Genomic DNA, 56760 nt, shown 5'->3' on the forward strand with positions numbered 1-56760 from the left:
CCGTTCCACGTGATGGACGTGCTGTCCGCGGCGCAGGCGAGGCAGCGCAGTCACGGGGACCTGGTGTCGCTGGCGGCGGGGCAGCCGTCGGCGCCTGCGCCGGAGGCGGTGCGGCGGGCGGCGAAAGAGGCGCTGGACAAGTACACGCTCGGCTACACCGAGCAGCTCGGCATCCCGGAGCTGCGTGAGGCCGTCGCGGGGCATTACCGCAGTACGTACGACGTGGATGTCAGCGCGCAGGACGTGGTGATGACCACCGGGTCGTCCGGGGGTTTCCTGCTGAGCTTCCTCAGCGCGTTCGACCCCGGGGCGCGGGTGGCGATGGCGCGGCCCGGTTACCCGGCGTACCGGAACCTGCTCAAGGTGCTCGGCTGCGAGGTCGTGGAGTTCGCAACGACCGCGGAGACCAACTTCCAGCCCACCGTCGACCTGCTGGACGAGCTGGGGCCGCTGGACGGCCTCATCGTGGCGAGCCCCAGCAACCCGACGGGCACGGTCCTGCCGCCCGGGGAGCTGGCGGCCATCTCGGGCTGGTGCGCGTCCCACGGGGTGCAGCTGATCAGTGACGAGATCTACCACGGCATCTCCTACGAAAAGCAGCTCGACTGCGCGTGGCAGTACGGCCGCGAAGCGCTCGTGCTGGGCTCGTTCTCGAAGTACTTCGCGATGACGGGCTGGCGGCTGGGCTGGATGCTCGTGCCGCAGCGGTTGCACCGGGCCGTGGACGTGCTCACGGGCAACTTCACGATCTGCCCGCCCGCGATCGCGCAGCACGCGGCCGTCGCGGCGTTCACGCCGGAGTCGTATGCGGAGGCCGACGCGCACGTGGAGCACTACCGGCGCAACCGCGATCGGCTGTTCGCGGGGCTCAAGAAAATCGGTCTCGACAAGCTCGCCCCCGCCGAAGGGGCCTTCTACGCGTACGCCGACGTCTCCGCCTACACCACCGACAGCCTCAGCTGGTGCCAGCGCCTGCTCGCCGACACCGGGGTCGCGATCGCGCCGGGCGTGGACTTCGACCCGGTCGACGGCGGCAAGTTCGTGCGGTTCTCGTTCGCCGGGGCCACCGAGGACGTCGACGAAGGCGTCCGCCGCCTGGGGGAATGGCTCAGGTGAACCGGTCAGGGGGAACCCCGATATCCCCCTGAACGTTGGCTGGACGGAGAGAGTTTTCGCGCCGCGGGTGGCACGCTGGACAGCACCGGGCCGGCGTGGCGCGGAAACGTCATGGAGGAGCCATGTTCTGGAAGATCGTCGGAGGGCTCATCGTCGCCTGGATCGCCTTCATGGTCCTCGGCGCGGTGATCGGCTTCGTGTTCAAGGCCGTGCTGTGGATCGCGATCATCGGCGGCGTGGTGTTCCTGGGCACCGCGGCCTACGGCGCGATCAGCGGCAAGAAGGACGCGAAGCGCATCGGGCGCTGATCACTCGGGCTTCAGGGGGAAGCGACCTTCGGTGCGGCGACCGGCCACGACGGCTGGGCGCCGCATCGACGTTTTCGCACCCTGACCTGATCCTCATCGCTTCCTCACATCGGTCCGCCACCGTGGAGCGCGTACCGCTCCGCCGAGGAAGGACCGATGACCACCACTCGAACCGCCGGGTCACTACTCGTTCTGCTGTGTGCACTCGCCGTCACGGCGTGCTCGGCCAACTCCAACGCCGCCGCCAACCCCAACGCCACCGCCCCTGACCAGCCGGCACAGCAGACCTCGACGCGGCAGACCTCCACAAAACCACCGGAGACCCAGCGGCCGCCCGCCACCCCGCCGCGGCCGTACGAGGTCACCGTGCCGGAGCGTACGCGCAAGACCGCGTCGGGTTTCCCCGTCAACACCTGCGTGCCCGACCGGCTCGATCCGCAGGTGCTCAGCCTGACCACGTCGGACGGCTTCCACCTGCCGGCGATCGAGCTCGGCTCCGGTGACCGCGGGATCCTCCTCGACCACGAGTCCGGCTACTACATCTGTTCCTGGCTGGACACCGCCGAGAAGCTCGCGGCCAAGGGTTACCACGTGATGGTGTTCGAGTACCGCGGCCATGGCGCGGCGCAGAAGAACGACGGCTCCGTAACCGGCAATTTCGACACCGACACCAGCGCCGCCCTCGCCGAGCTGCACCGGCGCGGCGCGAAGTCGATGCTGCTGGGCGGCGCCTCGTGCGGCGGCAGCTCGGCCGCCCGGCTCGCGGCCAAGGAACCGCAGTTGGTGGGCCTGCTGATCCTGTCCTCGCCCAGCAACTGCGGCGGCGACTCGGTGGCGGCCATCCGCACGGTCACCAAGCCGGCGTTCTTCGCCGTCGAGCCGGATGACTACAGCGGCAACATGATCGGCGAGGTGAAGAAGCTGTACGAAGCGTCCGGGGCGCCGCCGGCCGACAAGCACCTGGAGATCCTGCCCGGCGGAACCCACGGCACCGACATGTTGCGCGACCCCGAAACCCAGGACCGGCTGGAAAAGCTGATCTTCGACTTCGTCGACTCGTGTTTCCGGCGGAACTGACCACAGTGGACTAAGGAACTCGCGCGACCCCGGCCAGCGTCGTGAAGTTCGTCGGTGTGAGCGGGGCCAGACGCGGGCCGCCCGGCCACCACAGGTGGGGGTACGTCAGGCCAGGCGGCAGGAGCTCGAGCCCGGTGAAGAGCGACGCGATCTCCTCGCGCGTGCGGTAGAGCGTGTCGAGGCCGGCGGTGGCGAAGCGGGATTCCAGAGACGTCGCCAGCTCGGCGGCCGCGCTGCCGTCCGCGGGGTTGTACTGGTGCAGCAGCACGACGTACGAGCCGGGCGCGAGCGCGTCGACGTAGGCCTTCACCACCGCCCGCGCCACGGCGAAGTCGGGGATGTGGTGCACCACCGCGCACAGGATGAGGCCCAGCGGACGCTCGAAGTCCAGGTGGGCCGTCACGTCCGGGTGCGCCAGCGTGCGCTCGGGGTCGAGCAGATCGGCGCCGACCATGTGCGTGTAGTCGTTCTCCGCCAGCAGCGCGCGGCCGTGGGCCTGCACCACCGGGTCGTGGTCGACGTACACCACGTGCGCCTCGGGGTTCACGCGCTGCGCGACCTGGTGCGTGTTCTCCACCGTCGGGAAACCCGAGCCGAGGTCGAGGAACTGGTCCACGCCCAGGCGGTCGGTGAGCATCCGCACCGCGCGCACCAGCCACTGCCGCACTTCCTGCGCCATCGTCTGCGCGGCCGGCGCGAGCTCCAGGATCTGGTGCAGCACGGCGCGGTCGGCGGCGTAGTGGTCCCGGCCGCCCATCAGGGCGTCGTACACCCGCGCGTTGCTCGGCCGGTCGAAGTCGACCGGCGCGAGGTGGTCGGCCACAGGGCACCTACCGGGGAAGATCCGTCGGGACGCGCACAGCTTAGGTGATCGGGTTCACGCCGGGTGGGCGGCCGGGTCGCGAGGGTGCGGCCTCAGTCGAGCGCGGCGCGGGCGGCCTCGGCGCCGTCCCACAGCTGTGCCCGGATGCCGACGGCGCGCGCTCCCTCCACATTGGACTCGCGGTCGTCGAAGAACAGGCACTCCTCCGGCTTCGCTTCGAGCTTTTCCAGTAACAGGTGGAAAATCTCGGGGTCGGGCTTGGCGAATTTCACGTCACCCGAGAACAGCGTGACGCGGAACAGCTTCGCCCACTCCTGCTCGCGCACCCACTTGCCGAACGACGAAGGCGCGTTGGACAGCAGCGCCAGCGCGGCCCCGGCTTCCGACAGCGCTTCGAGCAGCTCCAGCGACGACGGTGCCAGGTTCGACCAGCCCGCGACGTCGATGGCGGTGAGCTCTTCCGACATCGTGTCGTCGACTCGTACGCCCACGCGGTCGCCGATCGACGTCCAGTACTCGAGGTCACTCGAACCGCGGTCGTACGCCTCGCGTACCGCCCAGTAGACGGGCTCGAACTCCTCGGCGGGCACGCCCATCGTGGCGGCGAGCTTCGGCAACGCGGTGGTGCGCGTGCAGAGGACCTCGCCGTAGTCGAAGACGATCCAGTTCATCGCGAGGCCGCCTTGATGCGCTGCAGCGCGTCTTCGACGGCGGTGGGTTCGAGGTCGCGGTGCAGCACGAAGCGCACCTTGCCGGCCATCGGCAGCGCCTGGATACCGAGCGAGCCGAGCCACTCCAGGGCCACGGCGAGGTCGGGGACCTCGGCGAGCACGATGTTGGTGTCCGGCGTGGCGACGCCCCAGCCGTGCTCGGCCAGGCCTGCGGCCAGGCGCCGGGCGTGCTCGTGGGTCTCGGCCAGCTCGCCGACGTTGTCCAGCGCGACCAGGCAGGCCGCGGCGAGGACACCGCCCTGGCGCACGCCGCCGCCGAGCATCTGGCGCATCCGGCGCGCCCGCTCCACGAACTCGACGGTGCCCGCGACGACCGAGCCGACCGGCGCGCCGAGGCCCTTGCTGAAACACGCGCTCACGCTGTCGGCACCGACGGTCAGCGCGGCGGGCGGCACCCCCAGCGCGACGGACGCGTGCCAGATGCGCGCGCCGTCGAGGTGGACGTTGAGCCCGGCCTCCTTCGCGACGGCCACGAGCTGCGCGTGCTCCTCGGGCGGGGTGACGGCGCCGCCGGCCGCGTTGTGCGTGTTCTCCAGGCAGAGCAGCGTGGTGCGCAGTGTGAAATACGGACCGGGGTTGCCGATGGAGGCGCGCAGCAGGTCGGGCGTGGGGCGGCCGGGGCCGGCGTCGTGCTCCAGGATGTCGGGCATGCCGCCGGCGAGCCACGCGGCGGAGCCGAGCTCGTTGGTGAGCACGTGGGCGCCGCGCGTCGCGAGGAAGCGGTCGCCGCGCTGGAGGTGCACGGACAGGGCGATGAGGTTCGCCATGGTCCCGCTGGGCGTCCACAGCGCGGCGGGCATGCCGAGCGTCTCGGCGGCGCGCTCTTCGAGCCGGGCGATGGTCGGGTCGATGCCGATCACGTTGTCGTCGACCTCGGCCTCGGCCATGGCGGCCCGCATGCGCCGATCCGGGCGGGTGACGGTGTCGGAGCGGAAATCGAGCGGAGTCGAGGTCACGCCGCGATCACATCACACCGCCACCCGCGCGATCAATGCGGCGGGGGGTGGAGGGAATCGGCGGTCTCGTGCAACCGTGGACGCCCCCGGTTCCGTCATTGAGGACGGATGAGCAGAAGAGCGGAGCAGCAGACCGCGTGGACCAGCGCGACGAAGACGAGTTCGCGGAGTACTTCTCCGCGAAGCGGGACGCCGTGCGCCGGACCGCGTACTTGCTCTGTGGCGATTGGCACAAGGCCGACGACCTCGCCCAGACGGCGTTCGTCGCGCTGCACCGGAGGTGGAAGAAGATCAGGGACCGCGCCGCGACCGACGCGTACGTCCGCAAGACGCTCGTGCGCGCCGTCATCGACGAGGCGCGCCGGCCGTGGCGCCGGGAGTGGCAGACCGAGGTCATGCCGGAGCCGGCACCGGACGGCCCCGGCCTGGCCGACAGCGTCGCGACCAGGGAAGACCTGCTGGCGGCGTTGAAGGAAGTGCCGCCGAAACAACGCGCTGTGCTGGTGCTGCGGTTCTTCGAGGGCCTGGACGTGACGGCCGCGGCGAAGGCGCTGGGCTGCAGCGAGGGCAACGTGAAGAGCCAGACCGCGCGAGGGCTGGCGAACCTGCGAGAGGTGCTGGAACGGGAGGTGGAGGCCAATGGATGAGCGTGAGTTGTTCTCCACTCTGCCTGGCGAGGTGCCGCCTGCCACGTTCACGAAGGACGACGTCGTGCGCGAGTCGCGCCGGCTGACGTTGCGCCGCCGCAACCGCATTGCCGCTGGTGGCAGCGCTGTGGTCCTGGCTTTGCTGGGCTTCGGAGCGTACGGGCTCGTGGCCGGTACGGGCGGTAAGCCCGATTCCGCCGCTGTCATGAATTCGGCCGAAGCTCCCGCGCAACCCGGTGTGTCGGCTGCGCGTCCTTTGGGTACTGGGGAGGGGAACTTCCCGGCTCTGCCGCCTCAGCAGGGAGGCAGTGGAGACGGGAGGACCGGCCCTCGGGTCGAAGGCGCCTCCGGGTGCGAAAAGGTGGACTGGGAGCTCGCCACCGCCCTCGCTGGCGAGCTCCCAGGCCACTTCACCGCCACGGAAGCCTCCCAGGGCAGCGTCTGTACGACGGGCGCCCGCGGCGCCGGGTTCCCCCTGCCGGACGGCGCGATCTCCGTGGCCGTCTTCCCGCGCGGGGCGCCGGTGACGTACCCGGCCCAGTCGGCCGGAGCGGTCACCGCGCGTGCTGCCACCGGTACCGGCGGGACCCTCGTGCTGGTGAGTGTGCCGGGGACGTTCGGGCACCCCGCGCCGTACGCCGGTGAACTGGCGCGCTTCGCCGCCTCGCTGGCACCCCGGTTCTGACGGCCCGTTGATGGCGCGGCTGGCAGAATGACCGGCCATGACGGCAGCAGCAACCACCCCCAAGGGCGAGCGCCGCCGAGCCACCCTCGTCGAAGCCGCGGCGGAGCTGCTCGCCGAAGGCGGGTTCGACGCGGTGCGCCACCGAGCCGTCGCCGAGCGGGCCGGCCTGCCGCTCGCGTCCACGACGTACTACTTCGACTCGCTCGAGGACCTGGTGACCGCCGCGGTCGAGCACCACTCGCAGGTGGAGCTCGCCAACGGGCGGCAGCAGCTGGAGGAGCTGGCCACCCGCAACCGCGGCGTCTCGGCGACCGTGGAGCTCGTGCTCGACCTCCTGCTCGGCCCGCCCTCCGGCGACCCGGAAGCCGACGCCGAGGCCGTGCTGCTGCGCTACGAGCGCCTCGTGGCCACCGGGCGGCGGCCGTATCTGCGACCGTTGATGCGGACGCTGTCGGACCAGCTGAACGAACTGCTGCTGGAGATCTTCACCCGCTCGGGCACGCCCGTGTCCGCGGCGGAGCTGGAGCGCCTGGTCGCACTGGTCGACGGCGCGGTGGTGAACGCCCTGATCGCCATCGACCCGGCGCCGCGGGCCGCTGCGGCGAGGATGTTGCAGGCGGCGCTCGCCGAAAGCTGACCGCCTACCGCCGCGACTTCTTCGCCTTGTCCAAGTCGTCCCGGGACTTCGTCACCAACGCGAACATCGCACCCTCCGCCGCCCCCGGATCTCGGGCCAGGATTGCGTCCAGGACCTTCCGGTGGGAGGGCACGGGGTTGTCCGAGGGCCCCGATCCGTGCACCAGCTTGTCGCGCTCGGCCAGCCCGATGGCGATGACGCGTTCGACCTGAAGCAGGAAGTTGTTGTGCGTCGCGGTCATCAGGGCGCGGTGGAAGGTCAGGTCGGCGCGGACGCTGGCTTCGGGGTCGTCGCCGGCGGTGGTCATGTCGTCGAGGGCGGCCTGCAAAGCCGCGAGATCCACGGCGTCCGCGCGTTCGGCGGCGATGCGGGCGGCGGCGGGTTCGACGACGGTGCGGACCTCGGTCAGCTCGTCGAGCAGGCCTGGGTTGTCGCTGGCCGCGGTTTGCCAGCGCATGACGTCGGTGTCGAGCATGTTCCACTGGTCGCGGGGCTGCACGAAGGTGCCGCGCTTCTGGCGCGCGTCGATCATTCCCTTGGCGGCCAGCACTTTGAGCGCCTCGCGCAGCGCGGTCAACGAGATGTCGAGCTCTTCGCGCAGCGCGGGCAGGTCGAGCACGGTGCCCTCGCCCCACTCGTCGGACAGGATCCGGGCGGCGAGCGTCTCCACGGTCTGTCCGTGCAGACCGCGGGGCCGGTGTTCGGACAATGGAGGTCCCCTCAGTCGGCAGTGCGGAGTCATCCTACCTCGGACGCGATTACGTCATAAATTATGAATACATCTTGACAGCCGCCAGCCCGGTTGCAAGTCTGTGCCAGCAGTCACTCCCCCGCAGGGGAGCGACGCTCCATTCAGACAAAGGGGTCACAGCGATGACGACTGCAGCAGGCCTGTCCCGCCGTCATTTCCTGCGCAACGCCGGCCTCGTCGGCCTGGGAGCACTCGGTTCGAGCAGCTTCCTCGCCGCGTGCGCCACCTCGGCCTCCAACGGCCCGGTGAAACAGGCCGCCGGTGCGGTCACCGTCCAGTCGAACCTCTCCTCGCCGCAGGCGAAGGTCGCCATCGAGGCGCTCGCCAAGGCGTTCGGGGACAAGGGCGGCGCGACCGCGACGGTCAACACCGTCGCGTCGGAGACCTTCCGCACCCAGCTGCCGAGCTACCTGACCTCGGCGAACCCGCCCGACACGTTCACGTGGTACCCGGGTTCGCTGCTGTCGGGTTACGCGAAGAAGGGCCTGCTGCTCGACGTCGGCGACGTGTGGCAGACGATGGGCAACTACTCCCAGGCCATGCGCACCCTCTCGGGCGACGGCGCGGGCCACCAGGTCTTCGTGCCCACCAGCTACTACTGGTGGGGCTTCTTCTACCGCAAGTCCAACTTCGCCAAGTGGGGCGTGAAGCCGCCGACGAACTGGAGCGAGTTCCTCGCGCTGTGCGAGACGTTGAAGGGCAAGGGCATCTCGCCCATCGGCCTCGGCGCGGGCGGCGGCACGCAGTGGACCGCCTCGGCGTGGTTCGACTACCTCAACATCCGCATCAACGGCGCGCAGTTCCACCGCGACCTGCTCGCCGGGCGCGGCCGCTTCGACGACCCGAAGGTCAAGAAGATCTTCGACCCGTGGCGCCAGGTGCTGCCCTACACCGACCCGAACGGCACGGCGCTCGCGTTCCAGGACGCCACCACCGTGCTGCTGCAGGGCAAGACCGGCATGGTGCTCACCGGCACCTTCTTCGCCGACGCCGCCCCGAAGAACGCGATCGACGACCTCGACTTCTTCCAGTTCCCGATCCTCGACCCGAGCGTGCCCGTCGCCGAGGAAGGCCCGACCGACGGGTTTTTCGCCAGCGCCCGCACGCCGCACGTGGCCGAGGTCAAGGAGTGGTTCAAGTACGTGGCCACGCCCGAGGCGCAGGAGCTCTACATCAAGAACTCCTCCGGCACCGTGCTGCCCGCGAACCCGTCGGCCAAGGACTCCGGTACGCCGCTGGTCCAAAAGGGACGGAAGCTGCTCAACGACGCCAAGGAGCTCACGCAGTTCTTCAACCGCGACTCCTCCGACGCGCTGCAGCCGACGGCCGACGCCGCCCTGATCCGCTTCATCCAGAAGCCCAACGAGCTCGACTCGATCCTGAGCGACTGGCAGACGGCCGCGGCGAAGGTCTGGCAGGGGCAGTCCTGACATGGCGGTGCTCGCTGCCCCGGTGAAGCGTCGACGGCGCGCGGTCCGCCGCGTGCCGCCGACGCTCCTCCTGTTCGTGCTCGTGCCCGTCGCTGTCGAGGGCTTCTGGGTCTTCTGGCCGGCGCTGCAGGGGTTCTACCTGTCGCTGACCAACTGGGACGGGGTCTCCGCACCGACGTTCGTGGGGCTCGACAACTACGCCGAGATGCTGTCCGACGACATCTTCGGCACGGCCGCGCTCGACACGGTGATCTGGATCGTGCTGTTCGGCGGGTTGTCGGCGGCCGGTGGGCTCGGGCTCGCCATGCTGCTCAACCGCGAGCGCAAGGGCGTCGGCTTCTACCGGGCCGCGCTGTTCACGCCCGTGGTGTTCTCGCTGGTCGCGACCGCGCTGATCTGGCAGGCGATCTACCAGCCCGACGGCGTGTTCAACAACATCCTCGGCGCGATCGGCCTGGACAGCTGGAAACACTCGTGGCTCGCCGATCCCGACACGGCGCTCTACGCGGTGCTGGTGCCGGCTTTGTGGCGCCAGCTCGGTTACGTGATGGTGCTGTACCTGGCCGGTCTCAAGGGCATCGACCCCGCGCTGTACGAAGCGGCCAAATTGGACGGTGCCACGGCCTGGCAGCAGTTCCGGCACGTGACGTGGCCGCAGCTGCGCAGCGTCAACTCCGTGGTCCTGTCGGTGATCATCATCGACTCGCTGCGGTCGTTCGACGTGGTGTGGTCGATGACGAAGGGCGGGCCGTACCACTCGTCCGAGCTGCTGAGCACCTACATGTACTCCACCGCGTTCCAGTCGCTGCGGCTCGGTTACGCGTCCGCGCTGGCCGTGGTGATCTTCGTCCTCGCGTTCGGTGTGATCGTGACCTACCTCGTGCGAGCGTTCCGGGAGGACCAGTGAGCGTGACCACGACCCGGCCGGCAGCTCCTGCCGCGCCGGAGGAACGAGTCCCGGCCAAGCGCGGCCACGGCAAGCAGGGCCGCACGTTCGGTTTCCACCTGGTCGCCGGCGGCCTGTCGGTCCTGTGGCTGCTGCCGATCGTGCTGGTCATCACGACCAGCGTCCGGTCCTTTTCGGACATCGCGAGCAACGGCCTCGGCGCGCTGCCGCACTCGTTCGACCTCAGCTCGTTCGGTGAGGCGTGGGGCGTCGGCGGCGGTGGCCACGCGATGCTCAACAGTTTCATCGTCACGATCCCGACCGTGCTGCTGTCGCTGCTGCTCGCGTCGGCCGCGGCGTTCGCGCTGAGCCGTTACCAGATCCCGTTCCGCCGCACGATCATCCTCGTGATGCTGTCGGGCAACCTGCTGCCGCCGCAGATCCTGCTGGTGCCGGTGTCGAAGCTGTCCGAGCTGCTCGGCATCTACGACACGCTCACGGCACTGATCATCGTGCAGGTCGGCTTCGGGCTCGGCTTCTACACGTTCGTGCTGCAGGGTTTCATGCGGTCCATTCCGGACGAGATCCAGCAGGCGGCGCTGATCGACGGCGCCGGGCCGATCGCCATCTTCTGGCGCATCATCCTGCCGATGACCCGCCCGGCACTGGCGGCGCTCGGCGCGCTGGCGTTCACCTGGACGTTCAACGACCTGCTGTGGTCGATCACCGTGCTGCGCACGGAAACCGTGATGCCGGTGACGCCGGCGTTGCTCGGCCTGCAGGGCCAGTACGTGTCCAACTGGAACGTGATCGCGGCGGGTTCGGTGATCGCCGCCGTGCCCACCGTGGCCGTGTTCCTGCGGTTCCAGAAGCACTTCATCTCCGGGCTCGCGATCGGGGCGATCAAGTGAACCAACGGTGGACACTCGAACTCGAGTCCACTTCGTACACCGTCACGCTGGAGCCGGCGAACCGGTGGCTGGAGCTCGTCGCGTGGGGTCCGCGCGGCGTCGAGCGTGGTCCGTCGCCGCTGGCCAATCGTGGTGACGTGCACTTCATCACCGACGCGGACGCCGCGCCGGTCGAGTACGCGCCGCGCGGGCTGCGGCCGTTCTCGGGCGCGGACCTTGCGGTGGCGGGGGATTCGTGGTGGCGCTTCGACGCCGACGAGTCCACCGAAACCGTGCTGCGGCTGGCGTTTGTCGACGAGGTGACCGGGCTGCGGGCGGTGCAGTGTTACCGCGCGGAACCGGGCACCGACGTGCTGTGCCGGTGGGTCGAGTTCACGAACACCGGCAGCGCGTCCGTCGAGATCGACCGCCTCGGTTCGGCGGGCGTCTGCGTGCCGACCGGACTCGACGGTGCACGGCTGACGTACCTGACCGGCCAGTGGTCGCAGGAGTTCACGCGCCGCACGACCGTGCTCGAAGCCGGCGGCTTCCGCATGGAGAGCCGGTTCGGCGTGCCGGGGCACCAGTACGTGCCGTGGCTCGCGGTGCAGGACGCGGGTGAGCCGGACGGTCCCGCGTACGGCGTTTCCCTGGCCTGGTCGGGTTCGTGGGAGCTCGACGCCGAGATCGAGCCGAGTGGTCTCACGCGCGTGCGCGCGGGCCGGCTGGCCAATCCCGGCCCGATCCGGCTTGAGCCCGGCGCCGCACTGTCCACTCCGGAACTGGCCTTGGCGTCCAGTGTGGCCGGACTCGCGGGCCTGGCCGACGTGTGGCACGCGTACTCGCGCAAGCTCGCCGGGCCGCGGCTCGAGAAGCGCCGCCCGGTGCTCTACAACTCCTGGGAAGCCACCGGGTTCGAGGTCAACGGCGCACGGCAGCTCGACCTCGCCAAGCAGGCCGCGGACCTGGGCGTGGAGCTGTTCGTGGTGGACGACGGCTGGTTCGTCGGCCGCGACGACGACACCGGCGGCCTCGGCGACTGGACACCCGAGGAATCGTCGTTCGAGGGCGGTTTCGGCGCGTTCGTCGACTCCGTGCGTGGGCTGGGCCTGGACTTCGGCCTGTGGGTGGAGCCCGAGGCGATCAGCCCGAAGTCGCAGCTCTACGCCGAGCACTCCGACTGGGTCTACCGCCTCGACGGCCGCCCGGCGACGCTGATCCGCAACCAGCTGCTGCTCGACCTCGGCAAGCCCGAGGTGTTCGAGTACGTGCGCGGAGTGCTCGACGAGCTGCTCACCGCGTACCCGATCTCCTACCTCAAGTGGGACATGAACCGGCCGCCGACCGAACGCGGCCGCCCCGGCGCGCCGGCGGCGGACCTGGACGCCGAGCACGTCGCCAACTACCACCGGCTGCTCGACCACCTGCGCACGACGTACCCCGACCTCGTCGTCGAGTCGTGCGCCGGCGGTGGTGGCCGCACGGACCTGGCGACGGTCTCGCGCAGCGACGTCGTGTGGCCCAGCGACAACACCGCGCCGCTCGACCGCCTGCGCATCCAGGACGGGTTCCTGCTGATGCACGCGCCGCACCTGATGAGTTCGTGGGTCACGGACGCACCCGGCGTGTTCGACTGGCGGCCGCGCTCGCTGCGGTTCCGGTTCGTGCTCGCGATGGCGGGCGTGCTGGGCATCGGCGCGGATTTGTCGCACTGGAACGCCGACCAGCGGGCAGAAGCCGCGGAGCTGATCGCGCGGTACAAGGCTTTGCGGCCGATCCTCCACACGGGACGGTGCCGCGTCCTTTCCGGACCGGAGAAGCCAACGGCGGCCAACCAGTACACGCTGGGCGACGAGATCGTGGTCTTGGCGTGGAACACCGGCCAGGTGATCGGCACGCCACTCGTGCCCGGTCGCTCGTCCCGCATCCGGCTGCACGGCCTCGACCCGGCCGCCGCTTACCGCGACGAGGCGGGCCAGGAGTACTCCGGCGCCCACCTCACGCACGTCGGCCTGCCGGTCGAATGGACCGCGGCGCACGACGCGGACGTGTTCGTCCTGACCCGGGTCTGAACACAGAACAACGCCCTGCCGGCTTCACCGAGCCGGCAGGGCGTTGTTCGTTCTCCGAAAGACTTACAGGTCCAGCGGCAGCACGAAGCTCGGCGAACCCGTCGGGTACTTCACGACTTCGGCCTTCCCCAGCTGACCGAGCGGGAACGCGGTGATCGTGTCGTCCGACTGCGCCGCGACGTAGCAGGTGCCGTCCGCCACGGCGAAATGGCGCGGGTGCGCGCCGCAGGGCTGGTCGGCGACGGCGGCCAGCGGTGAGCCGGCGAACGACGTGATGCAGTCCGCACCGCGGTTCGACAGGTACACCTCGGAGCCCAGGATCTCCAGCTGCGCCACGATGTTCTCGCCCTCGAAGGCGCCGTGCGTGGCCGGTGTCGAAGCCACGACCTCGAATGCGCCCGGGGACGTCTCGCGCACCGTCAGCACCTCGCTGGACAGCTCACAGGCCACGTAGGCCAGGTCCGAGCCGGCAATCCGCACGAGCTGGCGAGGCCCGCTGCCCGGGGGCAGCTTCGACACGGCGAGCGGCGACAGTGTGCCTTCGGAGGACAGCGTGTAGCTGCGGATCTCGTCCGTGCCCAGGTCCACGGCGCTCACCACGGAGCCGTCGGCGTTCGGCACGGCCATGTGGACGTGCGCGGACTCCTGGCGTGCGGAGTTCGGGCCGGTGCCGCTGTGCTGCACCAGGTCCGTGCGGCCGGTGATGCGGCCCTCACGCGACAGGCCGAACACCGCGAGGCTGCCGCCGGTGTAGTTGGCGCACAGCAGGAACCGCCCGTCGGGAGTCACTGTGAGGTGGCACGGGTGCGCGCCGCCGCTGGGTACCTCCTCGTCGAGCAAGGACGGCTCTCCGTCCACAAGCGACACCGAGCTGACCGCGCCCTCGTCGGTCTCATTGGTGGCGTAGAGCACCGGCAACGTCGGGTGCTTGACCAGCCACGACGGCGACCTCAGCACCAGCGTCGACTCCCAGGTCAGCCCCCCGGCCGAGTCCCGGCGGAACGTGGCGATGCCACTGCCCTTCCCGCCCATCTCGGCGGTGTAGCAGCCGACCAGCACGACGTCCGTCACGAGCCCTCCCTCACCATCGCGGCCACGCGGGCCCTGATGTCGTCGGCGGTCCCGCGCGTGAGCGCCGAGCCCATGCCGACCGCGACCGCGCCCGCCGCGAGCCACTCTGGCACGTCCTCGGGAGCGATTCCACCCGTCGGCACGAGCGGCGCCTGCGGCAGCGCCGCGCGCACGTCCTTGACCCACCGCGGGCCCAGCGCCGTGGCCGGGAAGACCTTCACCGCGTCGGCGCCCTCTTCCAGCGCCCGCACGATTTCCGTCACCGAGCCGGCGCCCGGGAACGCGGCCGCGCCGTACCGGTGAGCGGTGCGGATCACGGCGGCCTCGAAGTTCGGAGACACCAGGAACCGCGCTCCCGCACGGATCGCGAGCACGGCGGAGGCCTGGTCGAGCACGGTGCCGGCACCGATCACGGCGTCGGGGTACGCCGCCGTGAGCTCCTCGATCGCCGCCAGGGCACCGGAGTTGGTGAGCGGGACCTCGATCGACCGCAGGCCCGCGTCCACGGCGGCACGAGCGGCGACCACGGCGGACGCGGCATCCGCGGTCCGCACGATGCCCACGACCCCTTGCCGCAGGGCGGCGTGCGTGATCTCCCAGCGGTAGCTCATCGGTGTACCTCCTCGCCGCCACCGAGGGCGGCGCTCGTGCGGGCCAGTTCGGCCCGGTCGGGCAGTCCTTCCAGATCCGTGCGCGTGCCGACGACCAGCGCCGCCGACACCGCGCCGGCCAGCAGCGCTTCGGCGGGCGAACCACCGCGCAGCCAGGACGACAGGTAGCCGGACGTGAGCGCGTCGCCTGCGCCCACCGGGTCGACGACCTGCGTGACCAGGGTTTCCTGGCTCCACTCGTACTCGGCCGTGACCGCGCGCGCCACCTTGTCGCGCTGCTTCACCACGACCGTGCCGACACCCTTGGCGACCAGGTCGGCGGCCGAAGCGTCGAGCAGCTCCAGCTCGTCCTCGCCGGCGAACACCAGATCCGCCTGGTGCAGCAGCGGTCCCACGGTCTCGCGCCACTGCGCGGGCGACGCCAGCTTGAGCCGCACGTTGGGGTCGAACGCGATCGTCGCCCCCGCCGCGCGCGCCAGCTCGAACAACGCCAGCACCGCGTCGCGCGCGGACAGCGACAGCATCGCCGTGATGCCCGAGACCAGCACGAGCCGCGCGCCGCCGAGGCCGGCGGCGCGGACGTAGTCGGCCGACAGCGAGCACGCCGCCGAACCCGCGCGGTGGTACTGCACGTCGATGCCGCGGCCCGGGGTGTCGTCGCGCAGCAGCAGTCCGGTGAACCCGGCCGGGTCCACCTCGACGCCCGAGACGTCCACGCCTTCGGCCCGCAGCGTGCTCAGCACGGCGGCGCCGGACGAGTCGTCGCCGACGCGGCTGAGCCAGCGCACGCGGTGGCCGAGCCGCGCGAGGCCGACCGACACGTTGGCTTCGGCCCCGGCCACGGACGCGGTGAAGGTGTGCGCGCGCCGCAGCGCGACGCCGGGTTCCGCGAGCAGCAGTCGCATCGCTTCGCCCAGGGTGAGGACTTCGATGTCGTTCATCGCAGGCAGCATACCGCGTGAAATCTTAATTTAGGATTTATTCTTGACGCGACCTCCGCGACCCCGGCATGCTGCTCGCGGGCCGGACGATCACGGCCCCCTTCGGCGCTGTTTCGACGACGAAAGGTGTCGCCACATGCTCCCGCGCTCCCCACGCAGATCCCGCAGGGCACTCACGACCACGGTGGCGGTGGCCGCGGCCGCCGCCACCGTGGTCGGGCTCGCGACCCCCGCCTCCGCGGCCCCCGCCGCGCTCTTCCCGCAGCAGTCCACCGCCGCCGACCAGGGCGCCCCGGACTACTACAACTCCGGCCTGGCGCAGACGCCGTACATGGGCTGGAACAACTACTTCGGCATGCCGACCGTGACCGAGGCCGGCGTGAAGGGTGTTGCCGACTACCTCGTCTCCAGCGGCCTGGCCAAGGCCGGCTACAAGTACGTCTGGATCGACGGCGGCTGGAACGCCAAGGTCCCGCGTGACGCGCAGGGCAACCTCGTGCCCGACCCCGAGCGTTTCCCGTCCGGCATGTCCGCGCTGGTCAAGTACATCCACGACCGCGGCCTGCTCGCCGGCATCTACACCGACGCCGGCCCGTCCGACGGCAAGAACTGCGCCGCGGGCAGCCAGGGCTACTACGAGCAGGACACGAAGCGCTTCGCCACCTGGAAGTTCGACGCGATCAAGGTCGACTTCCTCTGCGGCATCGCGAACAACCTCGACCCGGCGAAGGCGTACACCGAGTTCAGCGCGGCCCTGCAGAAGGCGGGCCGCAAGATGATCCTGAACATCTGCAACCCGGTGACCGACGACTGGGGCGTGCCGCACACGCCCAGCCAGACCGCCGGCGTCTCCTACACCTTCGGCCCGCTCGTGGCCGATTCCTGGCGCACCAACACCGACGTGGCCTTCGGAACCCCGTACGAGGGGATCTACAAGGACATGCTGCGCAACGCCGACGTCAACGCGGCGCACCCCGAGGCCAACGGGCCCGGCCACTGGAACGACCCCGACTTCCTGATCCCGATGCGCAAGACCGAGCAGGGCACCCTCGAGATGAACGAGGAGGAGTCGACCACGCAGCTCGTGCTGTGGGCGGAAATGGCTTCCCCGCTCATCATCGGCTCCGACCCGCGCACGCTGCCGCAGTCGATGATCGACACGCTGAAGAACCCCGAGATCATCGCCGTCGACCAGGACAAGCTCGGGATCCAGGGCGTTCGCGTGGCTTCCAACGGCTCGACCGACACCTACAGCAAGCGGCTCTCGAAGGACGGCGACCGCGCGGTCGTGCTGCTCAACCGCGGTGACGCGGACACGCAGATGACGCTGAACTTCGCCGACGCCGGCCTCACCGGCAAGGTCTCGATCCGCGACCTGCGCGCCCGCGCCGACCGCGGCTCGGCGACCGGCACCTACACCGTCACGGTTCCCGCGCACGGCACGGCGTTCCTGAAGCTGCACGGCACGGACCTGGTGCCCGGCACCAGCGTCGCGAGCGGCGCTTCGGCCAGTCCGGCCGTGGTCCGCAGCGGCGACAAGACCGTGACGTTCACCCGCGGCCCGCTCGGTGTGCTCCAGACGCAGGGCCTCGGCAAGGGCACCTCGGTCATCGGCGGCCCGTTCCTCGGCCAGCCGGCGGCGAACGCGCACGGCTCGGCCATCGACGTCTACGTCCGTGGTCTGGACAACGCCGTGTGGCAGCTGACCTACGACGGGAAGCGCTGGGGCGCCTGGCACCGGCTCGGTGGCAACCTCACCGACTCGCCGTCCGTGACCGCCGACGGCACGCTCTACACCCGGGGCACCGACGGACAGGTCTGGACCCGCACCACCGACGGCCGCTGGTCCTCGCTCGGCTCGCCGAACGGCGCGCAGATCTACGGCCGCCCCGGCGCCGCGACCTCGACGGCCGGCACCACGGTCGCCGTCCGCACCCCGGACGACGGCGTGTGGGTCCGCACCCGCGGCACCGACGGCACGTGGTCGGACTGGACGTCGATCGGCGGCACCGTCTCGAGCAGCCCGACGCTCGTCGCGCAAGGCGACAAGGTCTCGGTGTTCGCGCTGGCCAGCGACTACACGCTGTGGCAGAACGACCGCACCGGCACCACGTGGGCCGGCTGGTTCAAGCAGCCGAAGTACCCGTCCGGCAGCGTCGTGGGCACCCTCGGCGGTGCGGCTGACGCGAATGGCGTCTGGCTCGGGGTGCGTGGTCCGGACGACCATGTCCGCGTAGACAAGCTCTGAGTACCAGGCTCTGAGCACGAGGAGGATTTGGCGATGTCCACACCAGACAACCCGACGGCCGTGGTGACCGGTGCCGCGTCAGGCATCGGCGCGGCGACGGCCCGGCGCCTGCAGGCCGACGGCTACCGCGTCGTGGGTGTGGACCTCGCCCCCCTCCCCGACGACCTCGCCGGCGTGCGCGGCGATGTGACCGCCGACGAGACCTGGGCGCAGGTCGTCGCGATGGCGGGCGAGGGCGGGGGCATCACTGCGCTGGTCAGCAACGCGTATGTACCGACCACCGGTCCGCTGCACGAGATGCCGCGCGAGCAGTGGCAGCACCAGCTCGACGTGAACCTCACCGGTTCCTACCTCGCGGTGAAGGCGTGCCTGCCCTCGCTGCGGGCCCGGCGGGGTTCCGTCGTGCTGGTGTCTTCGGTCCACGCGCGGTTCGGCCTGCCGGGCCACCCGGCGTACGCGGCGAGCAAGGGCGCGCTGGTTTCGCTGGCCCGCCAGCTCGCCGTGGAGTACGCGCCGGAAGTGCGCGTGAACTCGGTGCTGCCCGGTCCCGTGCGCACGCAGGCGTGGGACCGGCTCACCGAAGAGGACATCGAACGCAGCGCGCGGGCCACGCCCGTCGGACGGCTGGGCGACCCGGGCGAGGTCGCCGCCGTGATCGCGTTCCTGCTCTCGCCGGCGGCCTCGTTCGTCACGGGCGCCGACCTGACCGTCGACGGCGGCTGGTCGGCCGCCAAGGATTCCGCTTAGACCGCGTCTCTTAGGAAGTGGGGGTCAGGTGAAGATCACCGGTATCGAGACGTTCCTCGTCGCACCACGTTGGTTGTTCCTGAAGGTGAACACCGACGAGGGCATCTCCGGCTGGGGCGAGCCCGTGGTCGAGGGCCGCGCCGAGACGGTGCGCGCGGCGGTGCACGAGATGGCCGAGCTGCTCGTCGGCCAGGACCCGCTGCGCATCGAGGACCACTGGCAGACGTTGCGCCGCGGCGGGTTCTACCGCGGCGGGCCCGTGCTCTCCAGCGCGCTCGCGGGCTTCGACCACGCGCTGTGGGACATCGCCGGAAAGGTGCACGGGGTGCCCGTGCACGAGCTGCTCGGCGGGCCCGTGCGCGACCGCGTGCGCGTGTATTCGTGGGTGGGCGGCGACCGTCCTTCGGGCATTTTCGACGCCGTGTCCGCGCAGGTGGAGGCCGGTTTCACGGCGGTGAAGATGAACGTGGCGGGACCGCTCGCGCCCATCGCGTCACCCGCCGAAGCCAACGCCGCGCTGGCCCGGGCGCGTGAGGCGCGTGAGGCGCTGGGCCCGGAGCGCGACCTCGCCATCGACTTCCACGGCCGCGTCTCGCCCGCGATGGCGCGGCGGCTGGTGAAGATGCTCGAAGAGGTCCAGCCGATGTTCGTCGAGGAGCCGGTGCTGCCGGAGACGCAGGGAGGCGCGCTGGCGTCGGTCGTCTCCGCGTCGACGGTGCCGATCGCGGTCGGCGAACGGCTGTACTCGCGCTGGGAGTTCAAGCCGGTGCTCGACGCGGGCGTCGCCGTGGTGCAGCCCGACCCGTCGCACGCCGGCGGCATTTCGGAGCTGCGGCGCATCGCCGCGCTGGCCGAGGTCTACGGCGCGAGCATGGCCCCGCACTGCCCGCTCGGCCCGATCTCGCTGGCGGCGTCGATGCAGGTGGCCTTCGCGACGCCGAACTTCCTGATCCAGGAACAAAGTCTCGGCATGCACTACCACCAGGGCACCGAGGCGCTGAGCTACCTCACGGACTCCGCGCTGTTCCGCTTCACCGACGGCTACGCCGCGCGGCCGACCGCCCCGGGCCTCGGCATCGAGGTCGACGAGGAAGCCGTGCGCCGCGCCGACGAGGTCGGCCACCACTGGCGTTCGCCGGTGTGGCGCCTGGACGACGGCGGGCTCGCCGAATGGTGACCGACGTCGTGTGGCTCGACAACGGTGTGCTGCGGCTCGGCGTCGTCCCGGCGCTGGGCGGGCGGCTGTTGTCGCTGGCGCACGGAGACGTCGACCTGCTGTGGCGCAACCCGGCGTTGCTGAGTCCCGACCTGCAGCCGCTCGACGGTCACGTCCTGGCCCCGAACTCCGGCCGGATGGGCGACTGGGTCAACTACGGCGGAGACAAGACCTGGCCCGCACCGCAGGGCTGGGACGGGCCCGGCCAGTGGGCGGGGCCGCCGGACCCCGTGCTGGACTCGGGCCCGTACTCCGTCTCCGGCCTCACCGGGTGCTCGGTCACCCTGACCAGCGGCGTCGAACCCCGCACGGGCCTGCGGTTCACGCGCGAGCTGACGCTGGGCTCGGGCGCTTCGTACACCCTGCGGCTCACCGCGGCGAACTGCTCCGAGGCGCCGGTGCGCTGGGCCCTGTGGAACGTCACCCAGCTCCCCGGCGGCGGCACCGTCACGGCGGGCCTGACCGGCGTGCGCACCCCGGCCGTCGTGGAGCTCGTGGCGGGCACCGGAAACCCGAAGTACACAGTGGACGGTGGCACGCTCGTGGTGCCGGCGCAGGACGTCGTCGGCAAGCTCGGCGTGCCGGACACCGCGGGCTGGGTCTCGTGCACCATCGGCGAGACCACGCTCACGCTGTCCTTCGACGTCGACCCGGCCGCGGAGTACCCCGACGCCGGGTCGCCGCTGGAGATCTGGCTGGAACACCCGCTGCCGGAACCCCTCGCCGACCTGGGCGACCTCGACCCGCCGGCGCGCATCGTGGAGCTGGAGGCGCTCGGCCCGCTGACCACGCTCGCTCCCGGTGAGACGACGTCGCTGACCGTGACCGGAACCGTCTCGGGCTGACGGCTCAGGCGTTCCAGCCGGGCGCGCGCGACGTGGTTCGTGCCCGTTCGTCACCGTGAGTGCCTCCGATAAATCCCTCGCGCACCCGCGGTCGGGTGTGTCAGGCTCTCCGCCGGCTCGGTGCACGGGGTGCCGAGGCCTTCGCGAGGCCGAACCGGTGGGAGTCACTGTGATCCCACCGGCCCCGCCCACGTCTGACCTGCGCGGGTATCGTGGCCGCGTGACGGACAAGCCCCGGATTCCCAACGTGCTCGCTGCCCGCTACGCCTCGCCCGAGCTGGTGCGGCTCTGGTCGCCTGAGCAGAAGGTGGTGCTGGAGCGGCAGCTGTGGCTCGCCGTGCTCCGCGCGCAGAACGAACTGGGCGTCGAGGTGCCCGAAGGCGTGCTCGCGGACTACGAGCGCGTGATCGACGACGTGAACCTCGAGTCGATCGCCGAGCGCGAGCGCGTGACGCGCCACGACGTGAAGGCCCGCATCGAGGAGTTCAACGCCCTCGCCGGCCACGAGCACGTGCACAAGGGCATGACCTCGCGCGACCTCACGGAGAACGTGGAGCAGCTGCAGCAGCTGCGGTCGCTGGAGCTCATGCGCAGCCGTGTCGCCGCGGTGCTCGCGCGCCTGGCCGCGCTGGCCGTGGAGCACTCCGACCTCGTGATGGCCGGGCGCTCGCACAACGTCGCCGCGCAGGCCACCACGCTGGGCAAGCGGTTCGCGACCGCGGCCGACGAGCTGCTGGTCGCGTTCTCCCGCCTGGACAACCTCATCGAGCGCTACCCGCTGCGCGGCATCAAGGGCCCGGTCGGCACGGCGCAGGACATGCTCGACCTGCTGGGCGACGAGTCCACTTTGGACCTCCTGGAATCCAAGATCGCCGAGCACCTGGGGTTCCGCAACCACTTCGTGAGCGTCGGCCAGGTCTACCCGCGTTCGCTCGACTTCGACGTGCTGTCCACGCTGGTGCAGCTGGCCGCGGCGCCGTCGAGCCTCGCCAAGACGATCCGCCTGATGGCCGGCCACGAGCTCGTGACCGAGGGCTTCAAGCCGGGCCAGGTCGGCTCGTCGGCCATGCCGCACAAGATGAACACGCGCTCGTGCGAGCGGGTCAACGGCCTCGCGGTCGTGCTGCGCGGGCACCTGTCGATGATCGGCGAGCTCGCGGGCGACCAGTGGAACGAAGGCGACGTGTCCGATTCGGTCGTGCGTCGCGTCGCGCTGCCTGACGCGTTCTTCGCGCTCGACGGCCTGCTGGAGACCTTCCTCACGGTGCTGTCCGAGTTCGGCGCCTTCCCGGCCGTGGTCGAGCGTGAGCTGGATCGCTACCTGCCGTTCCTCGCCACCACGAAGGTGCTGATGGCGGCCGTGCGCGGCGGCGTCGGGCGGGAGACGGCCCACGAGGCGATCAAGGAGAACGCCGTCGGCGTGGCCCTGGCCATGCGCGAGCGCGGTGCCGAGAACGACCTGCTCGACCGGCTGGCGGCCGACGACCGGCTGCCGCTCGACCGCGGTGACCTCGACAAACTCCTCGCCGACCGGATCTCGTTCACGGGCGTGGCGCCGGCGCAGGTCGAGGAGGTGGCCCAGCGCGTGGAGACCGTGCTGGAGCGCTTCCCCGAGGCGGCGCAGTACGCGCCGGGACCGATCCTGTAAGCGGAACTGACGGGACCCGACGGAAAATCCGGCTACTGCGGAGCGAGGCTGCTTCCTAGCCTCGGGGCACTGGCGACAGAAGAGAGTCGACGATGCCCCTCGCCCGCCGTGGCCTGGTTCTCCTGCTCACCGCCGTGCTGGCGGCCGCGTGTTCGAGCGGCCCGCCGGCCGCTCCCGCCCAAGCTCCGGCGCCGGCGTGCCGGGTGGTGAAGACCCCGGTCTCGATCCCCGGTGTCGCCGCGCCCGGCCAGCTCACCGGTGATCTGTGCGCGCCCCCGAGCGGCAACGGCACCGTGCTGCTGCTCGTCGCCGGGGGCGGCGAGAACGCCGACTACTGGGACCTGCCCGAGCTGCGCTCGAACAGCCTCGTGCGCGCAGCCCTGGCCGAGGGCTACGCCACCTACGCGCTCGACCGGCTCGGCACCGGACGCTCGACCGTGCCGGCGTCGAGCAAAGCGGTGACCTACGACGCGCAAGTGTCCACTGCGGACCAGGTGGCGACGGCCTTGCGCAGCGACGCCCAGGTGTTCGGCACGACCTGGCACACCGTTGTCGGCATCGGCCACTCGCTGGGCTCCGGCACGCTGGCCGGCGTCGCGGCCAAGCACGCCGGAGTGCTCGACGCCCTGATCCTCACCGGGTACGGCGCCGCCGTGACCCCGGAAACCCTGCAGCTCGACAAGCTCTACCAGGTGCCGGCGCGGACCGTCGGGACCCGGTGGCAAGGCCTGGACGACGGGTACGTGACGGTGCTGCCGGACAAGGTCGAGCAGATCGGCCTCGTCCACGGCCCGGGCACCGACCCGAAAGCGCTACCGGTGATCGGCGCCCACCAGGGAATCCTGTCCGACACCGAGCTGTCGTCCCGGCCGCAGGGCGCCGCCGCGGCCGCGCAGGCGGCCCGGATCACGGTGCCGGCGCTGGTCGCCGTCGGCCAGTTCGACCGCCACTACTGCGAGGGCAATCCGGTGGGCGCGCCGCCGTCGCCGACGCCGCAGTGCGGTGGCGCGCCCGCGTTCCAGAGCTACGAGAAGAAGCTGCTGCCGAACGCGTGCCTCGCCACGCACCTGGTCGCCGGCAGCGGGCACGCGATCCAGGAGGAGCTCGCCGCGCCGGCGGCGAACGCGTTGTACCTGTCGTGGCTGCGAACCACCTTCGGCGGCGGAAAAGCGCAGTGCGCGGAGACCGGCCCGATGCCGTGAGCTACCTCATTTGCGAGCGCCCGCAAAGCCCGCGAGTCCCGTTCACCAGGAAACCGGTTCCGGCTCGACCAGCGCCGGCGCGAATTCCTGTGACCGCGGGCACGAAGTCCACGTACTGAGACGAAGTTACCCGATCGGGCGAAATCCCTAATCTCGGACGCTGAACCCGGAAGCGCCAGGCCGCACCCCGCGGCCTGGCGTTTTTCATGTCCGTGAGCCAGGAAGAAGTCATGCGCAAGCTCCTCAGCACCCTCGCCGTCGTAGTCGCCTCTGCCGTCACGCTCACCGCGTGCGGCTCGTCGGACGCGTCGGGTCAGACGCTGCGCGTCGGCACCCTCACGGACGCGCCGCCGAGCATCTACCTCGAAAACGGCCAGTTCACCGGCTACGACAACGAGCTGCTGCGCGACATCGCCAAGCGCGAAGGGTTCCAGGTCGAGTTCGTCGGCACCGAGTTCTCCGGCCTGCTCGCCAAGGTCGCGGGCGGCCAGCTCGACATCGGCAGTTCCACGATTTCGGCCACCACCGCGCGCAAGAAGACCGTCGCTTTCTCCAACGGCTACGACACCAGCTACACCACCGTCGTGAGCAAGAAGGGCGCGAACCTGGCCGACGCGAGCGCGTTCGCGGGCAAGCGCCTCGGCGTGGTGCAGGGATCGGTGCAGGACGAGTTCGCGGGCAAGCTCGCGGGCGCCGAGGTCGTGCGCTTCCCCGACTACAACGCGGGTTTCGCGCAGCTGCGCGACGGCGGCCTCGACGGCTGGGTGGTGCCCAAGGACATCGGCCAGAAGTACCTCGACCAGAACCCGACCGTGCCGCTGGAGTTCGGCTACACCGTGCTGGACAAGGACACGCCCTCGGCCTACGCGGTCGCGAAGTCCAATCCGGACCTGCTGAACAAGCTCAACGACGGCCTCGCCAAGGCCGTCGCGGACGGCACCGTCGCCCGCCTGCACGCCCAGTTCTTCAAGCAGGCGCCCGTGGCCCCGGAGCTGGCCAAGGGCGGTCCCGGTCTGCCGGTGAAGAACGCGTGACTGTCTTATCCTGCATCGACGGTTCCGGCCGGGAAGCTGAGGAGTGACATGAAGAAGACATTGGTCACAGCCGTCACGGCGGCGGCCCTGCTCGCCACGCTCACCGCGTGCGGAGGGGGCAGCGGCAGCGACGGTGACACCCTGCGCGTCGGCACGCTGAGCGACTCGCGACCCAACGCCTACCAGGAGAACGGCCAGTTCACCGGGTTCGACAACGAGCTGCTGAAGGACATCGCGGCCAAGGAGAACCTGAAGGTCGAGTTCGTCGCGGTAGACTTCTCCGCGCTGCTGGGCCAGGTCGCCAACGGGACGTTCGACATCGGCAGCGCGGGCATCGCGCAGACCGACGCGCGCAAGCAGACGGTGGCGTTCTCCGATCCGTACAACTACCAGTCGCTCGGCATCGAGGCCAAGGAGACGGCGGGCATCACCGACGAGAACTCCTTGGCGGGCAAGCGGATCGGCGTGGTGCAGGGCACCGTCTCCGACACCTGGCTCGCGGCCAACGCACCCAAGGCCCAGGCCGTGCGCTTCCCGAACGACGCGGCGGCGCTGAGCGCGCTGAAGTCGTCGGCGATCGACGGCGCGGTGTTCGACGCGGCCTCGGCGGAGGACTACTCGGCGAAGAACCCGGGCCTCAAGGTCACCAAGACGATCACCACGACGATCCCGCACGGGTACGCTGTGAAGAAGGGCAACACCGACCTGCTGAACAAGCTCAACGACGGCATCAAGAAGGTCGTCGCCGACGGCACCTGGAAGAAGGTGCACCAGCAGTTCGAGCCGAACGAGCCCGTGCCCACCGATTTCGCCACGGGGCAGTAGCGCGTTATGGATCAGTTTCTCGACACGTTCCTCAACTGGGACTACATCTGGCAGGTCTTCCCCGACCTGCTCAAGACGGGCCTGGTCAACACGCTGATCCTCGCCGGGGTGTCGGCGGTCATCGGCACCGTGCTCGGCATGGTGCTGGCCGTGATGGGACTGTCCAAGAAGATCTGGCTGCGCTGGCCCGCGCGGGTGTACACCGACATCTTCCGCGGTCTGCCCGCGATCCTGACGATCCTCGTGATCGGCCAGGGTCTCGGCACGCTTGCGCGGCCGATCGTCGGCCACAACCCGTACCCGCTGGGCATCACGGCGCTGAGCCTGATCGCCGCGGCCTACATCGGCGAGATCTTCCGCGCGGGCATCCAGAGTGTCGAAAAAGGACAGCTGGAGGCCAGCCGCGCGCTGGGCATGACCTACACCAAGGCGATGCTGCTGGTGGTGATCCCGCAGGGCGTGCGCCGCGTGCTGCCCGCGCTGGTGAACCAGTTCATCGCGCTGGTGAAGGACTCGACGCTGGTGTACTTCCTCGGGTTCCTCACCTCGCAGCGCGAGCTGTTCCGCATCGGCCAGGACCTGGCGGCCAACACGGGCAACCTGTCGCCGCTGGTGGCCGCCGGCGCGGTGTACCTCGTGATCACCGTGCCGCTCACGCACCTGGTGAACTACATCGACAAGCGCCTGCAGACCGGCCGCAAGGTCCGCGCCGACCCCGGCGACGACGGCGGCAGCAACCTGTCGCTCGTGAACACCGAGAGGGTGAGCCTGTGACCACCGCCGTGCGTTCGTCCAGTGTGGAGCTGCGCGACATCCACGTCAGCTTCGGCACGCTCGAAGTCCTGCGCGGCGTGGACCTGAGCGTGCCCAGCGGCCGCACGACGTGTGTCATCGGGCCTTCGGGCTCGGGTAAGTCCACGTTGCTGCGCTGCGTCAACCGCCTGCAGGAACCCGACAGCGGCGACCTGCTGCTCGACGGCACCAGCGTGATCCACTCGAACCCGGACGTGCTGCGCCAGCGCGTGGGCATGGTGTTCCAGCACTTCAACCTGTTCGGTCACCGCAGCGTGCTGGACAACATCGTGCTGCCGCTGCGGAGCGTGAAGCAACTGTCCAAAGAGGACGCAACGGCGATCGCGCACGCGCGGCTGGCCGAGGTCGGCCTGGAGGACAAGGCCCCGTACCGGCCGTCGGCGCTCTCCGGCGGGCAGCAGCAGCGCGTGGCCATCGCGCGGGCGCTGGCGATGGACCCCGAGGTGATGCTGTTCGACGAGGCCACCTCCGCGCTGGACCCCGAGCTGGTCAAAGGCGTGCTGAACCTCATGGCGGGCCTGGCCGAGCGGGGCCTCACGTTGATCGTGGTCACGCACGAAATGGGCTTCGCTCGCAGCGTCGCCGACGATGTGGCGTTCATGGACGCGGGCCGGATCGTGGAGCAGGGCAGCCCGGACCAGATCTTCGACAACCCGCGCAGCCCGCGGTTGCAGCAGTTCCTTTCGCAGGTGCTCTGAGCGCTCTCGGCAATTTCCCCGAATCGTTCGCGCGTATCACGAAATTCGGTGACTTGACCGGAGAGTTCCGGGGCGTAGTCTCGGCCCCGCACTTCATCGCATTCACGCTCGAGGCGAGAGCGAGGAAGCCGAGATGGGTGGAGCCGGGGAGCTCACCGCGCGGGTCAAGGGCGGCGTCTATTTTCCGGGCGACGTGGGATACGACCGGGAACGGGCCGGGTTCGACCGCGCGCTCGACCACCGGCCCGAGGTGGTGGTGGCGGCCGGGGCCGAGTCCGACGTGGTCGCGGGCGTGCGCTTCGCCGCGGAGCACGGGCTGGCCGTCGACGTGCAGGCGACCGGCCACGGCGCGCACCGCTCGATGGGCGGCGGCCTGCTCGTCACCACGCGGAGCCTGAACCGCGTCGAGGTCGATCCGCGCCGGCAGGTCGCGCGCGTTTCGGCCGGCGCCACCGCGGGCGACGTGCTCGCCGCCACCGCCGCACACGGCCTGACCGCACCGGTCGGGTCCGCGCCCGGCGTCGGCTTCGTCTCCTACAGCCTCGGCGGCGGCCTCGGGATGCTCGGCCGGCGCCACGGGTACGCCGCCGACCACGTGCGCCGCCTCGAGGTCGTGACGGCCGACGGCCGCGAGCTCACCGTCACCGCCGAGCAGCACCCCGAGCTGTTCTGGGCCCTGCGCGGCGGCGGTGGCAACCTCGCCGCGGTCACGGCGCTGGAAACCCGCCTGGTGCCGCTGCCCGAGCTCTACGGCGGCGGCCTGTTCTTCACCGCCGAGCGCGCGCCGGTGGTCATCGAGCGGTTCCGGTCGAGCCTGGCGACGGCGCCGCGGGAGCTGAGCCTGTCGCTCGCGTTCCTCGCCTTCCCGGACGTGCCGGGCGTGCCCGAGCCGCTGCGGGGCCGGTTCTGCTGCCACCTGCGCGTGGCCTACCTCGGCGCCGCGGACGCCGGCCGGCGGTTCGTCGAGCCGCTGATCACGGCGGGCCCGTTCCTCGACACGGTGAAAACGATGCCGCTGACCGACCTCGGCTCGATCCACGCGGATCCGGTGGGCCCGATGCCGGTCGACAGCGAGAGCGTCGCGCTGACCGGCGAAGATGCGCTGGAGGTCGTGCCCTCGCTCGTGGACCCGCACGCGCCGTTCATGCTGGAGCTGCGCCACCTCGGCGGCGCGCTGGCCGACCGGCCGGCGATCGCGAACGCCGTCGGGCACCGCGCGGCGCGGCTGAACCTGTTCACGTCGGCCTACCCCGGCACCACCCCCGGGTCACAGGCGCACGTCTACGACGCCGTTTCGGAGTGGAGCGCGGGCGGTCCACTGAGGACGTTCCTGCCGACGAGCCACGTCGACGCGTCGTCCTGCTACGAACCGGCCACGGCCACGGAACTCGCGCGGCTCAAGGAGGTCTGGGATCCGGGTGACGTGTTCAGCTTCACGCCGGCCGTGGTGGCACCAGCTCTTCGAGCCAGTCGAACATCCGGTTCTCGGTGAGCAACCGGCCCATCGGCTGCACGTGCTCGTTGGCCCCCTCCTCGACGGTGAACCGCAGCAGGTCGGCGCGGCCGCCGCGCCCGCGCACCAGCTCGGCGAGCCGGCTGGACTGACCGGGCCAGAACTGCTCGTCGTCGGGGTCGGTGATGAGCAGGGGTGTGCTGATGGCGGCGACGGTTTCCTCGTCCAGCCGGTACTTCTCGACGGCCTTGAACAGGTCGTACCAGTCCTCGTGCGAGTACGGCCGCGCCCGGAACGTCAGGGTGCGGCGCAGGCCCGGCAGGCGGACGGCGAGGCCCATGTCGCGGTTGAACGCGTCGCGCTCGCTGTGCGCGAGCGCCGACCGCATGCCCCTGGACAGCGGGTGCATCCACGACGCCGACACGTCGACCACACCCGGGTCGAGCACCGCGGCGGCCAGGCGGTGCTCGAACGCGAGCGCACGGGGCAGCCAGTAGCCGGCCTGGCTGATGCCGTAGCCGGCGAGCTCGGCGACGTCCGGACGGTCGACGAGCGTGTCGACGACCGGGGTGAGCACGGCTTCCCAGTCGTGGCGGAAACACGTTTCGCTCTCGAACAGCATCGACTGCTGGCCGGGGCCGTCGTAGAGGAAGGCGTTCCAGCCGCGAGCCAGCGCGCCGGCGGCGGCGGAGGTCCACAGGTCGCTGAGGGCGCCGTCGCTGCCGTTGGTGATGACGAGCGTCCGGCGTGCGGTGCCGGAGGCGTCGGGGCGCAGGAGGTAGCCGGGCAGCTCTGTGCCTTCGTAGGGAACCGGGACGCGGAGGAAGGCGCCGTCGGAGCAGTCGACCACGGCTTCCCAGCATTCCCGGTGGTGGCGGAACGCTTCGGTCAACGCGGCGGTGTCGTCCCCTGTGGACAGTCCGTCGACGACGCAGGCCCAGTACGTCGCCGCGCGCAGGTAGTGGGAGCCGGCGCTGACCAGGTGCCCGGCTTCGCGCGCCTTCAGGGCTTCTTCCTGGACGCGGGCCGCGGTCCGTTCCCATTCGCGCGCCCAGTCCGCTTGCCGGCCGACGCGGGCGATCGTCGCCAGCACCTCGCCGACCTCACTCGCCCCGCGCACCGCTCGGCCGAGCACCCCGCGCGTCGCGAAATCGAGCTCGTCGTCGCGGAAGAACCCCGCGGAAATGACCTTGTTGCCGTGGGAAACCAACGCCGCCATTCGTGCCTCCCCATTTTTCGTCCACACTCGCCTCTCGGTGCGGGCGTTGACAAGGCGGCGTTCTGCTCAGCCGGCGGGGGAAGCGGTGATCGTGCATTCCTCGGCGGCGCCCAAATTCAGCACGGCAGCAGCGGATCCGCCGTTGACGGCGACCGCCAGGTGGCCGGCGGAGTCGGTGAAAACCAGGTTCGCGCCCGGGGGCACGTCGCCGAACGTCCGCCCGATCGTCGCGGACACCGCGACGCGTTCGCTGTGGACCGTCACGCCGCCGGCGAGCCCGGTCAGCTCCAGGTCGGCGGGGGTGGCGGCGAGCTGGACGTTGCCGAAGTGGTCGACCGTCAGCACGTCCGACACGAGCTTCCCGGGGAACGCGGCGATCAACGGCTCCGGCAGCCGGACCAGGTCGTCGACCTCGGGCCCGAAGCTCGCGGGTTCGGCCCCGAGCGCGAGGCGCGCGGCGGCGGGGGCGAACACGTCGCGGCCGTGGAAGGTCGCCGACGCCGGGCCGGGCACGTCGATCTCGTAGGCCTCGGTCACACCGCCGAGGGCGGCCGCGGCGGGCAGGAGCAGCCCGTTGTCGGGCCCGACCAGCGGACCTCGGGGGGTGACGACGACCAGTCCGCGCCGGGTGGTCCCCACGCCGGGGTCCACCACGGCCAGGTGCACGGCATCGGGCAGCGAGGGCACGGTCTGCGCCAGCACCGCCGCGCCCGGGCGCACCTGGTGCGGTGGCACGAGGTGCGTCACGTCGAGCACCCGGACGTCGGGCGCCAGGCGCGCGATCACCCCGTGGCAGGCCGCGACGAAGCCGTCGCGCAGGCCGTAGTCGGTGGTGAACGAGATCCAGCGGTAGCGCATGACCTGCATCATCCTCGGTTCCGACGGCCTCGGGTTAGGGTGCAGCCGTGACGACGCTCGCCGAATACCCGAAGATCGCCGCCGGCAAGGTCCGGGAGCTCTACGCCGTGGGGGACGACCACCTGTTGCTGGTCACGTCCGACCGCATCTCGGCGTACGACTTCGTGCTGGACACGCCCATCCCCGACAAGGGCCGCGTCCTCACGGCGATGAGCGTGTTCTGGTTCACCCAGCTCGCCGACCTCATCCCGAACCACCTCGTGGCCTGGGACGACCCGCGCATCCCCGCCGAGGTCCTCGGCCGGGCGCTGCTCGTGCGGCGCCTGGACATGCTGCCGGTGGAGGCCGTCGCGCGCGGGTACCTCACCGGGTCGGGTTTCTCGGACTACCAGCGCAGCGGCTCGGTCTGCGGCGTCGAGCTGCCGGGCGGCCTGGTCGAGTCGGCGCGGTTGCCCGAGCCGATCTTCACGCCGGCCACGAAGGCCGAGCTGGGCGAGCACGACGAGAACGTGTCGTTCGAAACGGTCGCCGCGCAGATCGGCGCTCCGCGCGCGACCGAGGTCCGCGACGCGACGCTCGCCATCTACCGCCGCGGCGCCGAGTTCGCGGCCGAGCGCGGCATCCTGCTGGCGGACACGAAGTTCGAGTTCGGCCTCGACGCCGAGGGCCGGCTCGTCCTCGCCGACGAGGTCCTCACGCCCGACTCGTCGCGCTACTGGCCGGCCGAGGGCTACGAGCCCGGCCACGCGCAGCCGTCGTTCGACAAGCAGTACGTGCGCGACTGGCTCACCGGTCCGTCCGGCTGGGACCGTGCGTCGAACACCCAGCCGCCGCCGCTGCCGGACGACGTCGTGGCCGCCACGCGCGCGCGGTACGTCGAGGCCTACGAGCGGATCAGCGGGCTTTCGCTGGCCGACTGGCCGGGCGCCTGAAACTGTCGGTGGTCGCTGGCAGACTGGGGGCCATGAGCGAGGCTTTGGTACTGGGCGGCGGCGGGGTCGCCGGAATCGCGTGGATGACGGGCCTGCTGGCGGGCCTGGCCGACGCGGGGCGTGACGTCAGCGGGGCCGACCTGATCGTCGGCACTTCGGCGGGTTCGACCGTCGCGGCGCAGATCGGCAGCGGGTTGAGCCTGGGCGAGCTGTACGTCCGCCAGACCGACCCGGCGCGCCAGTCCCCGGAGATCCCGGTCGAGGTGGACCTGGAGAAGTTCGGCGAGCAGTTCGGCGCCGCCGTGTCGGCCGGCTCGGTGCTCGAGGTCCGGCGCGCGGTCGGCGAGTTCGCGCTGGCGGCCTCGACGGTGCCCGAGTCCCGCCGCCGCTCGGTGATCGAGGCGCGGCTGCCCTCGCACGAGTGGCCCACCCGCGAGCTGGCGATCGTGGCCGTCGACGCCGCCTCCGGCGAGCCCCGCGTCTTCCGCAACGACTCGGGCGTTCCGCTGGTCGACGCCGTCGCCGCCAGCTGCGCCGTGCCGGGCATCTGGCCGCCGGTCTCGATCGAGGGCCACCGCTACGTCGACGGCGGTGTGCGCTCCGCCGACAACGCCGACTACGCCGCGGGCTACGGCCGGGTGCTCGTGGTCATGCCGCTGGGCTCGGCCGACGTGTTCCCCACGGAAAAGCCCTTCGCGGACGTCGTGGCCTCGCTGCGCGCCGGCGGTGCTGCCGTTGCCGTCGTGGAACCCGACGAGGCCTCCCTCGCGGCCATCGGCCAGAACCCCCTCGACCCGGCGACCCGCCGCCCCTCCGCCGAAGCGGGACGCGCGCAGGGGAAGGTGTTGGAGATCGTCTGGTCGTGATCGCTTCGCCCGCCGGCTGATCGAGAGTGAGGAGCCGGCGGGAAGCGACAACACCAACTGACTGTTACGCAGTACTTCCCGGAGAGCACCTCACGCCGTCTTTGCTCGTGGCGATCGGCGCGACCGCCTGGGCCGGGTTTACCGCTCGGCCCCAACAGCCCGGCCGCTCGCCGTCCGGCCACGGAGGCAGGGCGAGCGCAGGGGAGGGCCGGGGATCGCCTGGTGGTGACTCGACGTTCCTCGCGGTTCGCCCGACTTCTGGCAACTCCGTCCTCAGACTTGTCCACACCTATCCACCCGAGCCGCACTTGTCCACAGGTCCTGTACGCGCCGTTTTTCGGGCGCCGGCGTCGATAAGCTGGGACGGGGAGGCCCCGCCGGAAGGGCGAGGGCTTGTCCGCGGTGTGATCACTTCATGAGTGAGGCAGAAAACAGGCGGCCGACTCGACTTTCACTGGCAGACTGGCGCCCGTGATCCTGCTCATCTGTGGCAGTCTGCGGGGCGGTTCGGTGAACGCGGCGGTGATCGGGACCGCTGCGGGGTTCACCGAGTCCAAGGTCTACGCGGGCCTCGGCGACCTTCCGCACTTCAACCCCGACGACGACCAAGATCCCCTGCACCCGGCCGTGGTGGCGTTGCGCGCGGAGGTCGGGGCGGCCGATGGCGTGCTGATCTGCACGCCGGAGTACGCGGGCGGCCTGCCGGGGTCGTTCAAGAACCTGCTGGACTGGACCGTCGGCGGCGGCGAGATCTACGGCAAGCCCGTGTCGTGGATCAACGCGTCGTCCGTGGCGGCCCCGACCGGCGGCGCGGACGCCCACGAGTCCCTGCGCAAAGTCCTCACCTACGCCGGCGCGCGCATCATCGAAGACGCCTGTGCGCGCATCCCGATCCCGCGCCACACCGCGTCCGGTGGCGTGATCACCGACCCTGACCTCCGCGGCCGGATCGCGATGGCCGTGAGCCGGTTGGTGGAGGCCACCAAAGCCTGACACTGCGTAACTCTCATGTGTCCTTTCTGTGCAGTTCACGGCGTTGTCAGGCACGCGCCACCGGGCTGAGGCGCAATGGGACACGTGGATGCTCGCCTGCTGGTATCGCTGTCCGGGGCCACCCCGCGCACGCTGCACCGCTGCGCCGACCTCGCGTCGGAGCTGGAGCGGCGGCGGGTGCCGCTGTCGATCCTGCACGTCGCGCGGACCGAGGACGGTCCCGTGACCGCGTGGGTGCGCACGCGCGCCGCCGCGGGCGACTCGGTGCTGCTGCACGGCTACGACCACCGCATCACGCCGACGCACCGCACCGTCCAGCTCGGCCGCCGCGCGGAATTCGCCGCGCTGCCCGCGCACGAGGCGCGCCTGCGCCTGATCGCCGCGAAGGCCGCGCTCGACACCACCGGCGTCGCCGTCGACGGTTTCGCGCCGCCCCGCTGGCTCGCTTCGCAGGGCACGCTGCAAGCGTTGCGGGAACACGGTTTCACGCTCTGCGCCGACGCGGGTTCCGTCCGTGACCTCGTGACGGGCGAGGTGCGGCGGGCGCGCGTGCAGGAGTTCACGAGCCAGTCACACCGCACCGAAACGGTCCGCTGCTTCGCCCTCGTGCTGGCGTCGGCCCGCGCCGCCCGCCGAGGCGGACTGGTCCGCCTCGGCATCGACGCGGCCGACCTGACCCGCCCCGGCCTGCGCCAGGCCCTGCTCGACGCGGTCGACGTCGCCATCGAATACCGCGCTTTCGGCAGCACCTACGGCTCCCTGCGCCGCGCGGCCGCGGCCTGATCACTCCGCGCCGAGGCCCGTCGCCGCCCGCACGCGCAGCTCGGTGAACTTCGTGTCGTCCTCGCGCGCCCGGCTCAGCTTCGACCCGACGACACAGCCGAGGAAGCCCAGCGGGATCGACACGAGCGTCGGGTAGTCCAACGGGAACGGCGCGTGCGCCGCCCCGCCCGGCCACACCGCGGGGCTCAGCACGATCAGCACCACCGAGCTCACCAGCCCGCTCGCGATGCCGGCCAACGCGCCCCACGTGGTGAACCCGCGCCACGACAACGCCAGCACGAGCGCCGGGAAGTTCGCGCTCGCCGCGACGGACAACGCGAGCCCCACGAGGAACGCGACGTTGAAGTTCGGCCCCGCCACCAGCGTCACCGCCACCGCGATCGCGCCGATCACGGCGGACGACAGCCGCGCCACGAGCTTCTGCTCCCGCTCGGTCGCGTCGCCGCGCCGGATCACGTTCGACCACAGGTCGTGCGAAGCCGAACCCGACGCCGACAGCACCAGCCCGGCGACGACCGCCAGGATCGTCGCGAACGCGACCGCGCCGACGAACGCCATGAACACCTGGCCGCCGAACGCGTCCGGCCCGCCTCCGAGGTGCTGCGCGAGCAGCGGCGCCGCGAGGTTCGCCCCCGGCCCGGCCGGCTTCTCGCCCGCGGACCCGAGCAGCGCGCGAGCGCCGTAGCCGATGATCGACGTGAGCACGAAGAACGTGCCGATCAGCCCGATCGCCCAGCCCACCGACGCCCGGGCCGTCTTCGCGTCGGGCACGGTGAAGAAGCGGATCAGGATGTGCGGCAGCGCGGCCGTCCCGATCACGAACGCGACCGCCGCGGCGACGGTGTTCAGCGGGGTGCGGTGCGAACCGCCGGGCGCGAGGTACGCGTCGCCGAGCGGGTGTGCCGCGGCGGCGCGGTCGAACAGGCTGATCGGGTTCCAGCCGACCTGGCTCAGCACCCCGACCGCGAGGGCCAGCCCGGCCGCCATCAGCAGCGCGGCCTTGATGATCTGCACCCAGGTTGTGGCGAGCATGCCGCCGAACACCACGTACAGGAGCATCGCGGCGCCCGTGATGATCACCGCCGGCGTGAACGCGAGCCCGGTCAGCGCCCGGATCAGCACACCGGCGCCCACCAGCTGCGCGATCAGGTAGATGGTGACGATGAACAGGTTCGCCGACGCCGTCATCGCGCGCACGGGCCGCGCGCGCAGCCGGTACGACAGCACATCGGCGACGGTGAACTGGCCCGCGTTGCGCATGCGCTCGGCGAAGACCAGCAGTACGAGCAGGAACGCGACGGCCGCGGCGATCGCCAGCACCCAGCCGTCGAAGCCGCTGAGGAAGATCAGCCCGGTGAACCCGAGGAAGGTCGCGGCGGACATCAGGTCGCCCGCCACCGCGAAGCCGTTCTGCGCCGCGGAAATCCCGCGGCCCGCGGCCAGGTATTCGGTGGTCGTGCTGGTCCGGCGGGCCGCGAAGAACGTGACCACCAGCGTCACCACGATCAGCACCGCGAACGCGGTGAGCCGCACGGCGTTCACCGGGCCACCACCGCGGTGCGGCCGAGCGCGGCCGCCTCGAGCGGGTCGAACACCCGGGCCGAGCGGCGCAGGTAGGCCCACGTGATGACCCCGACCAGCGCGAATTGGCTCAAGCCGAGCGCGTACGCGAGCGTCAAGCCGCGGAACACCGACGAGCCCAGCGAGCCCGGCAGCCACGCGACGAGCACGAGGAACAGCGCGAACCAGCCGAGGCCGGCCGTGAGCGCGACGGCCACGAACCGGCGCCGCGATCGCACGAGCGTCTGGAACGCGGGCGTGGCTTCGACCTGCGCAAACTCGGTGTCCAAAGAGGAGGGGGAGGGAGTCGGCATGGACTGCTCCTTTCAAAGTGGACAGAGGCTAGCTAACGCTCGTAAGTAAGACAAGTGTCCGGTTCGCGAAGTTGGTTCCGGTCCCGGTCGGGTGACTGCGCTCGCCGCTTCGGGGAGCTGGAATCATGGACCCATGGCTCCAGGGGCGGTCGGCAAGTCCGAAGCGAAGACGACGGTGAGCCCGGCCGCGGTCCGGGACGCCGCCCTCACGCTGTTCGCCGAGCGCGGCTACCACGGCACGGCCCTCAGTCAGATCGCGGCGGAGCTCAAGATCCGCACGCCCAGCCTGTACAACCACATGCGCGCCAAGCAGGATCTGCTGCGCGACATCGTCGCCGACACCACCGAGCAGGTCTGGGCCGACTACGAGGAAGCGGTCGAGGGCGTCGACGACGTCGCCGAGCGGCTGCGGAACGCGACGCGCGTGTACGCGTTGCGCCACGCCACCCACCGCCGTGAGGCTCTCGTCGTCAACCGTGACATTGCCAGCCTCGAAGAGCCCGCGCGCAGCAACGTGCTGGAGCTGCGCCGCCGCCACGCGCAGGCGTTCCGGAGCCTCATCGAGGAAGCGGGCGGCGCGGATCGGGAGTCGGCGACGCTCGCCGCGTTCGGGATTCTCGAGATGTGCGTGAGTATCGCCCGCTGGTTCCGTGAAGACGGCCCCCTCACGGCCGAAGAAGTCGCGGCGAAGTACAGCGAGTACGCGCTGCGCGTCGCCGGTTTGGCGTAGCGAACACACCTTGCCTCGGCTCCGGCCGCTCTCTACACTCCAGCAACTAACTATCATTAGTTAATATCGTGGTGGAGATGCCGATGCTCAGAGTCGAGTTGATCCGTCCCATCCCCCAGCTGCTGGTCGGGCACGCGGCGCGCTTCGGCGGGAAGGTCGCGTTCTACGACGACCGCCGGTCCGTCACCTACGCGGACCTGGCGGAACGCACGCGGCGGCTCGCGGGGAACCTCGTGGACGAGGGTGTGGTGCACGGCGATCGCGTGCTGATCTACCTGGACAACAGCGTGGAGACGGCCGAGTCGTACTTGCTGACGACCCGGCTGGGTGCGGTCGGGGTGTGCGCGAACCCGAACGCGGCGCCGGCCGAGGTGGCCTACCAGCTGGGCGACAGCGCCGCCCGTGTGGTGATCACGGACGACGCGCACCTCGACCACGTCCGCACGATGGTCGCGGCGCGCGGCGTCGACACGCTGGTCCTGCTGGTCACCGACGGGGCCGTCCCGCCGGACGCCCGGTCGTACGAGAAGTTCGCGACCACGGAACCGAAGAGCTCGCCCCGCGACGACCTCGGGCTGGACGACGTCGCGTGGATGCTCTACACGTCCGGCACCACCGGCCGGCCCAAGGGCGTGCTGCTGACGCAGCGCAGCTGCCTGTGGGTGGTCGCCGCGTGCTGGGCGCCGATCGTCGGGCTGACGCCGGCCGACCGGGTGCTCTGCCCGCTGCCGCTGTTCCACTCCTACGCGCTGGACCTGTGCGTGCTCGGCGTTTTCGCCGTCGGTGCCACGGAACGGATCCTGCCGCGGTTCACGACGTCGCGGGTGCTGGAGCTGCTGACCGAGGAGCCCTTCACGTTCATGCCCGGCGTGCCCACGATGTTCCAGTACCTGCTCCACGGCGCGCGCGGAAAAGGCTTCCACAGCACCACGCTCAGGATGTGCGTGTCCGCCGGCGCGATCATGCCGGCCGCGCTCAACGCCGAGTTCGAGCAGGAGTTCGGGGTGCAGCTGCTGGAGGGCTACGGCATCACCGAAACGTCCACAATGGTCACCATGAACACGCCGGGCGGCGGCCGCGTGCTGGGCTCGTGCGGGCTGCCGCTGCCCGGCGTCGGCGTGCGGCTGGTCGACCCGGTGACCGGCGAGGACGTGGGTGTCGGCGACGAGGGCGAGCTGTGGGTCAGCGGCCCGAACATCATGCAGGGCTACCACAACCGCGCCGAGGCGAGCGCCGAGGTGCTGCGGCTCGGCTGGTACCGCACGGGTGACCTCGGGCGGCGCGACGCCAACGGGTTCCTCACGATTTCGGGGCGCACCAAGGAACTCATCATCCGCGGCGGGGAGAACATCTACCCCGCCGAGGTGGAGGCGGTGCTGCTGAAGGTGCCCGGGGTGGCCGATGCGGCCGTGGTCGCGCGCAAGCACGCCGACCTGGGCGAGGTGCCCGTCGCGTTCGTCGTGCCCGAACGGCCGGGCAAGCTCGACGAGCCGGCGCTGCTGGCCGCGTGCCGGGAGGAGCTTTCGCACTTCAAAGTGCCCGAGCGGATCGTCGAGATCGACGCGATCCCCCGCACCGGCTCGGGCAAGATCATGCGCTTCCGCCTGCAGGAACGCCTGATCGACGCGTGACGCGCGCCGCCCCGGGTTGACCGGGAGCGGCCGTGCTCGTAGTCTACAAACTAACGTTAATTAGTAAGGTGGTGTGCGTGGACCTCTCCAATACCTTCACCGTCGACCTCCCGGTCGACGACGCCTGGCGAGTGCTGACGGACCTCGAACGCGTGGCGCCGTGCATGCCCGGTGCGGCGCTGCTCGGCGTCGAGGACGGCGTGTACCAGGGCGCGGTGAAGATCAAGGTGGGCCCCGTTTCCGCGAGGTACCAAGGGACGGCGCGCTTCGTCGAGAAGGACGACAGCGCCCACCGAGCGGTGCTGCGGGCCGAGGGCAAGGACGTCGGCGGCCAGGGCAACGCGGCCGCCACCGTGACCGCGACCCTCACCGCGCAGGGCAGTGGGACCAAAGTGGACGTGCGTACGGACCTCGCCTTGTCGGGGCGGGTCGCGCAGTTCGGCCGCGGCGTGATCGCCGACGTCACCGGCAAGCTGCTCGGGCAGTTCGTGCAGCGGCTGGAGGCGGAAGTCGCCGGCAAGCCGGCCAACGTCCAGCCCATCAACGGCAAGGCCGTGAACCTCGACGACGTCGAGCCGCTCGACGTGATGGCGAGCGTCGGCGGCACCATCGCGAAGCGCGCGCTGCCCGTCGCGGCTGTGGCCCTGGTGCTGGCCCTGCTGGCGATCCTGGTGGCGAGCAAGGGAAAGGGGACCGAATGAGTGACCTGGTGCGCGAGCCCCACCTGTACGTCGGCGGCCGGTGGATCGCCGGTGGCGGCGACGACTGCGAGGTCGAGAACCCGGCGACCGAGGAACCGGCGGGCGTCGTCACGCAGGCCTCGTCCGCCGTGGTCAACCTCGCGGTGGCCTCGGCGAACGCGGCGTTCGACGGCTGGGCCACCACCCCCGCCACCGAGCGCGCCGCCGCGCTGCGCCGCCTGCACGACGTGATCACCGAGCGCGCCGACCGGTTCGCCGAGCTCATCACGCTCGAACAGGGCTCACCGCCGCCGGTGGCGCGGAAGCTGCACGTCGACACGCCGCTGGCGGTGCTCGCCCGGACGGCCGACGCGCTGGACGAGTTCGAGTTCCGCCGCGAGCTCGGCAACTCCGTGATCCTGCGCGAGCCGGTGGGTGTGGTCGCCGCGATCACGCCGTGGAACCTGCCGCTGCACCAGATCATCGTCAAGGTCGCGCCCGCGCTGGCCGCCGGCTGCACCGTGGTGCTGAAGCCCGCCGCGCTCACGCCGCTCACCGCGTTCGAGCTGATGCGCGCCTTCGACGCCGCGGGCTTCCCCGCCGGCACGATCAACCTGGTCACGGGCAGCGGGCGCGATGTCGGCGACCAGCTGACGCGCAGCGCGAGTGTGGACCACGTGTCGTTCACCGGGTCCACACCGGTCGGTGCGCAGGTCGCGGCGGCCGCGGCGGAGACGATCAAGGGTGTGACGCTGGAGCTGGGCGGGAAGTCCGCGAGCGTCGTGCTGTCCGATGTGGACGACGCGCTGCTCGCCAAGGCCGTGAAGGTCACCGTGGCCAACTGCTACCTCAACGGCGGCCAGACGTGCACCGCGCTCTCGCGCCTGATCGTGCCGGCCGACCGGTTGCAGCAGGTCGAAGAGCTCGCGTCCGCCGCGTCGGCGAAATACGTGCCGGGCGAGCGGCTCGGGCCGCTGATCTCGGCCGGGCAGCGCAAGGAAGTCGAGAGCTTCCGCACGGACGAGGCCCGGGCGATCACCGGCCCGGCGGAGCTGCCGGAACGCGGGTACTACGTCCAGCCGACTGTCTACAGCGGAGTCGACCCGGACTCCCGGCTCGCGCAGGAAGAGGTCTTCGGCCCCGTGCTGGCGATCCTCGCCGCGGAGTCGGACGACGAGGCCATCTCCATCGCCAACAACTCGCGCTACGGGCTCGGCGGTGCACTGTGGACCGGGGACCCGGACCACGCCCTCGACCACGCCGCGCGCATCCGCACCGGCCAGGTCGACGTCAACGCCGCGCCGTTCAACCCGCGCGCGCCGTTCGGCGGCTACAAGGCCTCGGGCGTCGGGCGCGAGATCGGCGACTACGGGATCGAAGACGTGCTGGAGATCAAGGCGGTGCAGCTGTGACCGAAGTCAACGCGTTGGTGCTGCGGGAAACCGGCGCGCCGATGACCGTGGAACGCATCCGCCTGCGCGACGTCGGGCCCGGCGACGTGCGGGTCCGCATCGACGCGACCGGTGTCTGCCACTCGGATCTGTCCCTGGCCCGCGGCGTGCTCGCGCAGCAGCTGCCGGCCGTGCTCGGCCACGAGGCGTGCGGCACGGTGCTGGAAGCCGGCGCGGAGGTCACGGACCTCAGCGTCGGCGACCGCGTGATCCTGCTGTGGATCACGCCGTGCGGCGAATGCGTCCACTGTGGACGCGGCGAAGCCCACCTGTGCGTGAACGGGTCCGCGCGCGGTGCCGAGCCGTACGCCCAGGACGCCGACGGCAACCCGGTCTACGCCGGGCTCACGGTCGGCTCGTTCGCCGAGCAGACCGTCGTTCCGGCGGCGGCCGCGGTGAAGGTGCCCGAGGACATCAGCTCGGCCGACGCCGCGCTGCTCGGCTGCGCGGTGACCACCGGCGTCGGAGCCGTCACGAAGACCGCGCAGGTCACGCCGGGTTCGTCGGTGCTGGTCGTGGGCCTCGGCGGGGTCGGCCTGGCGGCCATCCAGGGCGCGAAACTCGCCGGGGCGAGCACCGTGATCGCCGTGGACCGCAACGTCGCCAAGGCGGCGTACGCGACCAAGCTCGGCGCGGACCACTTCGTGCCGGCCGACGACACGACGAAGAAGGCCGTGCGCGCGCTGACCGGCGGCGAGGGCGTGGACTACGCGTTCGACTGCGTCGGCTCCGCCCGCACGATCCGCGACGCGTGGGGCATGACCCGCCGCGGCGGCACGGCGTGCGTGGTCGGCGTCGGGGGCAAGGACGACCAGGTGTCGTTCAGCGCGCTGGAGCTGTTCCACTTCGCCCGCACCCTCGTCGGCTGCGTCGCCGGCTCACTCGACGCGGCCCACGACCTGCCGCGGTACTTCGACGACGTCCGCGCCGGCCGCCTGGACCTGGCCGCGATGGTGACCGGCCACGGCGGGCTCGCGGACATCGAGGACGCCTTGACCGCCATGGCCGCCGGACAGGGCGTGCGGACGCTGGTGGTGCCGTCATGAATGTCGGGGCACTGAGGATCGAACCGGTCTACGACGGCTACGGGCGCGAGCCGGGCCGCGAGGTCCTGACCCGCCCGGGCGACGCCGACGCGTGGGCCTGCCACGAGCACCTGCTCGACGAACGTGGCGACCTCGACCTCACGCTCGGCGGGTTCCTGCTGCGCACGGGCGACCGCGTGGTGCTGGTCGACGCCGGCGTCGGCACGATCGACAACGACAAGTACCACGGCGGACAGTTCCTCGAAAGCCTGCGTGAACACGGCGTCGCTCCCGACGACGTGACCGACGTCGTGTTCACGCACCTGCACTTCGACCACGTCGGCTGGGCCACCAAGAAGGGCCAGGTCGTGTTCCCGAACGCGACCTACCGCGTGCACGCCGACGACTGGGCGCACTTCGTCGAGAGCCCGGACGCCGAACCCGGCGCGGTGCGCAAGCTGTCGCCGCTGGCCGAGCGGCTGGAGCCATTCACCTCGGACACCACGCTCGCGCCCGGCCTCGACTCGCGGCACGTGCCCGGCCACACGCCCGGCTCCACGATCTTCGTGGTGTCCAGCGAAGGCGAGCGCGCGCTGCTGCTCGGCGACGTCGCACACTCCACAGTGGAGCTGACCGACCCGACGTGGGAAGCGATCTTCGACGTCGACCGCACGGCGGCCCGCCAGGTGCGTGCCGGGCTGATCGACGAGCTCACCGACAGCTCCGACGCGGTCGCCGCCGCGCACTTCCCGGGCCTGCGCTTCGGCCGGGTGGTGACCGTCGCCGGCGAGCGCCGGTTCGAGTTCATCTGAAAGGGGACCTCGTGGACCTCAAGCTCAACGGCAAGAACGTGCTGGTCACCGGCGCGGGCCAGGGGCTCGGCCGCGCGCTCGGCATGGCCTTCGCCCAAGAGGGCGCCAACGTCGCCTTCCACTACAACACCTCGGCCGACGGTGCCGAAGCGGCGGCGAAGGAGGCGGCCGCGCTCGGCGTGAAGGCCATCGCGGTCGGCGCGAACCTGCGCGACGCCGACTCCGTGCGCACCGCGATCGACGACGTCGCGACACAGCTCGGCTCGATCGACGTGCTGGTCAACAACGCGGCCGCCACGCAGAGCAAGCCGTTCCTCGAAACCACCGAAGAGGACTGGGCGCCGCAGATCGGCGTGACGGTGGAGGGCACGCTGCGGATCACGCAGGCCGTGGCCAAGAAGATGGTCGAGGCCGGCGGCGGCGCGATCGTGAACCTCATGGGCGACTCCGGCCGCGTCGGCGAGTCCCGGCTGCTCGTCACCGCCACCACGCGCTCGACCACGGTGGGCCTGACCAAGTCGCTCGCGAAGGAGCTGGCGCGCCACGTCATCCGAGCGAACGCCGTCTCGATCGCGCTCGTGCAGACGTCCAGTCTGGACGACCACACCGGACACGCCGACGACGCCAAGATGAAGAAGATCCTGTCCGCCTACCCGCTGCGCCGCCTCGGCCGGGCCGAGGACGTCACCCCGACCGTGCTGCTGCTGGCCTCCCCGCTCTCGTCCTGGACCACGGGACAGATCGTGTCGGTCAACGGCGGCTACACGATGCCGTGACGACCATGGAGGAGAAGCCGGCCGGCGCCATCGGAAAGGTCGTGCGCCGCAAGGAAGACGTGCGGCTGATCACCGGGCGCGGGCGGTACGTCTCCGATCTGCAGCTGCCCCGGATGCGGCACGTCGCGTTCCTGCGCAGCCCGTTCGGCCACGCGCGGATCACCCGCCTGGACGCGTCGGCCGCGCGCGAGCGGGCCGACGTGTTCACCGGCGACCAGCCGGAGTTCGCGACCGTGCCGCTGCGGGCGTTGTCGGCTCTTCCGTCCTATGTGGAGACCGAACAGCCGTTGCTGGCCCGGGACAAGGTGCGGTTCTCGGGTGAGCCCGTGGCCGCCGTCGTCGCCGCCGACCGCTACCGCGCCGAAGACGCGCTGGAGCTGATCGACGTCGACTACGAGCCGCTGCCCGTGAACGTCACGGCGTGGCTGCCGCCGACCGAGCCGCTGCACGCCGAAGCGCCGGACAACGTGCTGCTGGAGCGCACCTTCGACACCGGAGAGGTGCCCGACGCGCTGGCCGGGGCGCACCTCGTGGTCGAACGCGAGCTGATCACCAACCGTCACGCCGGCAACCCCATGGAGTGCCGAGCGGGGGTCGCGCTGTGGGACCCGGCCGACGACAAGCTCACGTTGTGGTCGGGCACGCAGGTTCCCCACATCGCGCGAAACATGATCGCGGAGCTGCTCGGCATTCCCGAGGGCAACGTGCGGGTGATCGCGCCGGACGTCGGCGGCGGCTTCGGCGTGAAAGCCGTGGTGTACCCGGAGGACGTCGCGCTGTGCGTGATCGCGCGCCAGCTGCGCGGCACGCCCGTGAAGTGGGTCGAGGACCGCGCCGAGCACCTGCTCGCGGCCACGCACGCGCGCGACCACCGCTACGTCGTGAAGGCCGGGTTCACGGCCGACGGCGAGCTGGTGGCGCTCGACGCGGACGTGACCTGCAACGTCGGCGCGTACTCAGTTTACCCGTGGACGGCCGGGATCGAACCGCTGATGGCCGGCGGGCTGCTGTCCGGGCCGTACCGGCTGCAGCACTACCGCTGCACCGTGCGGGGCGTCGCGACGAACACCGCACCGTCCGGGCCCTACCGCGGGGTGGCCCGGCCGGCGAGCGTGTTCGCGATGGAGACGGTGCTCGACGCGGCGGCGGCCGAGCTCGGACTGTCCGCTTTGGACATCCGGCGGCGGAACCTGATCACGCCGGAGGAGATCCCGTACCGCATGCCGTCGCGGCTGGTCGACGACTCCGGCTGGTACGGGGAATGCCTGGAGAAGGCCGTCGAATCGATCGGCTACGACGAGTTCCGGGCGGAGCAGCGGCGCCGGCGCGAGGAGGGTGAGAACCCGATCGGCCTCGGGCTCGCCTGTTACAACGAGCTTACCGGTCTCGGGCGCGCGGCCGCGGCCGGGCCGCGGATGCCGTTCCGCACCGGCCACGACGCGTGCACCGTGCGCGTCAACCCCGACGGCCGGGTCACCGTGCTGTCCGGCGTGACGTCGCAGGGGCAGGGCCTCGAGACGACCGTGGCGCAGATCGTCGCGGACACGGTCGGGGTGTCCTATGCGGACGTCGAGGTGCGGATCGGCGACACGAACGAATCGCTGTGGGGCTTCGGCGCGTTCTCCTCACGCCAAGCCGTGATCGGCGGCGGCGCGGCCCACCGGTCGGCGGTCACCGTGCGGGAGAAGATCCTGCGGCTCGCGGCCGAGCTGTACGAGGCCAATGTGGACGATCTCAGCCTCGTGGACGGTGACGTGCGCGTCGCCGGAGAGGCCAAGCCGCTGGGCACCCTGGCGGAGCTGGCACGCGTTGCCTACCTGGAGTCCAACCGGCTGCCGCAGGGCATCGAGCCCGGCCTCGAGGCCACGCAGTTCTACGACCCGATCCGCGGCGCGTTCGCGGCCGGGGCGCAGGCGGCGGTCGTCGAGGTGGACCGGGCGACGGGCGCGTTGAAGATCCTCAAGTACGTGTGCGTGGAGGACGCCGGCACGGTGATCAACCCGCAGGTCGTCGAAGGCCAGATCGCCGGCTCGATCGCGCAGGGCATCGGCGGCGCGCTGTACGAGCACCTCATCTACGACGAGGGCGGCAACCTCTCCACGGGCACGCTGATGGACTACCTGATGCCCACGAGTGCCGAGGTGCCGGAGCTCGTGATCGGCCACCTGTCGCACCCCGCGGACAACCCGCTCGGTGTCCGCGGGGTCGGCGAAGGCGGCACGCTCGGCCCGAACGCGGTGCTCGCGGGGGCGATCACCGACGCGCTGGGCGTGCAGGTCACGCACCTGCCGCTGACACCGGCCGCGATCTGGGAGGCGCTGCGATGATCACCTCCGAGGTCCGCGACGACGTCGGCGTCGTCGCGATCGACCGGCACGAGCGGCGCAACGCACTCGACGTCGAGCACCTCGACGACCTGCGTGCCGCCGTTGAGGACGTCGGTCCTCGCGTGCGCGCGCTGGTGATCACCGGCCGGGGCACGAGCTTCTGTGCCGGAGCCGACCTGCGTGGTGTGCACGGCGACGGTTTCCGCACCGCGCTGTACGCCGCCCTGCACAGCATCACGGCGCTGCCCGTGCCGGTGCTCGCGGCTGTCAACGGCCCGGCCATCGGCGCGGGCACCCAGCTCGCGATCGCCTGCGACCTGCGGGTGGCCGCACCGTCCGCGGTGTTCGCGGTGCCGACCGCGCGCAATGGGCTGGTCGTCGACCCGTGGACGGTCCGGCGCCTCGCGCTGCTGGCCGGCGGCGGTGCGGCGCGCGCGATGCTGCTGGGCTGCGACCGGCTCGACGCTTCGCTCGCCCACGCCCGGGGGCTCGTCGACCGGCTCGGCGACCTCGACGCGGCGTTCGAGTGGGCGCGCGAGATCGCCGGATTCTCACCGTCTTCGTTGCGGTATTCGAAGCTGGCTCTGGACACGTTGTTCGAAGGCCCCTGGGAGACCACTTTGGACACCGAGTTCGAGGACAGCTGGCCGAAGGAGGTGCCGACGTGAAACCCGCCCCGTTCGACTACGTCCGGGCGCGCAGCGTCGACGAGGCCGTGCGGACGCTCGCCGACGCCGACGGGGACGGCAAGCTCCTCGCCGGCGGGCAGAGCCTGATGCCGGTGCTCGCGCTGCGCATGGCCCGCCCTCGGGTGCTCGTGGACGTCAACCGGATCCCCGGCCTGGCCGCGATCACGCCGACCGACGACGGCGTGCGGCTCGGTGCCCTGGTGCGGCACGCGCGCTTGCTGGAGCAGCCGCACCACCCGCTGCTGGCCGAGGCCGCGCGCTGGATCGGCCACACGGCGATCCGTTCGCGCGGCACGAGCGGCGGCAGCATCGCACACGCCGACCCGTCGGCCGAGCTGCCGGTGGTCGCCGCGGCGCTGGAGGCGAGGGTCCACATCGCCGGGCCCGGCGGGCAGCGCTCCGAGGTGGCCACAGACTTCTTCGCCGGGCCACTGGAAACCACGCTCGCGGACGACGAGATGATCACCGCGATCGACCTGCCGGTGCCGTCGCGGTGGGGGTTCGCGGAGTTCTCCCGGCGGCACGGCGACTTCGGCCTCGTGCTCGTAGTCGCCGCGGAGGTCGCGGGCCGGTGGCGGCTGGCGATCGGCGGCGTCGGCGGGGTGCCGCTGCGGCCCGCGGAAGCCGAGCGGCTGCTCAACGACGGCGCGGACCTCGACGCGGTCGCGGCCGCCGCCGCGGCGGAAACCCAGCCGCAGAGCGACATCCACGCGTCGGCCGACTACCGGCGGGCGATGACGGCCGAGTTCGTCCGCCGCGCCCTGACGCCCCACGGGAAGCGAGCCGCCGCATGAAAGCCGAATTCACCGTCAACGGCACGCGCCACGACGTCGACGTCGAACCACGCCGGACGCTCGCCGACGCGTTGCGCGAGGACCTCGGCCTGACCGGCACGCACCTGGGGTGTGAACACGGCGTGTGTGGCGCGTGCACCGTGCTGGTCGACGGCGAGCCCGTGCGTGCGTGCCTGATGCTGGCCGTGCAGGCCGACGGGTGCTCCGTCAGCACCATCGAGGGCCTCGCGGCCGACGACGGCACGCTGCACCCGTTGCAGGAGGCCTTCTGCGGCAAGCACGGGCTCCAATGTGGATTCTGCACACCCGGCATGCTGATGACCGCGCTCGACCTGCTGGACCGGGAACCGGCGCCGGACCGCGAGCGCATCCGCGAGGAGATGTCGGGCAACATCTGCCGCTGCACGGGGTACGTCGGCATCGTCGACGCGGTGGAGGCCGCCGCGCGCGAGCTCGGCCGATGAAAACCGCCGCGTGGCTGCGCCTGTCGGGCGTGCCCGTCGAGGCTGCGCGCCGCACCTGGCGCGAACTGGACGGGCACGGCTGCTCGACCTTCTACGTCGAGGGCGACCTCGGCCTGTGCGCGGCGCTCGCGGTGGCGACGGAATCCTCCCGCATCTGCTGTTTCGTCCCACCCGGCCGCCCCGAGCACGTGCTGGCGGGTGCGCGGACGGTGCAGTACCTCAGCGGTGGGCGGTTCACGCTCGGGCTGCGGCCGGCCGATGACGACGACGGCGCGTTCGGCTCGGTCACGGCGTTCGCGCGGCTGGCCGAGGAGGTGCGGGACGTGCTCGGCGGTTTGCCGATCACCGTGGCCGGAACCGGGCGAGGTACCGTGCGATTGGCGGCCGAGTTCGCGACCTGCTGGCAGACCACGGACGTTCCGGGCGAACCGGACGTGATGGCGGCCGGCTGCGCGGAGTTCGGCAGACCGGCGCCGGAGAGATCCGTGGTGGTGACCGACGCGCGGCGGCGGGAATTCGCCGTCGACGAGGTGGTGCTGCCGGTCGACCGGCCGCTGACGGGTGCCGAGTTCCGCGGTGCCGGGTGTTTCGCGTGACGGGGAGGAACCGGTGACGGCAGTGCGCAGCGCGGTCAGCGAAGAGGTCGTGCTCGACACGGCGCTCACGCTGTTCGCCGAGCGGGGGTACCACGGCACCGCGCTCAGCCAGATCGCCGAGGTGCTGCAGATCCGCACCCCGAGCCTGTACAACCACATGCGGTCCAAGGAGGACCTGCTGCGGGCCATCGTGGACCGCACCACCGCGGGGGTGCTCGAGGATTTCGAGCGGGTGACCGGCGAAGACGACGACTGCGCGGCGCAACTGGCGCGCGCCACTCGCGTGTATGCCTTCCGCCACGCCACCCACCGCCGCGAAGCCCTGGTGGTCAACCGCGACACCGACTGCCTCGGCGAACCGCACCGCACGCAGTTCCAGGCCCGCCGCCGGCGCCACGAGCACGCCTTCCGCGCGATCATCGCGTGCGGGGTCGACGCGGGCGTGTTCCACGTGGAGTCCCCGGCGCTCGCGTCGTTCGCGATCCGCGAGATGTGCGTGAGCATCGCACGCTGGTTCCGGGACAACGGCGCCATGACGGCCGAGTCCGTGGCCGACGAGTACAGCCGGTACGCGCTGCAGATCGTGGGCTCCCAAACCGGTCATCGGTGAATATTTCACCCTAACGGGTAGAACGGGTTGACTCTTCCCGTCCCCTTTGCTTTGATTCATGCCACTAACGAACGATAGTTAGTGAATTTCAGAGTTCCTGTGGCGGCGCAGACTCCGCGTCGCGCGGAACCCATTTTCCGGAAATCAAGCACCGGTGTGCCCGCCCGGCTTTTCGAACCGGGCGGTGATTGTTGTTCATCCGATCAACGGTGACGGTTGATCGACGTCTGGGAAAGAGTCTCCCCATGCGCAAGAAAAGGTTTCTGGCTGGGTCCGTCGCTGCCGTGGTGGCCGCGCTCATCGCCGGAACCACCACGTCCGCGGCCGCCGCGGAACTGGCGCCCCCGTTTTTCCAGGGTGCCGCGAACGGTGGTGTGACCACGGCCAAGAGCGATCCGGCGAAGTTCAAGAACTGCGCCGACCCGAAGAAGGGTGAGCCGTTCGGCACGGCGACGCCGCAGGAAGTCGGGCTCGATCCGGCGGTGCTGGACCAATTGGCGACGACACATCTGCTTTCGCTGCAGCGCACGCTGTACGTGGTGCGCTTCGGCTGCCTCGTGAAGACCGGGCCGCTCAACGCGTTGTTCGAGAACACGCCGCAGCACGTGTGGAGCATGACGAAGGGCTTCTCCACGGCGGTGATCGGCCGCGCCGTGACCATGGGCATCTTCAACGTGCACGACACCTTCGGCAAGTATTTCCCCGACCTCGGCGACGCCGTGCACCGCTCCGTCACCGCGCAGCAGCTGCTGCAGCACACGTCGGGCGTGAAGATGAACTGGGCCAACGAAATCCCGGGCGTCGAGTTCGACCGCCTGAAGGCGTGGGGCTCCGCGCCGATGCAGCACGCGCCGGGCACCTACTTCGAGTACAGCCAGAACGGCCCGGCGACCGTGAACGCGATGGCGGAGAAAGCCATGCAGCAGCACGGGTACAAGGATTTCCAGGACTTCGCGCAGCGCGAGCTGTTCGACGAGATCGGCATCGACCGCGACAACTACTTCTGGATGCGCGACCAGGCCGGGCACACCGAGGGGTACGCCGGGCTCCACATGCGACCGATCGACATCGTGCGGTTCTCGTTGCTGGAGCAGAACGGCGGCGTGTACGGAGGGCGGCGGCTGATCTCGCCGGAGTTCATGCGCGAGGCGGGCACGGGTTCGGAGGCGAACCCCGGCTTCGGGTACCAGACGTGGGTGAACTCGGCGCCCTGGTACAACACTGTCGGGCTCAACGGGCTCAAGGAGAAGATCGACCAGCCGCTGATCGCGAGCGCTCCCACGGACATGACGTACGGCTGGGGCTGGCGCGGCCGGCACTTCTTCACCATGCCGAACCTGGGCCTGGACATCGTGACGACGTCGATCGAGCACGACTTCGAGTACGACCCGGCGACCGCGGGCAGCGAGGTCGCGGTGCAGGGTGAGCAGCTCTCGGGCTACCACGAGTTCTTCCGCACGGCGATGCACGCGGTGACCGACCAGAAGGTGCCGGACCCCGGTCCGTACACCGGCCGGTCGGCGAGCCTGACCGCGTTCAACCCGGGCAACTGGGTCGACCCGATCTACACCGTGCAGGGGCGGTTGGCGGCCGGGATGCTCGACCCGAACAAGCCGGGCATCAAGCAGAACGTGGCGGACCTGGTGCGCGTGATGGCGCACACGGGACCGTTCGTGCTGTACAACTGACCGGCTCCCGGGGTGGCCGCCACTGCATGGGCGGCCACCCCGGGTCTTTCACAGCTTCGTGGCGACGCCGCGCTCGACGACCTGCACCTCGGTGCCCTGCGGCGCGAGGTTCTCGAACAGGCCGTAGTGCAGCGCGGGGCTCGACAGCACCGCCTCGTGGATCGGCACGGACTTGCGCGGCGCGATCGCCCGCAGGAAGTCCACCGCCTCGCCGGCCTTGAGCCACGGCGCGCCCGTCGGCAGGCCGAGCACGTCGATCTTCTGCTCGGGCACGAAGAACGAGTCGCCCGGGTGGTAGAAGGCGCCGTGGTCCAGCACGTAGCCGATGTTGGGGATCACGGGGATGTCGCTGTGGATGACGGCGTGCTCACCGCCCACCACGTTCACCGCGGTGCCGCCGATCTCGAAGGCGTCGCCGACGTTCGCGACCTCGTACTGCAGGTTCAGCTTCTGCACGGTCTCCACGGAGCCCGGGTCGACGATCAGCTTCGCGTCCGGGTTCGCCGCCAGCACCTTCGGCAGGCGCTCGCCGTCGATGTGGTCGAAGTGCTGGTGGGTGATGAGGACAGCCGACAGTTCGCGCTCGCGCTCGAAGTCGGTGGAGAACGCGCCCGGGTCGATCAGGATCCGCTCGCCGTCGGTCTCCAGAAGTACACAGGCGTGTCCGAAATGGACGATCCGCATCAGGATTCTCCTTCACACATGGTCACATTCACCCTATGCCCGCGCAGAGCGCGTCGCCAAGCTCGGTCCGCCGGTAGAGCACGCGGTGGCCCTGGCGCGTCGTCGCGGTCAGACCCGCGGCCCGCAACGCCGTGAGGTGCGCGGAAACGGTCGCCTTCGCCAGCCCCAGCCGCGCGGCGAGCTCCGTCGTGGCGGCCGGGCGGTCCAACGTGGTGAGCAACATCGCCTTCGTCCGCCCCACCACCCCGGCCAGCGCACCCGGCGCTGTGGATGGCTCGGTCCACAGGCCCGCCACCCCCCTTGCGGGGTACAACAACGTCGGCTGCCACGGCGCCACCGTCACCACCCCGACCGACGGCCACGCGAACACACTCGGCACCAGCAGCAGGCCGCGCTCGTCCAGCTCCAGCCGCTGCCGCGCCGCTATGTCGACCAGCACGGAGTCGCCGGTGAGCCGCACCCTCGGGTGCAGCCCGTCGAACACCCCCGCCACACCCTGCTCACCCAACCGCCGCGTCCGGTAGGCGATATCCGCCGCGAGCACCTCCCTCATCCGCGACCACTCCGGCTCGACGATCTGGTGCCACACCCTCTCGAGCTGCTCGGCCAGCAAATCCCTCGCCTCGCCGGCCCGCGCCGGCAGCCCGCTCAGATCGGCATCCACCATCCCCAACTCGACCCGCACCTGCCCCGGCGGCGTCCCCCGCACCCTCCGCAACTGCTCGGCCGCCGTCGTCTCCGCCGTCCCCGGCGGCGGCGAGAGGAACTCCGTGATGTAGTGCCGTGCCCCCAGCACCGCCGCCAACTCCGGCACGTCTACCCGCGGCCCCCCGAGCCACCCACCCCCACCGGGCAACCGCCGCCTCCCGAGCCACCCCCGCACCACCCCGATGACTTCCTCCAGCGGCGAGATCGCAAACCGCACACCGGCGGTGCTGAGAACCAACTCGACCATGGATTCGGATATACCCGAACGCCGGCTGCTTCACGCTGCTTGCGGGGGTTTCGGGTTCTTGTGCTCGTGCTTGCCGCCTGCGTTCGTTACTGCGCCCGTGCTGCTCGTGCTTGCCGCCTGCGTTCGCTACTGCGCCCGTGCTGCTCGCGCGCGTCGCCCGTCTTCGCTATTGCGCCCGTGCTGCTCGCGCGCGTCGCCCGTCTTCGCTATTGCGCCCGTGCTGCTCGCGCTCACCGCTGGGCGCTCGCCGCCGCGTGCGTGCTCGCCCGCGCCGCCGAGACTCGCCGCCCCTTCGCCGCCGCGTGCGTGCTCGCCCGCGGCGCCGGCACTCCCCACTGCGCCCGTGCTGCCCGCGCTAGAACGGCCACTGACCTGCGCCCTGACCAACCCCGCCGCGAGACAGGCCCCCGCCCTCCCGAGGGGGGCGTCCCCAGACCCATTCTACCGGGCGGCGACGACTCAAACGGACAAAAGCCCCAGGTAAGCCATCAGTTGTCCACAACTCGCCACACCCTGTGGATAAGTCCAGAGGCAAGCCGGAACATTCGGTCGCAGGCGAATCAATTCCGGCGAGGCCGCTCGCCACGCGAGGCTCGGAAGCATGTTCACCACCACGTATTGGCGCTGGTCAGCAGGGGTCCAGTTCGCGCGGTTACCCGCCGGGATGGCCCCGCTCGCGTTCACCACATTGGCCGCCGCCATGACCGGGTCGTACCGGCTCGGCGGTGTGTTGATGGCCGTCTACGTGGTGGCCGAGATGGCAGGGGCGGTGCCCGTCGGGAGGTTGCTCGATCGAGTCGGGGCGGCGCGCGGTCTCAAAACGCTGCTCGGCGTGGTCGCACTGGGCTGGCCGCGCTGGCGCTCGCGGCATCGGCCGGAACCAGCGAAGCAGCGCTGATCGCACTCGTTGTCATCCCCGGACTGGCAGGGGGCGGGGTCGCGGGTGGGTTCAGGGCGTTGCTGGCAGCGATCGTCGACGAACGCCAGCTGACCAGGGCCGTCGCCGTCGACGCGATGATTCTCGACGGCGTGCTGGTCGCCGGACCACTACTCGTGGCTGGGGCGAGCGTGACCGGTCCCTTCGTGCCGTTGTTCGCGATGGCCGTCGCAGCGGCCGCCGCCGCGAGTCTGGTGCCGAAGCGGGTCACCAAGCCAAGGACCACAAAACGAACCAAAGTCCCCCTCAAAGCCTGCCTGCCCTGGCTCGGGTGTCAGTTCACCGTCGGACTGTTGCTGTCGACGATCGAAGTCGCGCCACTTCCCCTGGTCGAGCGGCTCGGCGCACCCGCCGCAGCCGCGCCGGGAGTCGTCGCCCTGCTGTGTGGCGCGAGCATCGCCGGCAGCGCGATCTACGCGTGGCGCGGCCGCGACCTGGGGCCGAGCCTGTTCCTCTCCGGCTTCGTGATCGGCGGCACGCTCGTCGCGGCCAACCTCGGCTGGGCGGGCCTCGTCGCCGGAGTCGTGCTCATCGGCGGCGCGACCGGACCGCTCGTGACGATCGCGTCCGTCAACATGCAGCGCGTGCTGCCGGAAAGTCGCAGGTCGGAGGGGTTCTCGGTGTCTTTCACGGTGCAGTCGTGCGGGTTCGGGCTCGGGTCGCTGGCCGTGGGGGTGCTGCCGCTGTGGCTGGCGCCGCTGCTGGGCGTCACGGCGGCGCTCTCGATCGGGTGGTTCGGACGACCCTTTCCCCGGGCCGCCCGCCGATGCGATGCTGACGGGAGCGTCGGGCGACTATTGGCACTGCGTCAGCAACCTCGTAGCCTGGACCACAACGCCGAAGAGCAGGGGAGACGCCGATGACCGCCGTCCAGCCGAAGCCGACCTCGGTCGGTGAGACCTTCGATTCGCTCAGCCCGGCGACCGACGAGGTCGTGGGCACGTACCCGGTGCACACCGCGGAAGACGTGCGCGCGGCCGTCGAGCGGGCGCGCGTGGCGGCGGAGTGGTGGGACGGGCTGGGCTTCGCGGGGCGCGCCGACCGGCTGCGGCAGTGGAAGGGCGTGATCACGCGCCGCCTGCCGCAGCTGTGCCAGGTGGTGCGCGACGAGACGGGCAAGCCGATCGCCGACGCCCAGCTCGAGTCCGTGCTCGCCATCGAGCACATCGCGTGGGCCGCGAAGCACGCGCGCAAGTACCTCGGCCGGCAGCGTCGGAGCGCCGGCCTGCTCATGTCGAACCAAGCGGCGACGGTGGAGTACCGGCCGCTCGGCGTCGTCGGCGTGATCGGCCCGTGGAACTACCCCGTGTACACGCCGCTCGGCTCGGTCACCTACGCGCTGGCCGCCGGCAACGCCGTGGTCTTCAAGCCCAGCGAGTACACGCCGGGCGTCGGCAAGTGGCTGGTCGACGCGTTCAACGAGGTCGTGCCGGAGCAGCCCGTGCTGCAGCTGATCACCGGCTTCGGCGAGACCGGCGGCGCGCTCGTGACGTCGGGTGTGGACAAGATCGCGTTCACCGGCTCCACGGCCACCGGCAAGAAGATCATGGCCGCGGCGGCCAGCACGCTCACCCCGGTCGTGATCGAGGCCGGTGGGAAGGACCCCGTGCTCGTGGACGCCGACGCCAACCTCGACGCCGCCGCCGACGCCACCGTCTGGGGCGCCTTCTCCAACTCCGGCCAGACCTGCATCGGCGTCGAGCGGGTGTACGTCCACGAGCGCGTGCACGACGAGTTCGTCGCCAAGGTTGTGGAAAAGTCGCAGAACGTGCGCGCCGGCTCCGACGAGGACGCCCAGTACGGCCCCGTCACCATGCCCTCGCAGCTGGCCGTGATCCGCCGCCACATCGCCGACGCCCTCGAACGCGGCGGCCGCGCGGTGCTCGGGGGTGTGGACAGCGTCGGCGATCGTTATGCCCAACCCACCATTCTCGTCGACGTGCCGGAAGACTCCGAAGCCGTGCGCGAGGAGACGTTCGGCCCGACGGTCACCATCGCCAAGGTCCGCGACATGGACGAGGCTGTGGACAAAGCCAACGCCACCACCTACGGCCTCGGCTCCACGGTGTTCTCCAAGTCCCGCGGCGTCGAGCTCGCCGCGCGGCTGCGTACGGGCATGACCTCGATCAACGCGCCCCTTTCCTTCGCCGGCATCGCGTCGCTGCCCTTCGGCGGCGTCGGCGACTCCGGCTTCGGCCGCATCCACGGGCCCGAGGGGCTGCGCGAGTTCGCCCGGACCAAGGCCGTCGCACGGCAGCGCTTCACCGCGCCGATCACCCTGACTTCCTTCAGCCGCAAGGAATCCACCGACGCGCTGGTCGCCAAGCTCATCACCGTCATGCACGGCAAGCGCTAGGGTCTGGACCGCACCCCGAACGCCGGGGTGCGGTCCTCCCGAGCCCAGAAAGAGCCCGCATGACGCGTTACGGCGATTTCCAGAACGAGATCTACTTCGCCGGGCTCACCGGCCGCGTCCCGACCATGCCGATGGTCTACGCCGACCTCGAAGCCCGTGCCGCGCAGGCACTTCCCCCGTCAGTGCTGTCCTATGTGGCCGGTGGCGCCGGCGACGAGGCGACCCAGCGCGGCAACGCCGACGCGTTCGCGCGCTGGGGCCTGATGCCGCGGATGTTCGTCGGGGCCAAGGACCGCGACCTGTCGGTGGACCTGTTCGGGCTGAAGCTGGCGTCGCCGCTGTTTATGGCGCCGGTGGGCGTCGTCGGCATCTGCACGCAGGACGGCCACGGCGACCTCGCCACCGCCCGGGCCGCCGCGCGCACGGGCGTGCCGATGGTCGCGTCGACGCTCTCGGCCGACCCGTTGGACCAGGTCGCGGGCGAGTTCGGGGAGACGCCGGGGTTCTTCCAGCTCTACACGCCGACCGACCGCGAGCTGGCCGCGTCGTTGGTGCAGCGCGCGGAGGCGGCGGGGTTCAAGGGGATCGTGGTCACACTCGACACGTGGGTCACCGGGTGGCGGCCGCGCGACCTGAGCACGTCGAACTTCCCGCAGCTGCGCGGCCATTGCCTCGCCAACTACTTCACGGACCCCGTCTTCCGGCGGCTGCTCGGCAAGTCGCCCGAAGAGGATCCGATGGCGGCCGTCGGCCTGTGGGCCCAGCTCTTCGGCAACCCGCTGACCTGGGACGACCTGCCATGGCTGCGCTCGCTCACGTCGCTGCCCCTGATCGTGAAGGGCATCCAGCACCCGGACGACGCGCGCCGCGCCATCGACGGCGGCGTCGACGGCATCTACTGCTCCAACCACGGCGGCCGCCAGGCCAACGGCGGACTCCCGGCCCTTGACTGCCTCGCCGACGTCGTCGACGCCTCCGGCGACACCCCGGTGCTGTTCGACTCGGGCGTCCGCTCGGGCGCCGACATCGTCAAGGCGCTGGCATTGGGCGCGCGGGCAGTGGGCGTCGGCCGGCCCTACGTCTGGGGCCTCGCCCTCGGCGGCGTGGACGGCGCCGTCCACGTCCTCCGCAGCCTCCTCGCCGAAGCCGACCTGATCATGGCGGTGGACGGATACCCAACCCTGGCGGACCTCACGCGCGACAGCCTGAGGAAGGTTGGTTAGGCCGGACCTAAGTCGGGTCCGACCTGGCTGTGGACAACTTGCTGGGGCCGACCTAAGTGTGGACAACTGCTTGGGCCGGACCCAGCTAGGACAGCCGCTTGGTCCGAGCACGCTGGGACAAGCACCTGGGTCGAACCCAACGATCGGCGAATGGCACCTGTGGACAGTCCGTTAGGACCGACCCAGCTGTGGATAGCTGCCTGGGTCTAACCCAGCTGGTTGGGGCACGGTTGGGTCGGGCCTATCTGCGGGCAACTGACGAGGTTCGACCCAACTGGGGGTCGACCGCCCCGGCCGGACCTGACTGGGGACACTTGTCTGGGTCCGACCCAATTGCGCGCAGCGGGGACGCCTGCCAAGGTCCGGCTCGGTTGGGACAACGTCCTGGGCCCGGTCTGGCTTGGGGCAAGCGCGTAGGTCGGTCTCGGCTGCGCGCAACGAGGCAC

At 71.0% G+C, this 56760-nt stretch carries 56 protein-coding genes (1 of these 56 only partly in view); 43 read left to right on the forward strand and 13 right to left on the reverse strand.

Going from position 1 to position 56760, the window contains the following annotated elements; all coding sequences use genetic code 11:
- The 3 genes from AB0878_RS15780 to AB0878_RS15790 form a co-directional block, all read left to right on the forward strand.
- On the forward strand, positions 1 to 1116 hold the 3' portion of the coding sequence (locus AB0878_RS15780) for an aminotransferase class I/II-fold pyridoxal phosphate-dependent enzyme (protein ID WP_366580345.1). It extends 51 nt beyond the left edge of the window; the window shows 1116 of its 1167 coding nt (coding positions 52-1167); its start codon lies beyond the left edge, outside the window; the stop codon is at positions 1114 to 1116.
- A 122-nt stretch (positions 1117 to 1238) separates the two neighbouring features.
- On the forward strand, positions 1239 to 1424 hold the full coding sequence (locus AB0878_RS15785) for a hypothetical protein (RefSeq protein ID WP_220245147.1): 186 nt from the start codon (positions 1239 to 1241) through the stop codon (positions 1422 to 1424).
- Between the two features lie 156 nt (positions 1425 to 1580).
- Positions 1581 to 2501, forward strand: a complete 921-nt coding sequence (locus tag AB0878_RS15790) for an alpha/beta hydrolase (RefSeq protein ID WP_366580348.1) — start codon at positions 1581 to 1583, stop codon at positions 2499 to 2501.
- 10 nt (positions 2502 to 2511) lie between these two features.
- Here AB0878_RS15790 and AB0878_RS15795 read toward each other — a convergent pair whose 3' ends face one another.
- The 3 genes from AB0878_RS15795 to AB0878_RS15805 all read right to left on the reverse strand — a co-directional run bounded on the left by AB0878_RS15795 (position 2512) and on the right by AB0878_RS15805 (position 5011).
- Positions 2512 to 3324, reverse strand: coding sequence for an SAM-dependent methyltransferase (locus AB0878_RS15795; RefSeq protein ID WP_366580350.1), 813 nt, complete (start codon positions 3322 to 3324; stop codon positions 2512 to 2514).
- A 92-nt stretch (positions 3325 to 3416) separates the two neighbouring features.
- Positions 3417 to 3995, reverse strand: coding sequence for an HAD family phosphatase (locus tag AB0878_RS15800; protein ID WP_366580352.1), 579 nt, complete (start codon positions 3993 to 3995; stop codon positions 3417 to 3419).
- Positions 3992 to 5011, reverse strand: coding sequence for a GntG family PLP-dependent aldolase (locus AB0878_RS15805; RefSeq protein WP_366580354.1), 1020 nt, complete (start codon positions 5009 to 5011; stop codon positions 3992 to 3994). Before AB0878_RS15805 ends, AB0878_RS15800 begins: the two co-directional genes overlap by 4 nt.
- A gap of 137 nt (positions 5012 to 5148) precedes the next feature.
- Here AB0878_RS15805 and AB0878_RS15810 point away from each other — a divergent pair, with 137 nt between their 5' ends.
- The 3 genes from AB0878_RS15810 (at position 5149) to AB0878_RS15820 (ending at position 6980) form a co-directional block, all read left to right on the forward strand.
- A complete protein-coding gene (locus AB0878_RS15810) occupies positions 5149 to 5658 on the forward strand; it encodes a SigE family RNA polymerase sigma factor (protein WP_366580356.1) in 510 nt (169 codons plus the stop codon).
- A 361-nt stretch (positions 5659 to 6019) separates the two neighbouring features.
- Complete coding sequence (locus tag AB0878_RS15815; protein WP_366580358.1) at positions 6020 to 6343, forward strand: hypothetical protein; 324 nt, start codon at positions 6020 to 6022, stop codon at positions 6341 to 6343.
- A gap of 37 nt (positions 6344 to 6380) precedes the next feature.
- Positions 6381 to 6980: a TetR family transcriptional regulator gene (locus AB0878_RS15820; protein ID WP_366580359.1), complete on the forward strand. Its 600-nt coding sequence runs from the start codon at positions 6381 to 6383 to the stop codon at positions 6978 to 6980.
- 4 nt (positions 6981 to 6984) lie between these two features.
- Here the strand turns inward: AB0878_RS15820 and AB0878_RS15825 are convergent, their stop codons facing one another.
- Positions 6985 to 7689 (reverse strand): FadR/GntR family transcriptional regulator, encoded by a 705-nt coding sequence (locus AB0878_RS15825; protein ID WP_366580361.1) that lies wholly within the window; start codon positions 7687 to 7689, stop codon positions 6985 to 6987.
- Positions 7690 to 7853: 164 nt separating this feature from the next.
- Between AB0878_RS15825 and AB0878_RS15830 the strand changes: the two genes are divergently transcribed.
- From AB0878_RS15830 to AB0878_RS15845, 4 genes are read left to right on the forward strand one after another with little or no spacing between them, the layout of a single operon-like run.
- Positions 7854 to 9161 (forward strand): ABC transporter substrate-binding protein, encoded by a 1308-nt coding sequence (locus AB0878_RS15830; RefSeq protein WP_366580362.1) that lies wholly within the window; start codon positions 7854 to 7856, stop codon positions 9159 to 9161.
- 1 nt (position 9162) lies between these two features.
- Positions 9163 to 10068: a sugar ABC transporter permease gene (locus AB0878_RS15835; protein WP_366580364.1), complete on the forward strand. Its 906-nt coding sequence runs from the start codon at positions 9163 to 9165 to the stop codon at positions 10066 to 10068.
- A gap of 2 nt (positions 10069 to 10070) precedes the next feature.
- Positions 10071 to 10958, forward strand: a complete 888-nt coding sequence (locus AB0878_RS15840) for a carbohydrate ABC transporter permease (RefSeq protein WP_366580366.1) — start codon at positions 10071 to 10073, stop codon at positions 10956 to 10958.
- Complete coding sequence (locus AB0878_RS15845; RefSeq protein ID WP_366580367.1) at positions 10955 to 13009, forward strand: alpha-galactosidase; 2055 nt, start codon at positions 10955 to 10957, stop codon at positions 13007 to 13009. Before AB0878_RS15840 ends, AB0878_RS15845 begins: the two co-directional genes overlap by 4 nt.
- Positions 13010 to 13072: 63 nt before the next feature.
- Here AB0878_RS15845 and AB0878_RS15850 read toward each other — a convergent pair whose 3' ends face one another.
- Genes AB0878_RS15850 through AB0878_RS15860 form a run of 3 tightly spaced genes read right to left on the reverse strand, consistent with a single transcriptional unit; the run spans position 13073 to position 15632 of the window.
- Entirely contained in the window at positions 13073 to 14080 is a 1008-nt protein-coding gene (locus AB0878_RS15850) for a lactonase family protein (RefSeq protein ID WP_366580369.1), read from the reverse strand.
- Positions 14077 to 14691 (reverse strand): bifunctional 4-hydroxy-2-oxoglutarate aldolase/2-dehydro-3-deoxy-phosphogluconate aldolase, encoded by a 615-nt coding sequence (locus AB0878_RS15855; RefSeq protein WP_366580370.1) that lies wholly within the window; start codon positions 14689 to 14691, stop codon positions 14077 to 14079. The genes AB0878_RS15850 and AB0878_RS15855 overlap by 4 nt, the downstream gene beginning before the upstream one ends.
- Positions 14688 to 15632 carry a sugar kinase gene (locus AB0878_RS15860; RefSeq protein ID WP_366580372.1) on the reverse strand — a complete coding sequence of 315 codons (945 nt, stop codon included), beginning with the start codon at positions 15630 to 15632 and terminating at the stop codon, positions 14688 to 14690. The genes AB0878_RS15855 and AB0878_RS15860 overlap by 4 nt, the downstream gene beginning before the upstream one ends.
- Before the next feature lie 136 nt (positions 15633 to 15768).
- Here AB0878_RS15860 and AB0878_RS15865 point away from each other — a divergent pair, with 136 nt between their 5' ends.
- The 11 genes from AB0878_RS15865 (at position 15769) to AB0878_RS15915 (ending at position 28400) form a co-directional block, all read left to right on the forward strand.
- A complete protein-coding gene (locus AB0878_RS15865) occupies positions 15769 to 17880 on the forward strand; it encodes a hypothetical protein (RefSeq protein ID WP_366580374.1) in 2112 nt (703 codons plus the stop codon).
- A gap of 33 nt (positions 17881 to 17913) precedes the next feature.
- Positions 17914 to 18627: an SDR family oxidoreductase gene (locus tag AB0878_RS15870; protein WP_366580376.1), complete on the forward strand. Its 714-nt coding sequence runs from the start codon at positions 17914 to 17916 to the stop codon at positions 18625 to 18627.
- 28 nt (positions 18628 to 18655) lie between these two features.
- Positions 18656 to 19804 (forward strand): galactonate dehydratase, encoded by a 1149-nt coding sequence (gene dgoD / locus AB0878_RS15875; RefSeq protein WP_366580377.1) that lies wholly within the window; start codon positions 18656 to 18658, stop codon positions 19802 to 19804.
- A complete protein-coding gene (locus AB0878_RS15880; protein ID WP_366580379.1) occupies positions 19798 to 20688 on the forward strand; it encodes a DUF4380 domain-containing protein in 891 nt (296 codons plus the stop codon). The genes dgoD and AB0878_RS15880 overlap by 7 nt, the downstream gene beginning before the upstream one ends.
- A 220-nt stretch (positions 20689 to 20908) precedes the next feature.
- Positions 20909 to 22336 carry an adenylosuccinate lyase gene (purB, locus tag AB0878_RS15885; RefSeq protein ID WP_366580381.1) on the forward strand — a complete coding sequence of 476 codons (1428 nt, stop codon included), beginning with the start codon at positions 20909 to 20911 and terminating at the stop codon, positions 22334 to 22336.
- A gap of 92 nt (positions 22337 to 22428) precedes the next feature.
- A complete protein-coding gene (locus AB0878_RS15890) occupies positions 22429 to 23538 on the forward strand; it encodes an alpha/beta hydrolase (protein ID WP_366580383.1) in 1110 nt (369 codons plus the stop codon).
- A 230-nt stretch (positions 23539 to 23768) separates the two neighbouring features.
- Entirely contained in the window at positions 23769 to 24572 is an 804-nt protein-coding gene (locus AB0878_RS15895) for an ABC transporter substrate-binding protein (RefSeq protein ID WP_366580385.1), read from the forward strand.
- Between the two features lie 48 nt (positions 24573 to 24620).
- The gene (locus AB0878_RS15900) at positions 24621 to 25397 is read left to right on the forward strand and encodes an ABC transporter substrate-binding protein (protein WP_366580387.1); all 777 of its coding nucleotides are present in this window, start codon (positions 24621 to 24623) and stop codon (positions 25395 to 25397) included.
- A 6-nt stretch (positions 25398 to 25403) separates the two neighbouring features.
- Positions 25404 to 26171, forward strand: coding sequence for an amino acid ABC transporter permease (locus AB0878_RS15905; protein ID WP_366580388.1), 768 nt, complete (start codon positions 25404 to 25406; stop codon positions 26169 to 26171).
- Complete coding sequence (locus AB0878_RS15910) at positions 26168 to 26908, forward strand: amino acid ABC transporter ATP-binding protein (protein WP_366580390.1); 741 nt, start codon at positions 26168 to 26170, stop codon at positions 26906 to 26908. Before AB0878_RS15905 ends, AB0878_RS15910 begins: the two co-directional genes overlap by 4 nt.
- 133 nt (positions 26909 to 27041) lie before the next feature.
- Entirely contained in the window at positions 27042 to 28400 is a 1359-nt protein-coding gene (locus tag AB0878_RS15915) for an FAD-binding oxidoreductase (RefSeq protein ID WP_366580391.1), read from the forward strand.
- On the opposite strand, the gene AB0878_RS15920 is transcribed toward AB0878_RS15915, so the two are convergent.
- Both AB0878_RS15920 and AB0878_RS15925 read right to left on the reverse strand, forming a co-directional pair.
- Positions 28342 to 29580, reverse strand: coding sequence for a hypothetical protein (locus tag AB0878_RS15920; protein ID WP_366580393.1), 1239 nt, complete (start codon positions 29578 to 29580; stop codon positions 28342 to 28344). The genes AB0878_RS15915 and AB0878_RS15920 overlap by 59 nt on opposite strands.
- A gap of 66 nt (positions 29581 to 29646) precedes the next feature.
- A complete protein-coding gene (locus tag AB0878_RS15925) occupies positions 29647 to 30438 on the reverse strand; it encodes an SAM-dependent chlorinase/fluorinase (protein WP_366580395.1) in 792 nt (263 codons plus the stop codon).
- 47 nt (positions 30439 to 30485) lie between these two features.
- Between AB0878_RS15925 and AB0878_RS15930 the strand changes: the two genes are divergently transcribed.
- The 4 genes from AB0878_RS15930 to AB0878_RS15945 all read left to right on the forward strand — a co-directional run bounded on the left by AB0878_RS15930 (position 30486) and on the right by AB0878_RS15945 (position 34012).
- Positions 30486 to 31370 carry a phosphoribosylaminoimidazolesuccinocarboxamide synthase gene (locus tag AB0878_RS15930; protein WP_366580397.1) on the forward strand — a complete coding sequence of 295 codons (885 nt, stop codon included), beginning with the start codon at positions 30486 to 30488 and terminating at the stop codon, positions 31368 to 31370.
- 32 nt (positions 31371 to 31402) lie between these two features.
- Positions 31403 to 32236: a patatin-like phospholipase family protein gene (locus AB0878_RS15935; RefSeq protein ID WP_366580399.1), complete on the forward strand. Its 834-nt coding sequence runs from the start codon at positions 31403 to 31405 to the stop codon at positions 32234 to 32236.
- A gap of 471 nt (positions 32237 to 32707) precedes the next feature.
- Entirely contained in the window at positions 32708 to 33229 is a 522-nt protein-coding gene (locus AB0878_RS15940; protein WP_366580401.1) for an NADPH-dependent FMN reductase, read from the forward strand.
- 75 nt (positions 33230 to 33304) lie between these two features.
- Positions 33305 to 34012, forward strand: a complete 708-nt coding sequence (locus tag AB0878_RS15945) for a DUF2334 domain-containing protein (protein ID WP_366580402.1) — start codon at positions 33305 to 33307, stop codon at positions 34010 to 34012.
- Here AB0878_RS15945 and AB0878_RS15950 read toward each other — a convergent pair whose 3' ends face one another.
- Together AB0878_RS15950 and AB0878_RS15955 are read right to left on the reverse strand one after the other, a co-directional pair.
- On the reverse strand, positions 34013 to 35554 hold the full coding sequence (locus AB0878_RS15950) for a cation acetate symporter (protein ID WP_366580404.1): 1542 nt from the start codon (positions 35552 to 35554) through the stop codon (positions 34013 to 34015).
- On the reverse strand, positions 35551 to 35886 hold the full coding sequence (locus AB0878_RS15955) for a DUF485 domain-containing protein (protein WP_366580405.1): 336 nt from the start codon (positions 35884 to 35886) through the stop codon (positions 35551 to 35553). Before AB0878_RS15955 ends, AB0878_RS15950 begins: the two co-directional genes overlap by 4 nt.
- 133 nt (positions 35887 to 36019) lie before the next feature.
- On the opposite strand from AB0878_RS15955, the gene AB0878_RS15960 reads away from it, so the two are divergent.
- The 14 genes from AB0878_RS15960 (at position 36020) to AB0878_RS16025 (ending at position 50159) form a co-directional block, all read left to right on the forward strand.
- On the forward strand, positions 36020 to 36616 hold the full coding sequence (locus AB0878_RS15960) for a TetR/AcrR family transcriptional regulator (RefSeq protein ID WP_366580406.1): 597 nt from the start codon (positions 36020 to 36022) through the stop codon (positions 36614 to 36616).
- Positions 36617 to 36693: 77 nt separating this feature from the next.
- Positions 36694 to 38247 carry a class I adenylate-forming enzyme family protein gene (locus AB0878_RS15965; RefSeq protein ID WP_366580408.1) on the forward strand — a complete coding sequence of 518 codons (1554 nt, stop codon included), beginning with the start codon at positions 36694 to 36696 and terminating at the stop codon, positions 38245 to 38247.
- Between the two features lie 77 nt (positions 38248 to 38324).
- Positions 38325 to 38948, forward strand: coding sequence for an SRPBCC family protein (locus tag AB0878_RS15970; RefSeq protein WP_366580410.1), 624 nt, complete (start codon positions 38325 to 38327; stop codon positions 38946 to 38948).
- A complete protein-coding gene (locus tag AB0878_RS15975; protein WP_366580412.1) occupies positions 38945 to 40339 on the forward strand; it encodes an aldehyde dehydrogenase family protein in 1395 nt (464 codons plus the stop codon). Before AB0878_RS15970 ends, AB0878_RS15975 begins: the two co-directional genes overlap by 4 nt.
- Positions 40336 to 41424 (forward strand): zinc-binding dehydrogenase, encoded by a 1089-nt coding sequence (locus tag AB0878_RS15980; RefSeq protein WP_366580414.1) that lies wholly within the window; start codon positions 40336 to 40338, stop codon positions 41422 to 41424. The genes AB0878_RS15975 and AB0878_RS15980 overlap by 4 nt, the downstream gene beginning before the upstream one ends.
- Positions 41421 to 42215 (forward strand): MBL fold metallo-hydrolase, encoded by a 795-nt coding sequence (locus AB0878_RS15985; protein ID WP_366580415.1) that lies wholly within the window; start codon positions 41421 to 41423, stop codon positions 42213 to 42215. Before AB0878_RS15980 ends, AB0878_RS15985 begins: the two co-directional genes overlap by 4 nt.
- An 11-nt stretch (positions 42216 to 42226) precedes the next feature.
- Entirely contained in the window at positions 42227 to 42991 is a 765-nt protein-coding gene (locus AB0878_RS15990; RefSeq protein ID WP_366580416.1) for an SDR family oxidoreductase, read from the forward strand.
- A gap of 5 nt (positions 42992 to 42996) precedes the next feature.
- Positions 42997 to 45318, forward strand: a complete 2322-nt coding sequence (locus tag AB0878_RS15995; protein WP_366580557.1) for a xanthine dehydrogenase family protein molybdopterin-binding subunit — start codon at positions 42997 to 42999, stop codon at positions 45316 to 45318.
- Positions 45315 to 45986 carry an enoyl-CoA hydratase gene (locus AB0878_RS16000; protein WP_366580418.1) on the forward strand — a complete coding sequence of 224 codons (672 nt, stop codon included), beginning with the start codon at positions 45315 to 45317 and terminating at the stop codon, positions 45984 to 45986. Before AB0878_RS15995 ends, AB0878_RS16000 begins: the two co-directional genes overlap by 4 nt.
- Positions 45983 to 46801 (forward strand): FAD binding domain-containing protein, encoded by an 819-nt coding sequence (locus AB0878_RS16005; RefSeq protein ID WP_366580419.1) that lies wholly within the window; start codon positions 45983 to 45985, stop codon positions 46799 to 46801. The genes AB0878_RS16000 and AB0878_RS16005 overlap by 4 nt, the downstream gene beginning before the upstream one ends.
- Entirely contained in the window at positions 46798 to 47265 is a 468-nt protein-coding gene (locus AB0878_RS16010; RefSeq protein WP_366580420.1) for a (2Fe-2S)-binding protein, read from the forward strand. Before AB0878_RS16005 ends, AB0878_RS16010 begins: the two co-directional genes overlap by 4 nt.
- Complete coding sequence (locus AB0878_RS16015; protein ID WP_366580421.1) at positions 47262 to 47861, forward strand: hypothetical protein; 600 nt, start codon at positions 47262 to 47264, stop codon at positions 47859 to 47861. The genes AB0878_RS16010 and AB0878_RS16015 overlap by 4 nt, the downstream gene beginning before the upstream one ends.
- Positions 47862 to 47874: 13 nt before the next feature.
- On the forward strand, positions 47875 to 48471 hold the full coding sequence (locus AB0878_RS16020) for a TetR/AcrR family transcriptional regulator (RefSeq protein WP_366580423.1): 597 nt from the start codon (positions 47875 to 47877) through the stop codon (positions 48469 to 48471).
- Positions 48472 to 48716: 245 nt separating this feature from the next.
- Positions 48717 to 50159, forward strand: coding sequence for a serine hydrolase (locus AB0878_RS16025; protein ID WP_366580425.1), 1443 nt, complete (start codon positions 48717 to 48719; stop codon positions 50157 to 50159).
- 48 nt (positions 50160 to 50207) lie between these two features.
- Here the strand turns inward: AB0878_RS16025 and AB0878_RS16030 are convergent, their stop codons facing one another.
- Together AB0878_RS16030 and AB0878_RS16035 are read right to left on the reverse strand one after the other, a co-directional pair.
- Entirely contained in the window at positions 50208 to 50843 is a 636-nt protein-coding gene (locus tag AB0878_RS16030) for an MBL fold metallo-hydrolase (RefSeq protein WP_366580426.1), read from the reverse strand.
- Positions 50844 to 50871: 28 nt separating this feature from the next.
- A complete protein-coding gene (locus AB0878_RS16035; protein ID WP_366580428.1) occupies positions 50872 to 51798 on the reverse strand; it encodes a DUF5937 family protein in 927 nt (308 codons plus the stop codon).
- Positions 51799 to 52399: 601 nt separating this feature from the next.
- Here AB0878_RS16035 and AB0878_RS16040 point away from each other — a divergent pair.
- From AB0878_RS16040 to AB0878_RS16055, 4 genes are read left to right on the forward strand one after another with little or no spacing between them, the layout of a single operon-like run.
- Positions 52400 to 52696: a hypothetical protein gene (locus AB0878_RS16040; RefSeq protein WP_366580573.1), complete on the forward strand. Its 297-nt coding sequence runs from the start codon at positions 52400 to 52402 to the stop codon at positions 52694 to 52696.
- Positions 52696 to 53598: an MFS transporter gene (locus AB0878_RS16045; RefSeq protein WP_366580559.1), complete on the forward strand. Its 903-nt coding sequence runs from the start codon at positions 52696 to 52698 to the stop codon at positions 53596 to 53598. Before AB0878_RS16040 ends, AB0878_RS16045 begins: the two co-directional genes overlap by 1 nt.
- On the forward strand, positions 53595 to 55091 hold the full coding sequence (locus AB0878_RS16050) for an aldehyde dehydrogenase family protein (RefSeq protein ID WP_366580430.1): 1497 nt from the start codon (positions 53595 to 53597) through the stop codon (positions 55089 to 55091). The genes AB0878_RS16045 and AB0878_RS16050 overlap by 4 nt, the downstream gene beginning before the upstream one ends.
- Positions 55092 to 55150: 59 nt before the next feature.
- On the forward strand, positions 55151 to 56314 hold the full coding sequence (locus AB0878_RS16055; protein WP_366580432.1) for an alpha-hydroxy-acid oxidizing protein: 1164 nt from the start codon (positions 55151 to 55153) through the stop codon (positions 56312 to 56314).
- The last annotated feature ends 446 nt before the right edge of the window (positions 56315 to 56760 follow it).

It is taken from the genome of Amycolatopsis sp. NPDC047767 (assembly GCF_040704195.1).
In the GTDB taxonomy this organism is placed as follows: Bacteria; Actinomycetota; Actinomycetes; order Mycobacteriales; family Pseudonocardiaceae; genus Amycolatopsis.

Coding starts and splice junctions, on each gene's coding strand:
- AB0878_RS15900 (WP_366580387.1), top strand. CDS start 24,621: ATGAAGAAGACATTGGTCACAGCCGTCACGGCGGCGGCCCTGCTCGCC.
- AB0878_RS15785 (WP_220245147.1), top strand. CDS start 1,239: ATGTTCTGGAAGATCGTCGGAGGGCTCATCGTCGCCTGGATCGCCTTC.
- AB0878_RS15835 (WP_366580364.1), top strand. CDS start 9,163: ATGGCGGTGCTCGCTGCCCCGGTGAAGCGTCGACGGCGCGCGGTCCGC.
- AB0878_RS16035 (WP_366580428.1), bottom strand. CDS start 51,798: ATGGTCGAGTTGGTTCTCAGCACCGCCGGTGTGCGGTTTGCGATCTCG.
- AB0878_RS15905 (WP_366580388.1), top strand. CDS start 25,404: ATGGATCAGTTTCTCGACACGTTCCTCAACTGGGACTACATCTGGCAG.
- AB0878_RS15945 (WP_366580402.1), top strand. CDS start 33,305: ATGGGACACGTGGATGCTCGCCTGCTGGTATCGCTGTCCGGGGCCACC.
- AB0878_RS16055 (WP_366580432.1), top strand. CDS start 55,151: ATGACGCGTTACGGCGATTTCCAGAACGAGATCTACTTCGCCGGGCTC.
- AB0878_RS16015 (WP_366580421.1), top strand. CDS start 47,262: ATGAAAACCGCCGCGTGGCTGCGCCTGTCGGGCGTGCCCGTCGAGGCT.
- AB0878_RS15820 (WP_366580359.1), top strand. CDS start 6,381: ATGACGGCAGCAGCAACCACCCCCAAGGGCGAGCGCCGCCGAGCCACC.
- AB0878_RS16050 (WP_366580430.1), top strand. CDS start 53,595: ATGACCGCCGTCCAGCCGAAGCCGACCTCGGTCGGTGAGACCTTCGAT.
- AB0878_RS15855 (WP_366580370.1), bottom strand. CDS start 14,691: ATGAGCTACCGCTGGGAGATCACGCACGCCGCCCTGCGGCAAGGGGTC.
- AB0878_RS15925 (WP_366580395.1), bottom strand. CDS start 30,438: ATGCGCTACCGCTGGATCTCGTTCACCACCGACTACGGCCTGCGCGAC.
- AB0878_RS15955 (WP_366580405.1), bottom strand. CDS start 35,886: ATGCCGACTCCCTCCCCCTCCTCTTTGGACACCGAGTTTGCGCAGGTC.
- AB0878_RS15890 (WP_366580383.1), top strand. CDS start 22,429: ATGCCCCTCGCCCGCCGTGGCCTGGTTCTCCTGCTCACCGCCGTGCTG.
- AB0878_RS15975 (WP_366580412.1), top strand. CDS start 38,945: ATGAGTGACCTGGTGCGCGAGCCCCACCTGTACGTCGGCGGCCGGTGG.
- AB0878_RS16025 (WP_366580425.1), top strand. CDS start 48,717: ATGCGCAAGAAAAGGTTTCTGGCTGGGTCCGTCGCTGCCGTGGTGGCC.
- AB0878_RS15995 (WP_366580557.1), top strand. CDS start 42,997: ATGGAGGAGAAGCCGGCCGGCGCCATCGGAAAGGTCGTGCGCCGCAAG.
- AB0878_RS15895 (WP_366580385.1), top strand. CDS start 23,769: ATGCGCAAGCTCCTCAGCACCCTCGCCGTCGTAGTCGCCTCTGCCGTC.
- AB0878_RS15880 (WP_366580379.1), top strand. CDS start 19,798: ATGGTGACCGACGTCGTGTGGCTCGACAACGGTGTGCTGCGGCTCGGC.
- AB0878_RS16000 (WP_366580418.1), top strand. CDS start 45,315: ATGATCACCTCCGAGGTCCGCGACGACGTCGGCGTCGTCGCGATCGAC.
- AB0878_RS15800 (WP_366580352.1), bottom strand. CDS start 3,995: ATGAACTGGATCGTCTTCGACTACGGCGAGGTCCTCTGCACGCGCACC.
- AB0878_RS15830 (WP_366580362.1), top strand. CDS start 7,854: ATGACGACTGCAGCAGGCCTGTCCCGCCGTCATTTCCTGCGCAACGCC.
- AB0878_RS15790 (WP_366580348.1), top strand. CDS start 1,581: ATGACCACCACTCGAACCGCCGGGTCACTACTCGTTCTGCTGTGTGCA.
- AB0878_RS15935 (WP_366580399.1), top strand. CDS start 31,403: ATGAGCGAGGCTTTGGTACTGGGCGGCGGCGGGGTCGCCGGAATCGCG.
- AB0878_RS15870 (WP_366580376.1), top strand. CDS start 17,914: ATGTCCACACCAGACAACCCGACGGCCGTGGTGACCGGTGCCGCGTCA.
- AB0878_RS15915 (WP_366580391.1), top strand. CDS start 27,042: ATGGGTGGAGCCGGGGAGCTCACCGCGCGGGTCAAGGGCGGCGTCTAT.
- AB0878_RS15865 (WP_366580374.1), top strand. CDS start 15,769: ATGCTCCCGCGCTCCCCACGCAGATCCCGCAGGGCACTCACGACCACG.
- AB0878_RS15965 (WP_366580408.1), top strand. CDS start 36,694: ATGCCGATGCTCAGAGTCGAGTTGATCCGTCCCATCCCCCAGCTGCTG.
- AB0878_RS15985 (WP_366580415.1), top strand. CDS start 41,421: ATGAATGTCGGGGCACTGAGGATCGAACCGGTCTACGACGGCTACGGG.
- AB0878_RS15960 (WP_366580406.1), top strand. CDS start 36,020: ATGGCTCCAGGGGCGGTCGGCAAGTCCGAAGCGAAGACGACGGTGAGC.
- AB0878_RS16010 (WP_366580420.1), top strand. CDS start 46,798: ATGAAAGCCGAATTCACCGTCAACGGCACGCGCCACGACGTCGACGTC.
- AB0878_RS16030 (WP_366580426.1), bottom strand. CDS start 50,843: ATGCGGATCGTCCATTTCGGACACGCCTGTGTACTTCTGGAGACCGAC.
- AB0878_RS15920 (WP_366580393.1), bottom strand. CDS start 29,580: ATGGCGGCGTTGGTTTCCCACGGCAACAAGGTCATTTCCGCGGGGTTC.
- AB0878_RS16040 (WP_366580573.1), top strand. CDS start 52,400: ATGTTCACCACCACGTATTGGCGCTGGTCAGCAGGGGTCCAGTTCGCG.
- AB0878_RS15860 (WP_366580372.1), bottom strand. CDS start 15,632: ATGAACGACATCGAAGTCCTCACCCTGGGCGAAGCGATGCGACTGCTG.